The sequence below is a fragment of the Stagnihabitans sp. genome, from assembly GCF_964946895.1.
In genome coordinates this window covers 1-55,792 of record NZ_CBBQHX010000027.1, presented here as the reverse complement: position 1 = coordinate 55,792, position 55,792 = coordinate 1, and the positions used below count along the sequence as shown (strand labels likewise).

Below are 55,792 nucleotides of genomic sequence, written 5' to 3'. Positions count from 1 at the left end.
GCGATGGTGGCGTTGTCGTGCAGGGTGGCGGAGGTCAGGTGGTAGTTCGCCGTTCGGCTGGTGCCGAAGGTCACGACATGGGCATGGTGGCTGCGGGCGAGGTCGATCAACAGCGATGAGGTGTCAAGGTCGGCGGGCAGGACGGCGGTGCCTTCGGGCTCCAGCCCGTCGAAGATCGCGGCCTTTTCGCGGGCGATGCCTTCCAGGCTGTCGAAGGCCTCCAGATGCGCGGGGGCGATGATGGTGATCAGGGCGACATGGGGCCGGGCAAGGCGCGAGAGGGGGGCGATTTCGCCGGGGTGGTTCATGCCGATCTCGATCACCGCGAAGTCGGCGTCCGGGGCCATGCGCGCCAGCGTCAGGGGCACGCCCCAGTGGTTGTTATAGCTGGCCTCGGCGGCGTGGACGCTGCCTTGACCGGACAGGATGGCGCGCAGCATTTCCTTGGTGGAGGTCTTGCCGACCGAACCTGTGACACCCACGACCCTGGCCTTGGCGCGGGCCCGGCCGGCGGCGCCAAGTTTGGTCAGGGCCTGCAGCACATCCTCGACGATCAGCAGCGGGGCCTGGGGCGACAGGCCTGCCGGGATATGGGAGACAAGGGCGGCCGCGGCACCTTTGGACAGGGCGGAGGCCACGAAGTCGTGGCCGTCGCGGATGTCTTTCAGGGCGACGAACAGGTCACCGGGCTGGATCGTGCGGGTGTCGATTGACACGCCGGTGGCGGACCATTGGGTGGTGGCGGTGCCGCCGGTGGCGGCGGCGGCGTCGGCCGCCGTCCAGAGCGGTTGGGGTTGGGTCATATCACACCGTCCAGAGCGGCCACTGCGATGCTGGCCTGTTCCACATCGTCGAAGGGATAGATGTCGCCCTTGATCACCTGACCCGTCTCGTGCCCCTTGCCGGCAATCAGCAGGGCATCGCCCGGGCCGAGGGCATCGACCCCGCGCAGGATGGCTTCGGCGCGGTCGCCGACCTCGGTTGCGTCGGGACAGGCTTGCAATATTGCTGCACGGATCAGGGCGGGATCCTCGCTTCGGGGGTTGTCGTCTGTCACAAAAAGAACATCGGCGTTGTCGCGGGCGGCTTGGCCCATCAGGGGGCGCTTGGTGCGGTCCCGGTCGCCCCCTGCCCCGAAGACGATGACGATGCGGCCCATGACATGGGGGCGCAACGCCTTGAGCGCGGTGGCGATGGCGTCGGGCGTGTGGGCGTAATCGACGAACACCGAAGCGCCGTTCTGGCGGGTCGCGGCCCGTTGCATGCGGCCACGCACGCCGGTCAGGTGGGGAAGGGCGGCAAAGACATCGCCCGGCGCCTCGCCTGCGGCGATGGTCAGGGCGGCGGCGAGGGTGACATTCTCGGCCTGAAAGCCACCGATCAGGTTGAGGCGGACTTGATGGATGACACCTTTGAAGGACAGGCGCAGGTCTTGGCCGGTGGCGTCGAAGCGTTGCGCGAGGATGCGCAGGTCAGCCTGTTCGCCATGGCCGACGGTGATCAGGCCCTGGCCCTTGCGGCGGGCGATGGCGGCGAGGGCCTCGCCCTTGGGGTCGTTGAGATTGATGACGGCGGTGCCCTCGGGCGGCAGAAGGCGGGTGAAAAGACCGGCCTTGGCGTCGAAATAGGCCTCGAAGGTCTTGTGGTAATCGAGGTGGTCTTGGGTGAAGTTGGTGAAGCCTGCGGCTTTCAGCTTCACGCCGTCCATGCGGCGCTGGTCAAGGCCGTGGCTGGAGGCCTCCATCGCGGCGTGGGTGACACCGGCTTCGGCGGCTTGCGCCAGCATTCGGTGCAGGGTGATCGGGTCCGGCGTGGTGTGCGCCGAGGGGGCGGCCCAGGCCCCTTCGACCCCGGTGGTGCCGATGTTGATGGCGGCGTGGCCAAGGTGCATCCAGATCTGGCGGCAGAAGGTGGCGGTCGAGGTCTTGCCGTTGGTGCCGGTCACGGCGACCATGGTCGCCGGCTGCGCGCCGAACCAGAGGGCTGCGGCGCGGGCCAGCGCCTCCCTCGGGTCTTCGGCGACGACGAGGGCCACGGGTGCCCCTTCGAGCGCCCCTTGCGCGAGGCTGGCGCCGAGGGCATCCGTGAGGATGGCCGAGGCGCCAGCGGCCATGGCGGTGGGAATGTAACTGGCGCCGTGGGTGGCGCTGCCGGGAAGGGCTGCGAACACAAAACCGTCGCGCACCGCGCGGCTGTCGGCGGTGAGGCCGGTGATCACAGGATCACGGCCCGCCCTTGCGGACAGGCCGAGGTGGGACAGTTTCTTGGCGCCGGCAGGATTGGGGGCGGCGGGATTGGGGGCGGACATGGCTACTCCTGCGCCACCGGGTCTTTGACCGGGGCGTTGATGGCGGCGGCGGCGGTCAGGCCGGTGCCGTCGAGTTGCGGGCGCAGGCCAACCAGCGGGCCGATGCGGCGGATGATCTCGCCGGCCACGGGCACGGCCGTGTAGCCGGCGGTGCGGCGCGGCTTCAGACCCGCGGTTTCCACCGGTTCATCCAGTGTCACCACCAGCACATATTTCGGGTCGCTGGCCGGGAAGACCGAGGCGAAGGTGTTGATGACCTTTTCATGGTCATAGCCGCCGCCCTTCTTGGGCTTCTCGGCCGTGCCGGTCTTGCCGGCCACTTCATAGCCCGGAACGTCGGCGAAGGTTGCCGTGCCATCGGTCACCACGCGGCGCATCATCATCACGCAGGCCTTGGCGGTCGCCTCGGTCACGATGCGGGGGCCGGGGGTGTGGGCGTCAGAATGGATCAGCGTCGGCGTCACCTTCAGCCCGCCATTGGCGATGGTGGAATAGGCGGCGGCGAGGTTCAACAGGCTGGTGGACACGCCATGGCCATAAGAGGCGGTGACGGTGACGATGCCGGACCAGTTCTTGGGCACCAGCGCGCGGGCCGAGGGGGCCTCGAACAGTTCGATCTGCGGCGGGTCCAGAAGGCCCATGGTCTTGAGGAACGCCTCTTGCCGCGCGCCGCCGATCATCAGGCCGATATGGGCCGCCCCGATGTTGGAGGAGACCGCGATCACATCGGACACGGTCTTGGTCGGGCCGTAGTTGTGGCCATCAAACTCGTTGATGCGGAAGCCGTCGTAGATGAAGGGTTGGGCGGTGTCGATCAGCGTGTCGGGGGTGATCAGGCCAAGGTCCATGGCTTGGGCCACGGCGAAGATCTTGAAGGTGGAGCCGAGTTCATAGACCCCCTGCACCGCCCGGTTGAACAGGGGGTTGTCCGAGGGATCCACCGCGGGCGACAGGGCCGGACGGTCATTGGGGTCGAAGTTGGGCAGGCTGGCCAGCGCCAGAACCTCGCCGGTGTGGACATCCATCAGGATCGCGGCGGCGCCCTTGGCTTGCAGCGTGTGCATGCCGGTGGCCAGAACCTCTTCGACATTGGCCTGCAGGGTCAGGTCGATCGACAGTGTCAGCGGGGTGGCGGATTGGGCCGGGTCGCGCAGGCGGGTGTCGAGGTCTTTTTCGATGCCGGCGGTGCCGATCACCTCGGCGCTGTCGACGCCTTCGGCGCCGAAGGCCGCCCCGCCAAGCACATGGGAAGCGAGGTTGCCATTGGGGTAAAGCCGCATCTCGCGCGGGCCGAAGTACAGGCCGGGGTCGCCGATTTCATGGACCTTCTGCATCTGCTCGGGCGAGAGCACCTTGCGCACCCACAGGAAGCTGCGACCGTCGGTGAAGCGGCGCTCCAGCGCCTTGGCATCCAGTTCGGGGAAGATCGCGGCCAGTTCGGTGGCGGCGTGGACCGGGTCCACCATGTCGGCAGGCTGGGCATACAGCGAATGGGTCAGCATGTTGGTGGCCAGAATGCGGCCGTTGCGGTCCAGAATGTCAGAGCGTTGCGCCGTGATTTCCGACCCACCCGCTGCGGCGCGGGGCTCGGTGGGTTCAGAGGCGGCCAGCGTGCCCATCCGGGCCCCGATCACGCTGAAGGCGATGAAGAAGCCGATGGCAAGGATCATCAGCCGGCGTTCCGCCCGCGCCCGCGATGCGTCGCGCATCTCTTCGTGGCGCAGCGCCAGGTTTTCCCGTTCGATCACATCCGGGTTTTCGCCCTTGGCGCGGGCGTCAAGAATGCGGGCCAACGGGCGGAGCGGGGTGCGGATCATGGGATTTGCTCTGCATCAGAGGCGGGTTTGGCTGGCGCGGTCGGGGTCGCTTGCGCCGGGGATTGGGCAACCTTGGCCGGGCCGTTTTGGGCGGTGACATCGGGGGAGGCCTGCACGCCCGAGGTGTCCACCGTGCCCTTGATGACAAGGGCGGGCGGCGGCGGCATGGCGACCTGGTCGGCGCTGCCCAGTTGCAGCGGTTCGATCGGCATCAGGCCCAGACGGTCGAAGTTCATCGAGGCGAGGTCGCGCAGGCGGTCCGGGCGGTTGAGGTAAGCCCATTCGGCCTTCTGCATGGCGATTTCATCCCGGAGGGCCGCGATTTCGTCCTGCACGGCGGCCATCTGCTTCAACTGGTGCTGTGTCGCATAGTTTTCCCGGTAGGCCCAGAAGGCCAGCCCCAGAACCGCGATGAACGACAGAAGGTACAGCACCGGACGCATTCAGCTTCTTCCCTTGGAGGTGTTGGCCTTCCGGGCGTTGGGCTTGGGCGCCAAGGGCACGTCGATGTCCTCCATCGCGATGGCCTTGGCGGGGGCCGTGGTTCGGCGCGCCACGCGCAGCTTGGCCGAGCGCGCGCGGGGGTTGGCCTCAAGCTCGGCTGCGTCCGCCTCTATCGCGCGTTTGTTGACCAGCGTGAAGCGGGCGGTGACATCCGCCCGGGCCGGGGCATAGCGGTTGGTGTTGGCTTCCGCGCCCGAGGCCAGCTGGAAGAAGCGCTTGACGATGCGGTCTTCCAGGCTGTGGAAGCTGACAACCGCCAGCAGCCCGCCGGGCTTCAGCGCCCGTTCGGCGGCGGCAAGGCCTTGGGCGAGTTCGGTGAATTCGGCGTTGACCGCGATGCGCAGGGCTTGGAAGCTGCGGGTGGCGGGGTGGCTTTGGCCGGGTTTGGGGCGCGGCAGGCAGCGGGCGACCACTTCGGCCAGTTGCAGGGTGGTCTCGAAGGGGGCCTTGGCGCGGGCCTCGACAATCGTGCGGGCGATGCGGCGCGAGGCGCGTTCTTCGCCGTAGTGGTACAGGATGTCGGCGATTTCGCCTTCCGAGCCCTTGTTGACGATGTCGGCGGCAGAGGGGCCCTGCTGGCTCATCCGCATGTCCAGTGGGCCGTCCTTCTGGAAGGAAAAGCCGCGTTCGGGCTGGTCAATCTGCATGGAGGAGATGCCAAGGTCCAGCACGACGCCATCCAGCGGTTCACCGGCCAGCGTGTCAAGGTCGGAGAAGGTGCCTTCGATCAACTGCAGCCGGTCGCCATATTGGCCGGCCCAGGGGGCGGCCATCTGGTGGGCCAGAGGATCGCGGTCGATGCCGATGACCTTGGCGGCCCCCGCCTCCAACAGGCCACGGGCATAGCCGCCCGCGCCGAAGGTGCCGTCAAGCCAGACACCGCTGACCGGGGCGACCGTCTCAAGTATGGGGCGCAAGAGGACAGGAATATGGGCCGATCTGTCGTCAACGCGATCGGGCAGCGGATCGCTTGTCTGCACTTCGTCCCCCTAGGTGGTCGTCTTGAACAAGGACAACGGGTCAGCCCCGCGCAAGAGCTTGGCTTCCAGCGCCTCGATCTCGGCCTTGCGTTTGGCACGGTAGGTGTCGGCGCGCCAGATGCGGAACGAGTGTCGGGCGCCGATAAAGGCCAATTCGACCTCTTCCTTCGGCAGGCCCAGCTTCTCGCGCACCTGCGGCGGCGGGCTGAAGCGGCCATCCTTGTCGGTTTCCACCGAGATGGATTGTTCCACGAAAATTGCGTTGGCCAGATCGTATTCGTCGGTGCCAAGCGGGATTTGCGCCATGCGGCGGTCCAGATCGGCGGCCCCCGCCCGGGTGTAGCCCTCGACATACTGACGGTCCGAACCGCCATAGACCAGAAGCATCTGAAACCCGGCACCGGCTTCGGGATTGTCAGCTTGATCAAAGACATGCCGGAAGGGCGCGGGCAGCATCACGCGGCCCTTGGCATCTACCTTGAGGTAGTGTTCGCCCCTGAACGTCTCGATCACCACGGCGCGGCGCGCCTCCCTTAAGTCTTGATCCCACTTTGGATCTGGGCAAAAACCACTGGCAGGGTGTAGAAATGAAATCGGCGGACCCTGCTGCTGCCACTGCCGGGTCCGCCGCCTGTCCCATCGCTGGGTGTCCTGCTTCGTGCGCCGTCTTGGGGGAGACGTCTGCTCGCGCCACGCGCCGGATTCGATTGTCTTCTGGGAGGGGGAAGCCTGTATGAACCTGCCTCTGGCTCTTTATGTTTTGGGCTTGTCGTCTGCCCGCTTCAGTACTGCCCGTCTCTTGAGCCATGTATGCCCGGGAGATCCCCCCATTTCAAGGGAATTTTCGGGAAACCGCCCCACTTGTTGATCCAAGGGGGCGCCGAGGCCAAGATCTGGGGGCGCAAAACGCCACCTGTGGTGGATGCGCGAAACCTTTACGCTATATTTAGCGAACAGCTTTGTCGGCAAGCGTGGCTTAAATGTCGCACAATTGCCGGGCGCGGCGCCACCTGTTCTGGGATTTTCCACAAAGTGGGGGCATTTCCCGGCCAAATCTGGCCGAGGGAGGCCGAATCACCTGCGCGTGATCCCGGCGCGAGCCGGATGTGACGGCAGCCCGCCGGGCGTCGAGGCGGCCCAAGGCGCGGTGGGACGGTTTCCCGCCCGACAGCCCGAGTCTTGGCCCCGTCCTTTGCAGACAGGGGCTCCGGAGGGTCCGGGAGGCCGCAAAGGCCTCTCGGCGCAGGGGGTGCGGGGGGCGGCGCCGCCCCCCGCCTGCCCCGGTGGGACGGTTTCCCGGCCTCAGCCCATGCCGCCGTCGATCAGCCGCCGTGCCAGCCGCAGATAGGGCTCGGCCAGCGGGCTGTCGGTCGCTGCAATCGGCGTGCCGGCGTCGCCAGCGATGCGGACCTCAAGGTTCAGCGGCAGCTCGCCCAGGAAGGGCAGGTTCAGCTTCAGCGCCTCTGCCGCCACGCCGCCGTGGCCGAAGATATGCGCCTCGTGGCCGCAGTTCGGGCAGATATAGGTCGACATGTTCTCGATCAGGCCCAGAACCGGCACCTTCAGCTTGTCAAACATGTCAAGCGCCTTGCGGGCATCCAGCAGCGCCACGTCCTGCGGGGTGGACACGACGATGGCGCCGGTCAGGTGGGTGCGCTGCGCCAGCGTCAGTTGCACATCGCCGGTTCCCGGTGGCAGGTCGATGACCAGCACATCCAGCCGCCCCCAGGCGACCTGGTTGATCAGCTGTTGCAAGGCCCCCATCAGCATCGGGCCGCGCCAGATCACCGCCTCGTCTTCCTTCAGCATGAGGCCGATCGACATCATGGTGACGCCATGCGCCTGCAAAGGTTCGATCGTCTTGCCGTCGGGTGAGGCCGGGCGTTTCGATACGCCCATCATGCGCGGCTGGCTGGGGCCGTAGATATCGGCGTCCAGAAGGCCGACCCGCCTGCCCTGCCGCGCCAGCGCCACCGCGAGGTTGGAGGCGACGGTGGATTTGCCCACCCCGCCCTTGCCCGAGGCCACGGCGATGATGCGGTCCACGCCCGTCACCCGTGCCGGGCCGCCCTGATGCGGTGCGGCATGGCCGCCGATCTTCAGCGACGGCGGCTCTGCCCCCGGGGCGGGACGCGGCGCGGGTTTGGCAGCGGGACCATGCGCGGTCATCACCGCTTGCACCGAGGTCACGCCGGGCAAGGCTTTCAGCGCCGATTCGGCCGCCTGATGCGCTGCCGCAAGGGCCCGGGCCTGTTCCGGCGACGGCGCTTCGATCACGAAACGCACAACACCGCTCTCGATCGTTAGCGCACGAATCAAATCGTCACTCACCAAAGTCCCGCCGGTTGGCGTGGAAATCTTCGCCAGCTGCGCTATGACTATGTCGCGGGTCAGGGTCATGTGTTTCTCCTGTGCTCAAGGCTTTGGCAGCGTGTTCCGCTTTCGGGCAAAGGGCAAGGCTCTGTTGACCAAATGCTCAAAAATTCAGCGAGTATGTTGAAAATTATGAAAATTTTGTAAGGCCCAGCCATGCACTTGCTGCATGGCGGCATTGAAGGATGGGTGGATTGTGCAGGTGCAGCAATTGCCTCATGTTTGCCCTAACAGCGACGGACCTGACGGAACGACGACAGGTAAGACCGGCGCCAAGGACAAAATGTGAGGCTTGTGATGGCATATGTGAATTCTTCCCGCTCGGCTCAGGTGAGCTTTTATGATCGTTTCGCCGCTGTGGTGAAAGTGGTCGGCGACCTGATCGAACGCCGCCGCGTCTACAATCAGACGCTGTTTGAACTGAACCACCTGTCTGACCGTGATCTGTCCGATCTGGGTCTGAGCCGGTCGACCATTGCGCAAGTGGCCAAAGAGGCTGCGTACAACGTTTAATCTTGGCCCTGACCTGCAATCCTCCTCCCTGCAGGTCTTTGGTTAAGTGCGGCGACACTGTCCTCCTCCCTGGTGTCGTCGCTTTTCTACACGGTCCTGAACAGGACAGACTTCGCTGACCCTCTCCTCCTCCCATGGGTCACCGGACCGGCGGCAACTTCGACCTCCTCCCCGAGGTTGCCGCCACAAAATTTCGCTGGATCCCGATCTCCTCCCCGGGTGATGGCAAAAGCGGCGGCGTCCCGTCTCCTCCCCGGGCACCGTCGCGTCTTTTCGAAGCGCGGCATGTGATCAGCGCTTCAACGGTGTACGTGGGCCCTTTCCTCCTCCCTCGGGCCCCCGGACCAGCGGCAACCTCGACCTCCTCCCCGAGGTTGCCGCACCCTTATTCGGGACCTCTGGTCCCAGAGATAGCCCGCGCCCAATCTCCTCCCTGGGCCAGGTGATTGCGGCGACACCCTCCTCCTCCCGGTGTCGTCGCGGAATTCGGGGCTTTGGCCCCAACGATGTACGCGGGCCCTCTCCTCCTCCCTCGGGCTCTCGGACCAGCGGCAGCCTCAACCTCCTCCCTGAGGCTGCCGCACTCCGGAATTGAAAAGGCCCGCCTTCATGGCGGGCCTTTTGCTTTCGGCTGGCGGCTGGGGGTTTCACACCCCCAGACCCCCGTGGAGTATTTCCAAAGGAGCAATTGGGGGGTGCGGGGGGATCAGCGTCCGGCGCGGATCAGGGCGAGGATATCGGCGGCGGCTTTGGGGATGTTGGTGCCGGGGCCGAAGATGGCTTTGACGCCTTTGGATTTCAGGAAGTCGTAGTCCTGCGCCGGGATGACGCCGCCGCAGATGACGAGGATGTCGTTTGCGCCCTTGGCTGCCAGCGCCTCGATCAGTTTGGGGGCGAGGGTCATGTGGCCAGCGGCTTGGGAGGAGATGCCGATGACATGGACGTCGTTGTCGATGGCGTCTTGCGCGGCTTCCTCGGGCGTTTGGAACAGCGGGCCCATGTCGACGTCAAAGCCCATGTCGGCGAAGGCGGTGGCGATGACCTTGGCGCCACGGTCGTGGCCGTCTTGTCCCATCTTGACGACCAGCATGCGGGGGCGGCGGCCTTCTTCCTGTTCGAAGGCCTTGATGTCTGCCTGGATCGCCTCGAAGCCTTGGTCGCCGTCATAGGCTGCGCCGTAGACGCCGGCGAGGGTTTTGACTTCCGCGCGGTGGCGGCCGAAGACGTTTTCCATGGCGGTGGAGATTTCCCCAACGGTGGCGCGGGCGCGGGCGGCGGTGACGGCATGTTCAAGGAGGTTGCCATTGGAGCGAGCGGCTTGTTCCAAGGCCGCAAGGGCGGCTTGGGCTGCGGCTTCGTTGCGGGCGGCGCGGGTGGCGTGCAGGCGGGCAATCTGGCTATCGCGGACGGCGATGTTGTCGATACTAAGGATGTCGACGGGGTGGTCGGTTTCGGGCTGGTATTTGTTGACGCCGACGATGACGTCGGTGCCGCGGTCGATCAGGGCCTGACGGCGGGCGGCGGAGTCTTCGATGCGGAGTTTGGGCATACCCGAGGCCACGGCTTTGGTCATGCCGCCGAGGGATTCGACCTCCTCGATCAGTTTCCACGCCTCTTCGGCCAGTTGGGCGGTGAGGGTTTCAACGTAGTAGCTGCCGGCGAGGGGGTCGGCGACATGGGTGATGCCGGTTTCTTCTTGCAGGATCAGCTGGGTGTTGCGGGCGATTCTGGCGGAGGCTTCGGTGGGCAGCGCCATCGCTTCGTCAAAGGAGTTGGTGTGGAGGGATTGGGTGCCGCCGAGGACGGCAGACATGGCCTCGTAAGCGGTGCGGATGACGTTGTTGTAGGGGTCCTTTTCTTGGAGGCTGACGCCGGAGGTCTGGCAGTGGGTGCGCAGCATCAAGCTCTCGGGCTTTTTCGCGCCGAAGTCGGACATGATGCGGTGCCATAGGAGGCGCGCGGCACGGAGTTTGGCGGCCTCCATGAAGAAGTTCATGCCGATGGCGAAGAAGAAAGACAGGCGGGGGGCGAAATCGTCGACGTTCATGCCGCGTGCGAGGGCTGTGCGGACATATTCGCGGCCGTCGGCGAGGGTGAAGCCGAGTTCCTGGACGAGGTTCGCGCCGGCTTCCTGCATGTGGTAGCCGGAGATCGAGATGGAGTTGAACTTCGGCATCTCGCGCGCGGTGTAGTCGATGATATCGGCCACGATGCGCATCGAGGGCTCGGGCGGGTAGATGTAGGTGTTGCGCACCATGAATTCTTTGAGGATGTCGTTCTGGATGGTGCCAGAGAGCGCCTTGCGCGGGACGCCCTGTTCTTCGCCTGCCACGATGAAGGAGGCGAGGATCGGGATCACCGCGCCGTTCATCGTCATGGAAACGCTGACTTTGTCGAGCGGGATGCCGTCGAACAGGATCTTCATGTCCTCGACCGAGTCGATGGCGACGCCGGCTTTGCCGACATCACCGATGACGCGGGGGTGGTCGGAATCGTAGCCGCGGTGCGTGGCGAGGTCGAAGGCGACCGAGACGCCCTGTTGGCCTGCGGCGAGGGCCTTGCGGTAGAAGTCGTTGGAGGCCTCGGCCGTCGAGAAGCCGGCATATTGGCGGATCGTCCAGGGACGGCCGGCGTACATCGTGGCGCGCACGCCGCGGGTGAAAGGTTGCAGCCCGGGAAAGCCGCCCATGTGGGGCAGGTTGGCGGTGTCTTCAGCGGTGTAGAGCGGCTTGACAGGGATACCCTCCAGCGTCGCCCAGGTGAGCGTGTCGGGCGATTTGCCCTTGAGGTCCTTGGTGGCGAGGGCTTCCCAGTCGGCGCGGGTGGTCATGGTTTTGTCCTTTTGGCGAGCGGAGAGCCGGGGGTTTCACACCCCCGGACCCCCGTGGGATATTTGGGCCTAGATGAAGTTGTCAGGCGAGGTTACTTCAAAGTCGCCAGAACCCGACGAAGTTCCGCGAGCCCCTCGGAACCGAACTGGATTGACTGACTTGTCTTCCCCGGAACTTGTCGACCTGCTGTCCCATATGTGTCGATTTGAAGAATGGTTTCTCCATTCACTTCAAACACATGATACGTGGCCTCGACCTCAGCGTGCTGGGTAGGCCGGTGTGCGTCACGCAAATTAAGTTGGTCGATCCGTGCCATTATGCGAACTCCATTATGATGTCGTCGACTTTCAGGCTCGCCCCGGCTTGGGCCTTGATCTTCTTGACGGTGCCGGCGCGGGTGGCCTTGAGGATGTTTTCCATCTTCATCGCCTCCACTGTGGCGAGGGTCTGGCCTTCCTGCACCTCGTCGCCCTCTTCGACGGCGAGTTTGACCAGAAGGCCCGGCATCGGGCAGAGGAGGTATTTCGAAGTATCCGGCGGCGCCTTTTCCAGCATGTGCAGCGCCAGTTCGGCGGCGCGGGGGGTGCGGACGAGGACTTTCAGGTCAGCGCCGCGCAGGCGGAGGCGGAAGCCCATCGGGATTTTGGCGACCTTCATGACGAGGGGGTGACCGTCGACTGTCAGCCGGACGAGGGCTTGGCCGGGCTGCCAGTCGGAGGTGACGCGGAGCGGGGGGCCGTCTTCGAAGGCAATGGTGGAGCCTTCGTGGTCGGCGGCGATGGTCAGGGGGATTTGTTCGCCCTGGATGTTGACGACCCACTGGTCGCCGACCTTGCGCTTGTGGTTGTCCATCGTGCCAGAGATGCGGGTGCGGCGGATTTCGGCGACGCGGTTCATGGCGGCGGCGCTGGCTGCGACGCGGCGGATCAGGTCGGCGTCGAGCGTCGCGCCCTTGAAGCCGTCGGGATATTCTTCGGCGATGAAGGCGGTGGTGATGTTGCCGGAGGTGAAGCGGGGGTGGTCCATGACGGCGGCGACGAAGGGCAGGTTGTGGCCGATGCCTTCAACCTCGAACGTGTCCAGCGCCAAACGCATTTCCTCGATGGCGGCGGAGCGGGTCGGGCCCCAGGTGCAGAGTTTGGCGATCATGGGGTCGTAGAACATCGAAATTTCGCCGCCTTCGAAGACGCCGGTGTCATTGCGGACGATGCCGCCGCGGTCTGTGGCGCCCTCGACGGGCGGGCGGTAGCGGGTCAGGCGACCGATGGAGGGGAGGAACTTGCGGTAGGGGTCTTCGGCATACAGGCGGCTTTCCATCGCCCAGCCGTGGATCTTGATGTCGGATTGGGCGAAGGGCAAAGGCTCGCCGTTGGCGACGCGGATCATTTGCTCGACGAGGTCGATGCCAGTGATCAGTTCGGTGACCGGATGTTCGACCTGCAGGCGGGTGTTCATTTCGAGGAAGTAGAAGTTGCGGTTGCCGTCGACGATGAATTCCACGGTGCCGGCGGAGGTATAGCCGACCGCGCGGGCCAGAGCGCAGGCCTGTTCGCCCATCGCTTTGCGGGTGGCGGCGTCGAGGAAGGGTGAGGGGGCCTCTTCGATAACCTTCTGGTTGCGGCGCTGGATCGAGCATTCGCGCTCGTTCAGGTAGAGGACATTGCCGTGCTGATCGGCGAGGACCTGAATTTCGATGTGGCGGGGTTGGGTGACGAACTTCTCGATGAAGATGCGGTCGTCACCGAAGGAGGCGGCGGCCTCGTTCTTGGAGGATTGGAAGCCTTCGCGGGCTTCTGCCGCGTCCCATGCGATGCGCATGCCCTTGCCGCCGCCGCCAGCGGAGGCCTTGATCATCACGGGGTAGCCGATTTCGCCGGAGATTTTCACGGCCTCATCTGCGTCGGCGATGATGCCCATGTAGCCGGGGACGGTGGAGACGCCTGCGGCTTGGGCGATCTTCTTCGAGGTGATCTTGTCGCCCATCTGTTCGATGGCCGAGGACGGCGGGCCGATGAAGACGACGCCCTCGGCCTCCAACGCCGCGGCAAATGCGCGGTTTTCGGACAGGAAGCCATAGCCGGGGTGGACGGCCTGGGCGCCGGTCGCGCGGACGGCCTCCATGATCTTGTCGATCACGATATAGCTTTGGGCGGCGGGGGACGGCCCGATGTGGTAAGCCTCATCCGCCATCTTGACGTGCAGGGCGTTGCGATCCGCGTCGGAATAGACGGCCACGGTTTTGATGCCCATCTTGCGGGCGGATTTGATCACCCGGCAGGCGATCTCGCCGCGGTTGGCGATCAGGATTTTGGTGAACATGGCGTCTTCCCCCGAGTGGCTTGCCTTGGTGCGCGTCCCTCTGCCGGGGCTGGCGCAAACGAAAAGGCCACCCGGGACGGCGCCCGGATGGCCTTGAACGAGATGGTCCGGCCGCGCGGCAGGCGCGACCGGGTCAGATGATCAGTGGCAATAGCCCTGGTCGCCAGCGATGGCACCGCCAACCCCGCCGACCACGGCGCTTTGCGCCACATCGTTATGCGTGACAGCGCCAAGGACACCGCCGGCCAGCGCGCCCATTGCGGTGCAGTTGGCGTTGACGCCGCTTTCCATGCAGCCCGAAACGGCAAGCGTGGCGAGAAGGGCCAAAGCGGCAAAGGATTTGTACATGTTGAACTGCCTCGTGTTGGTTTTCTTATTCCAACAGAATCGGATGTTTTCACCCGGTTGGCAAAGACTGAATTTTGCCATGGGCAAGGTTCCGCACATGCCCTGCGCAAAAGAGGCCCGACCCATGACGGATCGGGCCCAAGATGAAGGGAAGGGTAACAGTCTTGACGAAGGGGGGCAGCAGAACTGCGATCCGCCACCCTGCGGTGAAGGTGGGCCTTCTGCGCCTGCCTTTCAAATGGCAAAACGACGCGGCGCAGGGGCTGCGCTGCTTTCTGCCAAAATGCCAAGGGCTTGCGCGGAACCATGCCTATTCGTCCGCATCCCCGGACCAGTCCCCGTCGGCATCGTTGCCAAGGACATTCGCGGCACCTTCGGCGAAAACCTCGGGGAAAGCGGCGCGGGCGCGGGCGACGTCGATCTTCAGCATCGCATCATAGGAGGCCGGGTTGAACGGGTCCTCGGCCGGCACGACTTCGCGGCCGAACAGCCACGACAGCCGGCCGGCATCAAGATTGCCGCGCTCAAACGGTTCATCGCCGAAATATTGCCAGAGGGCGGCCATGAAGCCTTCGTCCGCCCGTTTGTCGGCAGTCTTGCGGTCGCGGAAGCGCTCGCGCTTGGTCAGTTTGGTGGCGCCGTCCTTCATGTTGGCGCGGCGGATGACGAATTGGAAATCGGTGCCCGGAAGACGTCCGGGGAAGCCGCGATGCTTCAGCATGTGCGGGCCTTTCTGGTGGTGACCGTGTGGGGCATTCAGTACATCTCCCATTGGCATTTGCCATGATCGATGCTGTACGAGTTGAAGAACTGCGTCGCCTCGGGGTGATCCTCGCCAAAGGGCACGTTCATGTCGGACATCGAGATGATGATCTCCGCCGGTTGCGGGCCGTTCTTGGGAAGCCGGGGCAACGCGTAGGTGTTGCAAAGCCAGTCCATATCAGTCGCCGCGGTGTCGCCGTCAATGGTGCCGCCGTCGCGGGCGATGGATGGCGCCAGAAATCGGTAGCGGATCGCAAGACCGTCACTGCCGGGGATGTTGGAGACCGCCTCGATCAGCGTGACCTTCTGCCCGGAGGGCACGGTCAGGCTGTCCTCTGCCCACAGGGGCAGAGGCAGGATCAGGCCAAGAAGGGCAAGCCAGCGCAGCATCGGGACCTTCGGCATCACAGCGGGATATTGTCGTGCTTCTTCCACGGATTGGCGAGTTTCTTGCCCCGGAGCGAGGCAAATGCCCGCGCCACGCGCTTGCGGGTCGCATGGGGGGTGATCACCTCGTCGATGAAGCCCTTCTCGGCGGCCACGAAGGGGTTGGCAAAACGGGCCTCGTAGTCCTTGACCCGGGCCGCGATCTTGTCCTTGTCACCCAGTTCCGACCGATACAGGATCTCGACCGCGCCCTTGGCCCCCATCACGGCGATTTCCGCCGTGGGCCAGGCATAGTTGAAATCGCCGCGCAGATGCTTGGAGGCCATCACGTCGTAAGCCCCGCCGTAGGCCTTGCGGGTGATGACGGTCACCTTGGGCACCGTCGCCTCGCCGTAAGCGAACAGCAGTTTTGCGCCGTGCTTGATGACGCCGCCCAGTTCCTGCGCCACACCCGGCAGGAAGCCCGGCACGTCGACCAAGGTCAGGATCGGAATTTCAAAGGCATCGCAGAACCGCACGAAGCGCGCGGCCTTGCGCGAGGCGTCGATGTCAAGGCATCCGGCCAGCACCATCGGCTGGTTGGCCACCACGCCGACCGACTGGCCTTCGATGCGGATGAAGCCGGTGATGATGTTGCCGGCGTACTCCTTCTGGATCTCGAAGAAATCGCCCTCGTCGGCGATCTTCAGGATCAGTTCCTTCATGTCATAGGGCTGGTTCGGGTTGTCCGGGATCAGCGTGTCAAGACTGGCCTCCAGCCGGGCCGGATCGTCGAAGAAGGGCCGCACCGGTGCCTTCTGACGGTTGTTCAAGGGCAGGAAGTCGATCAGCCGCCGGGTTTCCGCCAGCGTCTCGATGTCATTTTCATAGGCACCGTCGGCGACCGAAGATTTCCGGGTATGGGTCGAAGCGCCGCCCAGTTCCTCGGCTGTTACCACCTCGTTCGTCACGGTCTTGACCACGTCCGGGCCGGTGACAAACATGTAGGAACTGTCGCGGACCATGAAGATGAAGTCGGTCATCGCCGGGCTGTAGACCGCCCCGCCCGCGCAGGGCCCCATGATCAGGCTGATCTGCGGCACCACGCCCGAGGCCATGATGTTGCGCTGGAACACTTCGGCATACCCGGCCAGCGAGGCCACACCTTCCTGAATCCGCGCCCCGCCGGAATCATTGATCCCGATCACAGGAGCGCCATTCTGGATGGCCATGTCCATGATCTTGCAGATCTTCTTGGCATGCGTCTCTGACAAGGATCCGCCGAACACCGTGAAATCCTGGCTGAAGACATAGATCATCCTGCCGTTGACCGTACCCCAGCCGGTGACAACGCCATCGCCTGCCGGCCGGTCGGTCTCCATGCCGAAATCGGTGCAGCGGTGGGCCACGAACATGTCGAACTCTTCGAACGAGCCTTCGTCCAGCAGCAATTCCACCCGCTCGCGTGCCGTCAGCTTGCCCTTGCCGTGCTGCGCCTCCACCCGCCGCAGTCCACCGCCCGCCCGAGCCGCTTCCCGACGCGTCTCAAGTTCCTGCAGAACATCCATGGGTTCCGCCCCTCCCCGATCAATCAGCCTGTTCGCCAGACTCTGTTCGCGCAACATAGATGTGCCGCGCCGCAGCGGAAAGCAAAATTGTTGCGCAGGGCCGCGACAACCTGCCACGACGGTATGCCATGGGATTCCGCCCCATTCTGACCCAATTCTACGCCGCCCTCCCGAATTCACCCGGCCCAAATATCCCGGGGGTCCGGGGGCTGGCCCCCGGCCGGGGCCGCCGCGCGCCCCCCCCCCTGCCCTTTCGCGCCGCCTTCAGCTATGACTTGCCAAGCTTCGAAAGGATCGCCCATGTTCGCTTTGCCGGTTCCCGTCGTCACCATCGGCCTTCTGATTGGCTCGAATGTCTTCATGACCTTCGCCTGGTATGGCCATCTGCGCTTCAAGGGCACAGCGCTGGTCACGGTGATCTTGGTCAGCTGGGGCATCGCCCTGTTTGAATACATGCTGCAAGTCCCCGCCAACCGGATCGGCAGCGATTATTTCAACGCGGCCCAGCTGAAAAGCATTCAAGAGATCATCACGTTGGTGGTCTTCGCCGTCTTTTCCACCTTCTACCTGAAGGAACCGATCACCTGGAGCCAGGCGGTGGGATTTGCCTTCATCGCCCTGGGCGGCTTCTTCATCTTCCACAAATGGTAAGCCCGCACGGGCCACAGGCTTGCGCGCCCGAAAGCCCTTGGCTAACACGGGTTATTGAACAGTGCGGAGCGCGCAATGATATTGGACGGAATGATCCAGACGAAATGCCCTCCGGAGGCGGTGGTGCAGTTGCTTCTGTCACCGCCCGCCCTGCGCGATCTGTTGCCGGCCGGGTGCGAGGTCGGCGAACGGACGGGCGATACGGTGCCCTTTGTGATCCGGCGCAAGGTCGGGCCGATCAACCTGAGCATGGCGGGCACTTTGAGCGTCAAGATCAACCCGGCGGGTGACGGCGATGATCTGGTCATTCAGGCGGCGCATATGGTGGCGGGACGGTTCAAGGTCACCCTGCTGCTGCGGCCCAGCAACCGGGCCGGTCAGCCCGGCAGCCTGTCGTGGATCGGCCAACTGGAAAGCCACGGCCTCGCCGCGCGTCTGATCGAGGATCGGGCGGCGCGCGTCCGCTCGACCATCCGCAACATGTTCAACAATCTGGCCGAGCAGGCCTGAACCGCAGCGCCTCAGCGCTGCGAGGTGCGCCAGTTCGGGTTGATCCACGGTTCCTGATTGGAGCGCGCCAGCATGCCCTTGCCAAGGATGTGATCGGCCGCCTTTTCTCCGGTCATGATCGAGGGACCGTTGAGGTTGCCATTGGTCACCTGCGGGAAGATCGAGCTGTCCACCACGCGCAGCCCCTCCACCCCGATCACCCGCAATTCCGGGTCGACCACCGCCATCGGATCGTCTCGCCGGCCCATCCGCGACGTGCCGCAGGGGTGATAGGCGCTTTCGACATGGGCGCGGATGAAGTCGTTCAGGTCGTCATCCGATTGCACCGCAGCACCCGGCTGGATCTCGGATTTCACGTAGCGGGCCAGCGGAGCCTGTTCAAAGATCTCGCGGGTCAGGCGGATCGCGGTGCGGAAATCCTCCCAATCGGAGTCTTGCGACATGTAGTTGAACAGGATCTTCGGCGGCGCCAAGGGATCGGCAGAGCGTAGCGTGACCGCACCGCGTGATCTTGACCGCATCGGCCCGGTGTGGACCTGAAAGCCGTGGCCATGGGCGCTGGCCTTGCCGTCATAGCGCACGGCGATGGGCAGGAAGTGGTACTGGATGTCGGGATATTCGATCCCGGCTTTCGAGCGGATGAAGCCGCAGCTTTCGAACTGGTTTGACGCGCCGAGCCCCTTGCCGGTCAGCATCCACTGCGCCCCGATCAAGGCCTTTCCCCAGATGTTCCAGTATTTGTAAAGGGTTATCGGCTCGCTTGCCGCGAATTGCAGGTAAAGTTCCAGATGGTCCTGAAGGTTCGCCCCCACGCCGGGACGGTCTGCCACGACGGCTATCCCCATCTCGGCTAAATGGGCCGCCGGACCGATGCCAGAGTGCATCAGGATCTTCGGCGTGTTGATGGTCGAGGCCGCCACGATGACCTCCCGCGCGGCCCGGATCACCTCGACCTTGTCGCCCCGGCTGACTTCGACCCCAACCGCCCGACCGTTTTCGATCATGACCTTGCGGGCAAGGGCCCGATAGACCGCGACATTGCCCTTCTTCATCGCCGGTTTCAGGTAGGCATTGGCTGCCGACCAGCGCCGGCCCTTCCAGATTGTCGCCTCCATCGGGCCGAAGCCTTCCTGCGCTTGCCCATTGTAATCTTGTGTGACGTGGTAGCCCGCCGCCTTGCCAGAGGCGATGAAGGCGTCAAACAACGGGTTGTCGCGCGGGCCGCGCGTGATGTGCAGCGGGCCGTTCGTGCCGCGGAAATCAGAGGGCGTTTCATCGCCGTGCCAATGTTCCATGCGCTTGAAATAGGGCAGCACATCGGCATAGGACCAGCCCTGCGCCCCCATCGCCTCCCAAGTGTCGAAATCGCGGGCGTGACCGCGCACATAGACCATGCCGTTGATGCTGGAGGACCCGCCGATCACCCGGCCCCGCGGGGTCGCCAGAACCCGGCCACCCAGATGCGGTTCGGGTTCGGAATGAAAGCCCCAGTCATAGCGCGCCATGTTCATGGGATAGGACAAGGCGGCAGGCATCTGGATGAAGGGCCCTGCATCGGTGCCGCCCGCCTCGATCACCAGAACCCGGTGACCCGCCTCGCCCAAACGGTACGCCAAAGCCGACCCGGCCGAGCCTGACCCGATGATCACATAATCCGCCTGCATCCTGTTTCATGCCTTTCGGCACGCCTCTCTTCCGTTCCGGGGCCACGCAGCCCCCCCTGCTCAAGACCCCGCAAGGTCTTGCCGATGTTGGTTATTTCGTCTCAGCGCTTGCCAATTGCGCCTTCAGATAGTCCATTGCCACGGCCACGGCTGCCTGCCCATCTGGCGCGCCGGACTTCAGCACCTCGCGCAGGTAAAGTCCGTCGATCAGGGCGCCCAGGCCATCTGCGATAGCCTCCGCCCGCGCCCCGGCCAAGGGCCGCAGCCCGGCCATCAGGTTCGATTTCAGCCGCCGCTGATAGACCGCCAGCAGCCGTTTGGCCTCTGGCACCGACTGCGCCAGAACCCAGAAGTTCAGCCAGGCCCCCACCGCCTCGCGTCGGAAGTTGGCCGGGCTGAAAGAGGCCGCAAGGATCGCCTGCAAGCGTTCGGTCGGGGTCTGCGCCAAACAGAGAGCGCCGCGCACTTCCGCCCCGTAGATCGTCATGATGTGGCGCATGGCGGCCAGAAACATATCCTCCTTGCCGCCGAAATAATGGTGGGCCAGCGCGCTTGACATGCCGGCCCGCTTGGCGATCTGGCTGACCGTCACGTCCAGCGACCCCGTCCGCCCGATCTCGACGATCGTGGCTTTGACGAGCGCTTCTTTCCGTATAGGCTCCATTCCTAGCTTCGGCATGCTGTCTCTCGGGGAAAGCGCGGTGAAAAACGCTTGCTTTTTGCAGCTAGCTTGAAGTTTATTGACTCGTCAATCAACAAAAAACGGGGAGCCCCCATGACCTTCAAGTCCGCCTTGCTTGCCACTGCCGTGGCCTTTGCCTTCTCGGGCTCCGCCTATGCGGCGGGCTGCGACAAGATCACCTTCTCGGATGTTGGCTGGACCGACATCACCTCGACCACCGCCGTGTCCAGCCTGATCCTGCAGGCTTTGGGCTATCAGACCGAGACCCAGGTCCTGTCGGTTCCGGTCACCTACGAAGGCCTCGCCAAGGGTGATGTCGATGTCTTCCTTGGCAACTGGATGCCGACGATGGAATCGAACATCAAACCCTATCTCGATGCCAAGACCGTTGATTCGGTCAAAGCCAACCTGGAAGGCGCCAAGTACACGCTGGCCACCAACGAAGCCGGTGCCGCCCTTGGGATCAAGGACTTCAAGGACATCGCCGCCCATGCCAAGGATCTGGACGGCAAGATCTACGGCATCGAAGCGGGCAATGACGGCAACAAGCTGATCCTCGACATGATCGACAAGAACGCCTTCGGCCTGAAGGATGCCAAGATCGACCTCGTCGAAAGCAGCGAACAAGGCATGCTGGCGCAGGTCGCCAAGGACGAGAATGAGAAGAAGCCGATCATCTTCCTCGGTTGGGAACCCCATCCGATGAACAAGAACTTCAAGATGACCTACCTGACCGGCGGCGACGACTTCTTTGGTCCCAACCTTGGCGGGGCGACCGTCTACACCAACACCCGCGGCGGTTATGTCAAGGAATGCCCGAACACCGGCAAGTTCCTGACCAATCTGACCTTCTCGCTGGACATGGAAAACGCCATCATGGGGGCCATTCTGGATGACGGCACCGATCCGGCCGTGGCCGCCAAGACCTGGCTTGCCGCCAACGAACCGGCCTGGAAGCCCTGGCTGGACGGCGTCACCACCAAGGACGGCAAAGACGCCGTTGCAGCCGTGGAAGCTGCCCTGAAGTAATCATGACCAAAGGCCCCGGGCGGTTCCGGGGCCTTTCTCTATCCAAAGGGCGAGGGCAGGATGGATTGGCTGACGGCAAACAAGATCCCGATCGGGGCTTGGGCGAATATGGTTTTCGTCTGGATGAAGACCAACATGACGGCCATTTTCGACGCCATCTCGGTGGCGCTTGAATGGCTGATCAACGGGTTCCTGTGGCTGTTGCAAGCGCCCAACCCCTTGGTTCTGATCGCGATCTTCGTGGCCCTCGCCTGGGTCCTGCAGCGCAACTGGAAGATCTGCGTGGGCGTGGGCCTTGGCTTCCTGTTCGTGGTCAACCAAGGCTACTGGAAGGAAACCACCGAGAGCCTGACGCTGATCCTGTCGTCCTGCGCGGTCTGCATGGCGATCGGGGTGCCGGTGGGCATCGCCTGCGCCCACAATGCCAAGCTGAACGCCGCAATCTCGCCGGTGCTGGACCTGATGCAGACGCTGCCAACCTTCGTCTACCTGATCCCCGCGATCATCTTCTTCGGCATCGGCATGGTGCCCGGCCTGATCGCCACCGTGATCTTCGTGCTGCCCGCCCCGATCCGGCTGACCGAACTTGGCGTGGCATCCACCCCCACCGCCCTGCTGGAGGCCGCCACGGCCTTCGGTGCCACCCCGTCACAGCGCCTGTGGAAGGTAGAGTTGCCTTGGGCCCTGCCGCAGATCATGGTGGGGCTAAACCAAACCATCATGCTGTCCCTGTCGATGGTTGTCATCGCCTCGATGGTCGGCGCCAATGGCCTTGGCGTGCCGGTGATGCGGGCGCTGGCCAGCGTCAATGCCGCCAAAGGCTTCGAATCGGGCTTTGTGATCGTGGTTGTCGCCATCGCCTTGCGCAGCATCTTCCAGCGCGAGGTGAAGTGATGACCGCCGTTGTCTTCGACAAGGTCTCCATCGTCTTCGGGGACAAGCCCGAACTCGCCCTGCCCCTGATGGATCAGGGGATGAGCCGGTCTGACATTCAGGCCCAGACCGGACAGATCCTTGGCGTCCACGATTGCAGCCTGACCGTGGCAGAGGGAGAGATCCTTGTGCTGATGGGCCTGTCAGGCTCTGGCAAATCCACCCTTCTGCGCGGCGTCAATGCCCTGAACCCGGTCGTGCGTGGCGAGGTTCGGGTGTCAGATGGCAGCAAAATGGTATCGGTCACCAAGGCCGAAAAGGACACGCTGCGCCACCTGCGGCTGACCCGGATTGCCATGGTGTTTCAACAGTTTGGCCTGCTGCCGTGGCGGTCTGTGCGCGAGAATGTCGGGCTTGGGCTGGAACTTGCGGGCCTCGACCCCGCCGCCCGCAAACCGAAGGTTGATGAACAACTGGCGCTGGTGAACCTGACACAATGGGCCGAGCGCAAGGTGGGAGAGTTGTCCGGCGGCATGCAGCAGCGCGTCGGCCTGGCGCGGGCTTTCGCCACACAGGCACCGATCCTTTTGATGGACGAACCCTTCTCGGCGCTTGACCCGCTGATCCGCGCCCGTCTGCAGGATGAACTTCTGGATCTGCAAGCCAAGCTGAAACGCACGATCATCTTCGTCAGCCACGATCTGGACGAGGCCTTCAAACTGGGCAACCGCATCGCCCTGATGGAGGGCGGCCGCATCGTGCAGATCGGCACCGCGCGGGAGATCATTGCCAATCCGGTGTCCGACTACGTGGCCGATTTCGTCGCCCACATGAACCCACTTGGCGTGTTGACCGCCCGCGATGTGATGGAAACGGGGGAAACCTCTGCCCCGGCGGCCGTCGATGCGGAACTTCCGGTCAAGGCCGTGATGGAGCTGATGGCCAAGGGCGTCGCCGAACTGGCGGTCACCCAGAACGGCGCAAAGATCGGCGTGGTCAAAGCCGCCTCACTGATGGGCCGCCTGATCAACCCACGCCATGGGTAAGGCTCATTTGCGGATGTAAACCGTCTTGCCGGCGCCACCCTTGGCGTCGCGCAGGTCCAGTTCCGTTGCGCTGACCGCCTCGACCTGCAGGCAGGCCGCTTCCGAGGGATCGCCGCCCATGCCGTAAAGCGACAGCACCATGCCCCCCGGGGCCGTGCCATCGGCGCAGGTTGCGCCGGGGCTGATCAGGAAGGTGGTGCCACCCTCTGCGCCGGCCATTGCCTGCCACTCCAGCCCGTGGATCACCAGAAAGGTCGCGGGGTCCTTGCCCTTGGGCAACCATGTTCCCTGCACCGCACGCAGCGTGTCCTGATAGATATCACCGTTCTTGACGCTCAACCCGGTCAGGGTCAGCGGGGCTGAGGCATCCCCCAATTCCCCCAGATCACCCTTCAGGTTCACTGCCGTCAACGTTGCCAGATTGGCCAGCTGCGCGATGATCCGTGCCGGAGTGGACCCGTCATTGGCAACATGCAGCAGAAACCCCGCCGCAAACACCGTGCAGCCGGCATCGCTGCAGCCAAGCGTGTAACCGGAATGGACAAAGGGTTCCGCAAAGACCGGAGACGCCATAAGACCAAGGGCAATCAACAGCTTGCGGACCATTCCTAACCTTTCTTGGCAACCACCTTCTTTGCGGGGGCCTTGGCCGCCGCCGTCTTGGGCTTGGCGGCCGCCTTGGGCTTGGCCGCAGCCTTCGCCGGCGTAACCTTGGCTGCCGCCGCCGCTTTCGGTTTGGCCGCGGCTTTCCGCGGGGCCTTTGCAGCCGGGGCCTTGCTGGCCTTTTCCGCCAGAAGACCCAAAGCCTCTTCGACGGTCAATTCCATCGGATCGCCGGCCTTGGGGATCGTCGCGTTGATCTTGCCCCATTTGACATAGGGCCCATAACGCCCCGGCATGACCGAAATCGCCCCGCCCTCGGGATGTTCGCCCAAGTCCTTCAAGGGACCTGCCACCGCCCCGCGCCCCGGACGCCCGGCCAGCTTCTGCGCCAGAACCTCCATCGCGCGGTTCATGCCGATGGTGAACACCTCTTCGACATCGGGCAGGTTGGCGTAGGTGGAGTTGTGCTTGACATAGGGACCGAAGCGGCCAATCGCGGCCTCCACCGGGGCGGAATCCTCCGGGTGGTTGCCGACGATGCGCGGCAGATGCAGCAGTTGCAGGGCGCGGTCCAGCGTCAGATCTTCCGGCGGCCAACCCTTGGGCAGGCTGGCACGCGGCGGTTTCGGAGCCTCCTCCGTCGCCTCACCCTTTTGCACATAGGGCCCGAAGCGCCCGGTGCGCAGGCTGATCGGCTGACCATCCTCCTCGCCCAGCACCCGGCCATCGACCGCGCCACCCTCTTCCGCGCCCGAAATCGGGCGGGTGTAGCGGCATTCCGGATAGTTGCCGCAGCCGATGAAGGCACCACCCGAGCGGGCGGTCTTCAGGTGCAGGCGGCCCTTGCCGCAGGTCGGGCAAATGCGCGGGTCCGACCCATCGGCACGTGGCGGGTAAAGGTGCGGCGCAAGGAATTCATCAATCTTGTCCAGCACCTCGCCAATGCGCAGATCGGCCGTTTCCGCAATCGCCGCGTTGAAATCGCGCCAGAAGCGGGCCAGAACCTCGGTGAAGGTCCGTGTGCCCGCCGAGACGTCATCGAGTTCGGTTTCCAGATCGGCGGTGAAATCGTATTCCACATAGCGGCGGAAATAGTTGGTCAGGAAGGCCGTCACCAGCCGCCCCTTGTCTTCGGGGATCAGGCGGTTCTTGTCTTTCTTGACGTATTCGCGGTCCTGAATCGTTGTGATCACAGAGGCATAGGTCGAGGGGCGACCGATCCCCAACTCCTCCATCCGCTTGACCAAAGTCGCTTCGGTGTAACGCGGCGGAGCTTGGGTAAAGTGCTGTTCCGGCGTGACTTTGCGCTTTTCGACCGGATCGTTGGCGTCGATCTGCGGCAGGCGGCCTTCATCGTCGCCGTCCTCGTCGCGGCCCTCGTCATAGACCTTGAGGAAGCCGTCAAACAGCACGACCTGACCATTCGCCCGCAGCCCAACCTGACCGTCCGGCGAGGCGATTTCGACCACTGTCCGCTCCATCCGCGCTGCGGCCATCTGGCTGGCAATCGTGCGCTTCCAGATCAAGTCGTAAAGCCGGCGCTGATCGGTTTCCGCCAAACGCAGCTTTTCGGGGCTGGCCGCCATATCCGTCGGCCGGATACATTCATGGGCCTCCTGCGCGTTTTTGGCCTTGTTCTTGTACATGCGCGGAGAGTCCGGCACGTAAGCCGCCCCGAAGGTCGACTTGATCATGTCGCGCGCCGACATCACCGCTTCGGGTGCCATGTCGATGCCGTCCGTCCGCATGTAAGTGATGTAGCCCGCCTCATACAGACGTTGCGCCGCCGACATGCAGGCCTTGGCGCCCATGCCATATTTGCGGCTGGCCTCCTGCTGCAGGGTCGAGGTCATGAAGGGCGGATAGGGGTTCCGGCTGGCAGGCTTCTTGTCGACCGAAACCACCTTGAATGTTCGATTATTGATAGCCGCGACCGCAAGTTCCGCCGCTTCAGCCGTAGGAATATCAAATTTATCCAGCTTCTTACCGCCGAGAAGCGTCAGCCGGGCCTCGAATTCCTGCCCCCTCGGCGTGGCGACAACGGCCGTCACACTCCAGAATTCCTGGGCATGGAAGGCTTCGATCTCCATCTCGCGTTCGACGATCAGGCGCAGGCAAACCGACTGCACGCGCCCCGCCGACTTGGCCCCCGGCAGCTTGCGCCACAGGACCGGAGACAGCGTGAAACCCACAAGATAGTCCAAAGCGCGCCGGGCCAGATAGGCTTCGACCAGCGGCTGGTCGACTTGGCGGGGATGCGCCATGGCTTCGGTGACGGCGGATTTGGTGATGGCGTTGAAGGTGACGCGGCTGACCTTCTTCTTGCCCTTGGCGATCACCGAGGCCAAAGCCTCGGTCAAGTGCCAGGAAATCGCCTCGCCTTCGCGGTCAGGGTCGGTTGCCAGGATCAGTTCGTCATCGGTCTTCAGGGCGTCGGTGATGGCCTTGATATGCTTGCGACTGTCCGCCGCAACCTCCCAGGTCATGGCGAAATTGTCGTCCGGGTTGACCGACCCATCCTTGGGCGGCAGATCGCGGACATGGCCGTAAGAGGCCAGAACCGTGTAGTTGCTGCCCAGATATTTGTTGATTGTCTTGGCTTTAGCCGGAGATTCGACAACGACGACGGGCATGGAATTCCTTTCACCAAGGCCAGCAGGACCCAAGGTCCGAATGGCGCGGCAAGATGTGTGCCATTGGAGAGGAATGTCAACCTACACTCATCGTCTTGAAATCAGGCCGCCGGACTGGCGTTCGATCTTGCCCTCCAGTTCCAGCGTCACCAGCTCCGAGGTCAGGGCGGAGGGCGGCAGAGCCAGATCGCGGATCAATTGATCCTCTGCCATCGGCGAGGGTCCCAGCCGGGCCAGGATCAAAGTGTGAAGGGCGGCCACATCGCCCAAAGGGCGGCGCGGCGGAATGGGGCCGGGCAGGCGATCGGGCAAGACGTCTTGCAGCGTCGCATCGGGCAGTGGCCTGGCCACGATCCCCAGCACCTCGAAGATATCCTGCGGCCCGCGCAGCAGGGTGGCCCCCTCGCGGATCAGGCGGTTGCAGCCGGCGGCCCTAGCGTCAAACGGGTGGCCCGGAACCGCAAAAACCTCGCGCCCCTGCTCCACTGCCGTCTCTGCGGTGATCAAAGAGCCTGATTTGGCGGCCGCCTCCACCACCACGACGGCCCGCGCCAGGCCCGAGATGATTCGGTTGCGCTGCGGGAAGTGTCGCGTCTGCGGCTCCATCCCCAAAGCTTGTTCGGATACCCGGCACCCCTTGGCCAGGATTTGCGCGGCCAGATCGGCATTCTCAGCCGGGTAGATCAGGTCCACCCCGCCGGCCTGAACCGCCACGGTTCCGGTGGCCAGCGCCGCCTGATGCGCCTCGGCATCAACTCCGCGTGCCAGACCCGAGACAACGACCTGCCCCGCCGCACCCAACGCCTCCGCCAGACGCCGCGCCATGCGCAGACCCAAGGAGGAGGCGTTGCGCGCGCCGACCAGCGCCACCATCGGCCGCGCGAGCAAACTGACATCCCCCTGCGCCCACAGAACCGGCGGCGCATCGTCAACATCCATCAGAGCAAGCGGATAGCCCGGGCCGCCACGCAGCAACAGACGGGCCTTGGCCGCCCTGCCCTGCGCCAGTTCATGTTTGACCACGCCCAGCGGGCAAATCTCATACCCCTCCACCCCGGCGGCCTTGGCGATCTGCGGCAGCGCGGTCAAAGCCGCCTCTACCCCGCCATGTTCCGCCACAAGGCGATGAAAGGTCACCGGCCCGATCCTTCTGGACCGGATCAGTTGCAGCCACAAAGCGGGGTCTTCCGGTTTAAAGGTCATGTCGATGCCTCCGAACACCAGACTGCGCGGAGGATCGTTAATGAAGAATGAAGGATCACCCAAACCTTTGCCCGATGCGTCGATTCCCCAACGAAAAAGGGCGCTGGTGGGATTGAAGGGCGGCGCGAAGTTTGATCAAATGGCGCAAAAGCCGCTCAGGCCCTGCGGCGCATTGGAGAACACGATGAAAAACGCTGACGTTGCCCTTCGCCGGACTGATTCGATTGCCCGTGGCGTCGGCATGCAAACGCAAATCTATGTCGACAAGGCCCTGAACTCGGAAGTCTGGGACATCGAAGGCAACCGCTACATCGACTTCGCGGCAGGCATCGCCGTGGTCAACACCGGTCACCGCCACCCCAAGGTGATGGCGGCCGTGCATGCGCAATTGGACAAGTTCACCCACACCTGCCATCAGGTCCTGCCCTATGAGAACTATATCCATCTGGGCGAGCGTCTGAACGCCATCGTTCCGGGCGATTTCCCGAAAAAGACCGTGTTCGTGACGACCGGCGCAGAAGCGGTTGAAAACGCGATCAAAGTGGCACGCTTTGCCACCGGCCGTTCGGCGATCATCGCCTTTGGCGGCGCGTTCCATGGCCGGACCTTCATGGGCATGACCCTGACCGGCAAGGTGGAGCCCTACAAGAAGGGCTTCGGCGCGATGATGCCGGATGTCTTCCACGTGCCCTTCCCGCAAGAGGTTCACAACATCACCACCGCCGATGCGATGGCAGGGATCACCAAGCTCTTCAAGGCAGACCTCGACCCGGCCCGCGTCGCGGCCATTATCTTCGAACCGGTTCAGGGCGAGGGTGGCTTCTATCCGGCCCCCGCGGATCTGGTGAAGGCGATCCGGGCGCTGTGTGACGAACATGGCATCGTGATGATCGCCGATGAGGTGCAGACCGGCTTCGCCCGCACCGGCAACATGTTCGCCATGGAAGGCTACGGCGTCTCGGCCGACATCACCACAATGGCCAAGGGTCTTGGCGGCGGTTTCCCGATTGCGGCGCTGACCGGCAAGGCGAGCCTGATGGACGCCGCAGGCCCCGGCGGTCTGGGCGGCACCTATGGCGGCAACCCGATCGGGATTGCGGCGGCCCATGCCGTGCTGGACGTGATCGAAGAGGAAAAGCTGTGCGCCCGCGCCAATGAACTGGGCTCGCGTCTGAAGCAGAAGCTGGAATCGATCCGCTCTACCACGCCAGAGATTGTCGACATCCGCGGCCCGGGTTTCATGGTCGCCGTGGAATTCGCCAACCCCGCCAACCACGAACCAGACGCGGGCTTCACCAACCGCGTGAAGAACGAGGCGCAAAAGCGCGGCCTGATCCTGCTGACCTGCGGGGTTTACGGCAACGTGGTGCGGTTCCTGGCCCCCATCACCATCCCCGATGCGCATTTCGCCGAAGCGATGGCCATTCTGGAAGACTCGGTGGCGGCCGCCCAAAAGGGCTGAGGCCTCGACCGGGGCTGGCCGCGGGGGTTTCACACCCCCGCACCCCCGTGGGATATTTGGACCTGAATGAAGAGAAAGGCGGGCCGCGCGGTTCGCCTTTTTGCTTTTCCGCGGGGGGATCAGCCGTTAAAGCCCGAACAGGATATGGGGGTGCCAATGGCGGGGCCGGGGATCGAACTGGATGGAGCGGGCTTTGCTGTGGCCGGCAAGGTCATCCTGTCGGGTCTTGACCTGCACCTGACCGAGGCGCGGATTGGCATCGTCGGGCGCAACGGGTCGGGCAAGACCAGTCTTTTGCGGCTGATGGCGGGGCTGGTGGCACCGACCTTTGGCACGGTGCGGGTGGCAGGGCTGGACCCTGCACGAGAGCGCAAGGCGATGCTGGCGCAGGTTGGCATCCTGTTCCAGAACCCCGACCACCAGATCTTGTTCCCCACGGTAGGCGAGGAGCTGGCCTTTGGTCTGACCCAAATGGGCCACAGCGCCGCCGAAGCCCGCGCCACCGCCCGCGCCATTCTGACGGCCGAGGGGCGCGGGCCTTGGGATCATGCCGCCACCCACACGCTGAGCCAGGGGCAGCGGCAGTACCTTTGCCTGCTGTCCGTGCTGGCCATGCAACCTGCCACGCTGCTGCTGGATGAGCCCTTTGCCGCCCTGGACTTGCCATCGCAACTGCGTCTGCGCCGCAAGCTGACCGGCCTGCCGCAGCGGATCATCACGATCAGCCATGATCCGCAGGCGGTGGCCACCTGCGACCGGGTGATCTGGCTGGAGGCCGGACGCGTGCGGATGGACGGCGCGGCAGGGCCTGTCCTGCAGGCCTTCACCGCCGAAATGGCCCGGATCGGAGAGGCGGATGCTGACGCTGACCTCCAGCCATAGGACCTGGGCCCATGGGGTTGCGGCGTGGATCAAGTTGGCGGCCCTATGTGTGTGGACCGTGCTTGTCTTGCAGCTGAGCGGGGCTGGCCTTGGGCTTGCGGCGCTGACCCTCGTGGCGCTGGTGGCCAGTGCCGGTCCGGGATTTGCAAGGGAATGGGCCCGGATGCTGCGCCCACTTTGGCCCTTTGCAGGTCTGGTCGCCGTTTGGCACCTGTGGCTTGGCGCACCCGTGGGGGCCATCCCGGTGATCATGCGCATGGGGGCCGCCGTGGGTCTTGCCAATGCCGTCACGATGACCACCGAACTGGCCGAGATCATCGCCGTCCTGACCCGTCTTGCCCGCCCGCTCCACCGCTTTGGGTTGTCGCCCCGGATGCTGGCGCTGGCGGTCGCGCTGATGATGCGCTTTGTCCCCGTCATGCTGCTGCGCCATGACCAGATCACCGCCGCCTGGCGTGCGCGCAGCCCGCGTCGCCCCGGCTGGCGCATCCTGATGCCGGTGCTGCTGGCGGCCCTCGACGATGCCGATCGCGTGGCAGAGGCCTTGCGCGCCCGGGGTGGTACGGGCTAACTGCGCCATCCCCGGCCTATGGAGACCGCAATGGAACGCAACCTCACCCACATCGCCCTTTTCGCCGCCCTGATCGCGCTTCTGGGACTCATCCCCAAGATCGACCTGATCAGCGGCGTACCGATCACCGCGCAGTCTTTGGGCATCATGCTGTGCGGTACCGTGCTGGGCGCCAAGCGCGGTTTCCTTGCCGTGCTGCTGTTTGACGTGCTGGTGGCCGCGGGCCTGCCATTGCTGTCGGGTGGTCGCGGCGGCATTGGTCTGTTTGTCGGACCTTCGGCCGGCTATCTGATCGGCTTCCCCTTCGCGGCCTTCGTGGCCGGTCTGGTGGTCGAGAAATGGCGTGTCAGTGTCGGCGTGGCGTCTTTCGCCGGAGCGATCCTGGGCGGCATCGTGGTGCTGTACGCCTTCGGCATTCCCGGCATGGCGATCACTCTGGGCAAATCGCTGCCCGAGGCGGCCCTTCTGGCCACCCCCTTCCTTGCCGGAGACCTGATCAAGGCCGTCCTTGCCGCGCTTGTGACTCAAACCATCGCCCAGGCTCGGCCGGGCGCGCTGCTGTCGCGGGCCTGAAGACGCAGCCGAACACGCGGGCGCCGGGGCAAAGTCCGGGGGAAGACCGGCCTGTCCTTGTGATGTCAACCATCTCGTCCCACCAGCAAGGCTGACCCTATCCCGCCGGCCGAGGCAATCGCGGCCAGCCCTTTGCCTCGCGCCAAGCCGTGAAACAACCGGACCGCCAGAATGGCACCCGAAGCACCAATCGGGTGGCCCCGCGCCAAGGCGCCCCCCTGCGGATTGACAATCGCCGGGTCCAGCCCCGCCGCCTCGACACAGGCGATCACCTGCGCGGCATAGGCCTCCATCACCTCGGCCATGGTCAGGTCACGGACCCCTGCGCCGCGCAACACCCTCTCGATGGCGGCCAGAGGGGCCAACCCCGGCTCCTCTGGCAAGGCACCCAGCGTTGCACCTTCCAGAATTTTCAACGGGTTCCAGCCGATAGGTCGATCTGACACGATCACGAACGCTGCCGCATCGGCCGCCACCGCCGCCGTCGCCGCCGTGATCTCTCCAACAAGAGGCTTGGCCCGGGCCGCCAAAGCCGGGGTCAGGTCACGCGTGAAGGCATCTTGCGCCAAACCCGCCAAGGGGGTGATCTCGTCCGCCAGACGGGCCCGACCCTGCAGCGCCTTGGCATGGCTTTCCATCGCCCAGCGGTCCATCCGGCCCCGGCTGATCGCCAGACGCTGCGCCAAGGCCATCGCGGCCTGATGCATGTCCGGATCGCGGTCCGCAAACGGCGTGAAGGCCGGACGATCATAGGCCACCGCAGGCCCGCCATCCAGCGATGTGGCAAGGCGGATCGGCCGCCGCGAAAAGCTTTCTGCCCCGCCGGCCACCACAAGGTGCGCCGCCCCGCTGGCCACCAAGGCGCGCGCCAGAACAATGGCGTCCAGCCCGCCCGCGCATTGCCGATCAATTGAAAGCCCCGCCACGCGGTCCGGCAGACCTGCGGCCAAAGCCGCCATTCGCGCGGGATTTCCCCCGCCGCCCAAGGCGTTCGACAAGATCACCTCGTCCACATCCTGCGGCTCAAGCCCCGCGTCGGCCAGACAGGCGCGGATCACCGGAGCCGCCATCTCGTGCAGCGCCAAGCGGGCGAAGGCTCCGCCCTGCGGCGCCACAGCCGTCCTGCGCGCCGCGACGATCCAGGTCATCCCAACCCCCCAAGATCGGTCTTGCCCGAGGCCAGCATCGGCCAATCCTCGCGCCAGATCAGGGCCTTGGGTGCCTTCAACGGCCCGAACTGCGCGCGCAGTACACCCAACAGGGCCGTCTCTTGCGTCCGGTCCCCGCACAGATGCGCCACCAGATGCAGGCCCCTCAGAGCATCGGGGCGCGGCACGACGGCAGCACGGGTCACGCCGGGCTGCGCCAGCAAGAACGCCTCGATCTCTTCAGGGTAAACCGCCTGATCGGCCACCTTGACCATCCGACCGGCGCGACCGGACAGGTAAAGCTGGCCATCCCGGATTTCTCCCATCTCCCCCACCGACAGCCAGCCATCCGTCCAGCGGGCCGAACCGGCATCCCCGGCGTAACCTTGGAAAAGATAGGGGCTTTTCACCCAAATCTCGCCCTGCTCCACCCGCAGGTTCACGCCCGGATAGGCCGCGCCAACCGAGGCCTCCGGCGTCTGCGGCCCGGCCAAGGTGATGAAACTCGCCTCGGCCGCGCCGTAGAACTCGCGCGCCAGCGCCGCCGGCGCCATCTGCGCCAAAGCCCGCCGCAGCCCGATGTCCAGCTTTGAGCCGCCGACGATCACCTGCGCCAGATCCGGCAGCACCGGACCGCCCGCCTCGACCAGCAGGCGCAGTTGCGCAGGTGTCGCATAGACCAGCCCCACGCGCCGCGCCGCCAGCGCCGCCCTTTGGCGATCTGGCCGCAGTTCGTCCAGCAGGTGCAGGTCCGCCCCCAGATACAGCGCCTCAATCGCCCCATACAGCGCCAGCGAGTGGATCAGCCGTCCCAGAACCGCGACCCGCATCCCCGGCCCGATCCCGAAGAGCTGTGCATTCACCTTGAAACTGGCGATCCAACTGGCCTGGCTTCGCATGATGCGGCGTGGCGCCCCGCTGGACCCGCCGGTCAGTGTCTCAAACACGCCGTCACCTTCGGGCGCCGGCCCCGCGCCGCCGATGCGAAAGGCATCCGACCCCAAGGCTGCAAGGGCTGCGCCGGCGGGTCGGTCGGCAAAAACCCCGCGCCCCGGCACCGCGCGCGACACCTGTCTGCCGGCCCCGTCAAAGACCCGGGCCGAAGCATGCCAGCCGAACCCGATTTGCTCCTTGCCAAATACTCCCGCCGGAGGCTCAGGCCGCAACCCGCTCACGCTTTGGCAAGCATGGTCGCCACCCGCCGCAGCGCCAGCAGATAGCCTTGCGTCCCGCACCCCGCGATCACCCCGTCGGCCCGCAGGCTGACATAAGAGTGGTGCCGGAACGCTTCGCGCTTGTGGATATTGGAGATGTGGACCTCGATCACCGGGCCTTCGAAGGCGTTCAGCGCGTCCAGAATGGCGACCGAAGTGTGGGAATAGGCGCCGGGGTTGATGATGATGGCCGCCCCCTGCAGGCGCGCCTCTTGAATCCAGTCAACCAGAACGCCCTCGTGGTTGGATTGCAAGGCCTTGATCGGCAAGCGCAATTCCTCTGCAAGATCGGCGCAGGCCTGACCCACGTCGGCCAGAGTCTCACGCCCGTAGATCTCGGGCTGGCGCTGGCCCAGAAGGTTCAGGTTCGGGCCGTTCAGGATGTAGATGGGCTTGGTCACAGCGTTCCCCTTGAAGGTTGGCCGCAGAGTAGCGGAAGCCCTGCCCCGCTCACAACACCCAAAAAGACCGGACCGGAGCGGATCCGGACCGGCCAAGGGGATTGAGCGCGAAACGCGCCCAACAGGGAGACACAGGTGGGGATCAGGCCACCTTTTCCAGCGCCACCTCTGGCACCAGACCCAAAGCGCGCACGACTTCACGGGTCAGATGCGGGCGGTTCAATGTGTAGAAATGCAGATCCTCGACACCTTCGCACAGCAGGCGGTCACACAGCGTGGTGCATTGTGTCAGGGCCAGCAGATCCTCGCGGCCATCGCGGGCGGCGAAGGCAAAGGCCTCGTCCAGACGCGGCGGAATGCGGGTGTTGCAGCGGGCGGCAAAACGTTTGGCACCGGACCAGCTTTGGATCGGCAGGATGCCCGGGATAATGGGCGCGGTGATGCCCTCTTTCACGCAAAGGTCGCGGAAACGCAGGAAGGTTTCCGCCTCGAAGAAGAACTGGGTGATGGCGCTTGACGCCCCGGCCTCCAGCTTGCGCTTCAGCCAGCGGATGTCGGCCTTGGGGTCGGCCGCGTCGGGGTGGCGTTCGGGATAGGCACCGACGCGGATCTTGAATTTGTTCGTCAAAGCAAGGGCTTCGATCAGCTCGACCACATCGGCGAAGCCTTCGGGATGCGGGGTGAAGCGCAGTTCACCCCGCGGAGCATCCCCACGCAGCGCGACGATTTCCGTAACGCCGATCGCCGCATAGCTGTCGGCAATCGCCAGCGTTTCGGCCTTGGTTGCATCGACGCAGGTCAGGTGGGCGGCCACGTTCAGCCCGTAATTGCGGTGGATCGCCTCGACCGCGTCATGGGTCAGCTTGCGGGTGGTACCGCCCGCGCCATAGGTGACCGAGACGAAGTCCGGTGCCATCGGAGCCAGCGCCTGCACGGTTTCCCACAGCCGGAACGAGGCGTCCAGGGTCTGCGGCGGAAAGAATTCGAAGGACACGCGGGGTTTGGTCATCTGGGCACTCCTCAGCTCTTGCCCCGGTGTGACAGATGCGCGATTGTGAAGCCAATTCATAGTTTTCACGATGATTATGAGGTTCATCGCATGTATCTGGAGCTACGGCACTTCCGAACCCTGCGGGCGATCCAGCAGGCTGGCGGCCTTGCCAAGGCAGCCGAGATCCTGAACACCACGCAATCCGCCCTGTCGCATCAGGTGGCGGGGCTGGAGGATCAGGTGGGGATGGAACTGTTTGTCCGGCGCTCCAAGCCGATGCGGCTGTCCGCCGCCGGCACGCGGATGCTGCGGGTGGCCGAGCGGATCTTGCCCGAGATCGCCGCACTGGAGGAGGAGTTCCGGGCCCTTCAGTCGGGAAAAACGGGCCGCTTGCACATTGCCATCCAGTGCCATGCTTGTTTTGATTGGCTTTTTCCGGTGCTGGAGCTGTTCCGCCATGCTTGGCCAGAGGTCGATGTCGACATCCGGGCAGGGTTGGCCTTCGACAGCTTTCCCGCGCTGGTGCGGGAGGATGTGGACCTTGTAATCTCTTCGAACCCCGAGCCTTTGCCGGGGATCACCTTTCATCCCCTGTTCGATTACGCGCCCACATTCATTGCCTCCTCGAAGAACCCCTTGGCGGCCAAGTCCATGATAGAGGCGGAAGATTTCCGTGATCAGGTGCTGATCACCTATCCGGTCGGGCGCGACAAGCTGGACGTTTTCACCGAACTGCTGACCGAGGCGCGGGTGGAACCCAGGGCACAGCGGGCGGTGGAGCTGACGGCGGTGATCCTGATGCTGGTCGGCTCGGACCGCGGGGTGGCGGTGCTGCCGGACTGGGTGATCCGCGATGTGAAATCCAACGCCGACTATGTGACACGGCCTTTGGGGCCGGGGGTGATTTCCAAACGGCTTTATGCGGCGACGCGGGAGGAGGATTCTGCGCGCCCCTTCATGGCGCATTTCCTGCGACTGGGGCGCAGCGAGCCGGTAAAGCTGCAGCGCGGCTGAGGCGGAACACGATTTTTCTACGAAAAATCAAGGGCCTCCGGCGGGGATATTTGGGCCGGGTGACTGCGGAAGGGGCTTGACCTGCGGCGAATCTGGCGCGATTTTGCGAGCATGAAAACCCAGTTTGTGAGACGTTCACGCCCCGGCCCTGTCTGTGCCCTGCCCATGTAGCAGGGCGGCGCGGTCCTTGATGGTTCGATGATCCGCCCCGATGCGCTTTTGCGCAACCTTTGAAAATCGGAGCCTGTCATGAGCGTCCTTGCTGTCAAATCCCTGTCGGTGTCGCTGGGTATACCCTTGTTTTCAGAGCTTTCCTTCAGCCTTGAGCCGGGGGATCGTCTGGGGCTTATCGCCGCCAACGGGCGGGGGAAATCCTCGTTGCTGCGCTGTCTGGCGGGGGAATTGGAGGCCTCGGGCGGGGAGGTGACGCGGGCGCGGGGGGTGAGTGTTCGGCTGGTCGAGCAGGAGGTGCCGGAGGCTTTGCTGGCGCTGACGCTGCGGCAGGCGGTGGCGCAGGGCGTGGCGGAGGGCGCGGATTGGCGGGTGGATGTGGCGCTGGACGATCTGGCGGTGCCGGAGGCGGTGCGGGATCAGATCTTGGCGGCCTTGAGCGGCGGCTGGCAAAGGACGGCGCTGCTGGCCAGGGCCGCCGTGGTGGAGCCGGATATCTTGCTGCTGGACGAGCCGACCAACCACCTCGACCTGGCGCGGATTGGGATTTTGCAAAGGTTTCTCAAGGGTTTGCCCAGGGATGTCGCGGTCATTGCCGCCAGCCACGACCGGGCGTTTCTGGACGCGGTGACCGGGCGGAGCCTGTTCTTGCGCGATCTGGGCAGCCGGGTTTTCGCCCTGCCCTTCAGCCGCGCCAGAGCCGCGCTGAGCGAGGCGGATGCAGCGCAGGGGCGGCAGTTCGACAATGACCTGGCGCGTGCCGATCAGCTGCGGCGGCAGGCGGCGAAGCTGAAGAATATCGGGATCAACAGCGGCTCTGATCTGCTGGTCTCTAAGACTAAGCACTTGAAAGAACGGGCAGAAAAGATCGAGGCGCAGGCGAAGGCGGCGTTCCGGGAGGTCTCGGCGGGGGAGATCAGGTTGGCCAATTCGGGCACCCACGCAAAGGCTTTGGTGACGTTGAACGATGCCAGTGTGGCGACCCCGGACGGGCGGTTGCTGTTCAAGACCGGGCAGAAGTGGATCGAGAAGGGCGACCGGGTTGTGCTTTTGGGCCCGAACGGGGCGGGCAAGACCCAGATGGTGCGGGCCGTTTTGCAGGCCTTGACCGGCGGACATGAGGCGATCCGGGGGGCCGCCTCGGTGGTTTTGGGGCATGCCGATCAGGGTCTGGCGCTGCTGCCGGGCAAGGCCACGCCGATGGATCTGGTGACGGCGTGCAAGACGGGGGATGGGCCGGCGCGGGGCATGCTGGCCGAGGCTGGCATCCGATCTGATATGCAGATCAAGGGCTTGGCAGCCCTGTCGGGCGGGCAGAAGGCGCGGTTGGCGATGCTGCTGTTGCGGCTGGCGCGGCCGAATTTCTACCTGCTGGACGAGCCGACCAACCATCTGGACATCGAGGGGCAGGAGGCCTTGGAGAGCGAATTGCTGACTCAGGGCGCGACCTGTCTGCTGGTCAGCCATGACCGCAGTTTTGTGCGCAACGTGGGCAGCCGGTTCTGGTGGATCGACCGCAAGCGGCTGGTCGAGGTCGATGATCCGGAGGCCTTCTTTGCCGGGGAACTGGGGTAGGCGGGGCGATCTGCCGGTGGTGCGGGCGGCGAATCGGTCTGCGGCAGCAGGGTTAACGTGGGAAATTAGGGGGTTGGTTCGGTCGTGATGGCGTCGTTTTCCTGTAGGGTCTGCGTCGGGTTTCGGTAGCTACAGACCGTGCCACGGGCCGGGGTTAACGCAACGCCCGCAAGGGCGGCACCCGCAGGGTCAGGTGGCGGGGCGGACGGCGTCAAGACGGGCATCACGGCAGGCGTCAAGGCAGGCGTCAAGGCAGGCGTCAAGGCAGGCTGTGGCGAGGCGGGAGAACGCGGCCTCGGACAGGGCGATGCGGTCGCCGGGGTGGTAGCCGGTCACCGAAACCGCAGGCTGCCAGGCGGCGGGCGGGTCATGGGGAAAGCGGCCGTTGTGGCGGGTGAGCCCAAGGGCGAGCAGGCGCAATTCGGCCAGCGGCGCAGCGTCGGGCCGGCGCAGGCCCGGCAGGACCCAGGCATCGAGGGCCAGAACCATCTGGTTGAACACCTGCGCCTCGGCCTCGACCCGGGGTTTGGGTGCGCAGCGCGCCGACAGCGCGCGCCAGGTGGCGCAGAGGCTGGCCATCTCGGCGCGGGCGGCGGCGATCCGGGCCGCAAGAGAAGAGGTTCGGTCCGGCATGCAGGCAACCTTCTGGCTGCGCCGAGCCTAGCCTTGGCCGGGAGGCTTGCCAAGAATGCCGTTCCGTTGACAGAGAATTTCGCGATTTGATCCAATCGGGCGGGAAAACGCAGGGCCGCCTTGCCCGCCGCGCCGCCTTTGGGCCTTTCCTTCAAGGACGCACCCGTGTATTCCCCCGCCGTTCCAGCCCCACCTTTCGGAGTGCCCCATGCAAGGCAGTGCCAACCTCAACCTGATGATCAAAGCCGCCCGCAAAGCTGGCCGTGCCTTGGTCAAAGACTTCCGCGAGGTGGAAAACCTTCAGGTCTCTGCCAAGGGACCCGGCGATTTCGTGACCAAGGCCGACCGCGAGGCGGAGCGGTTGATCAAGGAAGATCTGATGGAAGGTCGGCCGACCTATGGTTGGCTGGGTGAGGAAACCGGCTCGACCCCGGGGGCGGACCCGACGCGGCGCTGGATTGTCGATCCGCTGGATGGCACGACCAACTTCCTGCACGGGCTGCCGCATTGGGCGGTGTCGATTGCGCTGGAACACAAGGGCGAGATCGTGTCGGGCGTGGTGTTCGATGCCGCCAAGGACGAGATGTATTGGGCCGAAAAGGGTGCGGGCGCCTGGATGAACGAGCGGCGTCTGCGGGTGTCGGGACGGCGGCACATGCATGAGGGGCTTTTCGCCACCGGCGTGCCCTTTGGTGCCAAGCGGACCCTGCCGGCGACGGTGGCGGATCTGGCGCGGCTGATGCCGGCCTGTGCCGGGGTGCGGCGCTGGGGTGCGGCGTCATTGGACTTTGCCTATGTGGCGAGCGGCCGGTTTGACGGCTACTGGGAGCGCGAGTTGCAGCCGTGGGACATGGCGGCGGGTCTGTTGCTGGTGCGCGAGGCCGGCGGCTTTGCCGAAGCGGTGCGCGAGGGGGATGATATCCTTGATTCGGGCTCGATCATCTGCGGCAATGACGGGCTGTTCGGGCCGCTGTGCAAGGCGATCCGGAACACCTGAGGCGGTTCGCTGCCAGCGCGCTCTGCGGACCCGGCTGGGGGGCTTCGCGCCCCCCAGACCCCCCGCGGGATATTTGGGCCTGAATGAAGGCGGTCACGGGCGGCGCGGAACCGGCGGGATGGCGCTGCGGTTGAGGCGGGGTTCGGCGCTGTGGTGCGCGGCGGCGGGGCGTTTGAACAGGAGCGCGATCAGGAAGCCGGTGGCGAAACCGCCGATATGCTCCCAATAGGCGACGCCGTCGGTCAGCATCGGGTCTGAGAGGCCGGACCAGGTTTGCATGGCGATCCAGGCTCCGAGGACCAGCCAGGCCGGGATGGGCAGGGTTTTCCAGAAGATCACGAAGAAGAAGAACACATCGACCCGGGCCCTGGGGTAGAATCTGAGATATGCGCCCAGCACGCCCGCGATGGCCCCCGAGGCGCCCAGCACGGTGGTGCGGGCATAGGGATCGTGCAGGAATTGCGCGAGGGCCGCTGCCACGCCGCAGCCGAGGTAGAAGGCCAGAAAGCCGAGGCGGCCGAAGCGCGCCTCGACATTGTCGCCAAAGATCCACAGGAACAGCATGTTGCCGCCCAGATGCAGCCAGCCGGCATGCAGGAACATGGCGGTGAGCAGGGTTTCCAGCCGGGCATGGAAATGCAGGCGGAACGGAATAAAGCTGTAGTTGAACAGGAAGATGTCCTGATCGGCGCCTTTCAGGACCAGATGAGAATAGAGGAAGACGGCGAGATTCAGGGCGATCAGCCCCTGCGTGATGCGGGGCTGGATGCCGGAGGGGTTGTGGTCGCGGATCGGGATCATGCGATCAAGGTGGCGTTTTGGCGGCTTGGGTCAAGAGGGTTGCCGGTCTGCCGGGTGGTTGACGCCGTCGACCCAAGCGACGTCGCCCAGATCACGCGGGGTGATGCCGTCGAGGATGCCGACGTTGATGCCGTATTGGCTGGGGTCAGAGCGGCGCTGGTGGTGGGTGTAGATGCCGCAGGTCTTGCAGAACCAGTGCTTGGCGGTGCGGGTGCCCCATTGGTAGAGGGTCAGGTTATCCTGGCCTTTCAGGATCTTGACGCCTGAGAGGGGGGCGGAGACGACGATGGCCCCGCGCCTGCGGCAGAAGGAGCAGTCGCAGCGGCGGGCGGTTTTGAAGCCGTCCGTCAGGGTGATTTCCAGTTCTACAGCGCCGCAATGGCAGGTTCCGCGCATGGCGCCCTCCGTTTTGGCTAACGGAAGGCGGAAGTGCTACGGTGTCAAGCGTCAGGCGCCAACCTCGGCCAGGAGTTGGGCGTTGCCTCCGGAGGCGGTGGTGTCAATGCAGATGTGACGTTCCATGAGGGCGTGGGCTTGGTCGGGTTGGTCGGTGATCAGGGGGAGGATGGGGCCTTGGCGCCCTGCCAAGGCTTGGGCGTAGGTGCGGGCCGTGGCTTCGTCGCCCCAGTATAGCGCGCCGGAGAAGCCTTGCAGGCGGGTGAGGGCTGCAGGGTCGAGACCGGGGGCCTCGATGGCTTGGCCGCCGAGGGCGCGGATCGCTTGGGCTTGGGCTGCGGCGTTGGGACCGAGGCAGAGGACGGGGGGGCGGGAGAGGCTGGTGAGGCGGTTGGATTCGCCGGTTGGGCCGGGGAGGGCTTGGGTGGGGCCTTGGGTTGGGGCTTGGGTTGGGGCTTGGAGGATGAGGGCGGCGGCGATGGTGGATTCGTCGGTGGTGGTGGCTTCCGGTTGGGATGCGGGAGCCGGGGTGCGGGTGAAGCGGGGGAGGTAGTGCGGGCCGCCGGCTTTGGGGCCGGTACCGGAGAGGCCCTCTCCACCGAAGGGTTGGGAACCTACGACCGCGCCGATCTGATTGCGGTTGACGTAGATGTTGCCCGCCTTGACCGAAGAGACGACGGATTGCACGCGGTCGTCGATGCGGGAGTGCAGGCCGAAGGTCAGGCCGTAGCCGGTGGCGTTGATGGCTTGGACGACTTTGTCGACCTCCCCCGCCTTGAAGGTGGCGACGTGGAGGACGGGGCCGAAGATCTCCCTTGGCATGTCTTGGATGCCGCTGACGCGGAGAATGGTGGGGGGGATGAAGGTGCCGGTTTGCGGGGCGGTGCGTTGTTTGATCAGGCGGCCTTCGGCGCGGGCTTGGGCGATGTAGGCGGTGATGGCGGTTTGGGCTTCGGCGTCGATGACCGGGCCCAAGTCGGTGGAGAGCGCCCACGGGTTGGCGATGGTGAGGGTGTCCATCGCGCCTTCGAGCATGTGGAGGACGGTTTGGGCGATGTCTTCCTGCACGTAGAGGCAGCGCAGCGCGGAGCAGCGTTGGCCTGCGGATTGGAAGCTTGAGGCGATGATGTCGCGGACGGCTTGTTCGGGCAGCGCGGTGCTATCGACGATCATGGCGTTGAGGCCGCCGGTTTCGGCGATGAGGGGGGCGGAGGGGTCCAGGTGCGCGGCCATGTTGGCGCGGATTTTCAGGGCGGTTTCTGTGGAGCCGGTGAAGGCTATGCCTTTGATTCTGGGGTCTTTGGTGAGGGCGGCACCGATTTGGCCGTCGCCGGGGAGGAGTTGCAGGGCGGTGGTGGGGACGCCGGCTTGGAGGAGGAGGGTGGTGGCGAGGTGGGCGATCAGCGGGGTTTGCTCGGCCGGTTTGGCGATGACGGCGTTGCCGGTGGCGAGGGCGGCTGCGATCTGGCCGGTGAAGATGGCGAGGGGGAAGTTCCAGGGGGAGATGCAGGCGAAGGTGCCGCGGGCTTTGGTGAGTGGGGCCGGGGTATTCGGGATTTGGGTGGCGTAGTAGCGCAGGAAATCCACCGCCTCGCGCAGTTCGGAGACGGCGTCGGGGAGGGTTTTGCCGGCCTCTCGCGTCAGGAGGGCGAAGATGGGGCCGAAGTGGGATTCGTAGAGATCGGCGGCTTTGTTGAGGATCTGGGCGCGGATGTGGGCGGGGGCGATCCAAGGTTCGGCGAGGCGGAGGGCGGTTTCGACGTCCGGTTGGCCGGAGGTGACGACGTGGCCGGTGAGGGTGCCGTCTGACGGGTTGGCTAGCCCCAAGCGGAGGGCGCCGGCGATGGGACCTGCCAGAAGGGGGGCGGCTTCGAAGATGGTTTTGAGGTGGGGGGTGCGGGCGGCTTCGATGGCGGCGAGGTCGGTGGCGGAGGTGAGGTCGTAGCCTTTGGAGTTCTGGCGCGGGAGGTACAGGTCGGTGCCGGGGGGGATGGCTTTGCTGGTGGGGGGAAGGGCTTCGAGTTGGGTCAGGGGGCAGGCGGCGACGGCCTCGGGGGAGAGGTCCTCGTTGACGATCTGGTTGACGAAGGAGGAGTTGGCGCCGTTTTCGAGGAGGCGGCGGACGAGGTAGGCGAGGAGGTCGCGGTGGGCGCCGACGGGGGCGTAGATGCGGCAGTTTGTGTGGTTTTCGGTCAGGACGATGTCGTGGAGGCGTTCGCCCATGCCGTGGAGGCGTTGGAATTCGTAAGCGCCGGGGGGGAGGCTGGCGTCGGTGGCCATTTGGAGGATGGCGGCCACGGTGTGGGCGTTGTGGGTGGCGAATTGGGGGTAGATGCGGTCGGTGAGCGACAGGAGTTTGCGGGCGTTGGCGAGGTAGGAGGCGTCGGTGCCCTGCTTGCGGGTGTAGACGGGGAAGGAGGTCAGGCCGAGGGTTTGGGCGCGTTTGATTTCGGAGTCCCAGTAGGCGCCTTTGACGAGGCGGATCATGATCTTGCGGTCGAGTTTGGTGGCGAGGGCGTGGAGCCAGTCGATCACGGCCCCTGCCCGGCGGCCGTAGGCTTGGACGACGACGCCGAAGCCGTCCCAGCCTTTTAGGCTTTCGTCCGACAGGGTGGCTTCGATGACTTCGAGGGAGAGGGAGAGGCGGTCGGCTTCTTCGGCGTCGATGTTCAGGCCGAGGCCTGCGGCGCGGGCGAGGCCGGCGAGCGCGCGGACGCGGGGGACGAGTTCGGTGAGGACGGATGCGCGGTTGGCGACCTCGTAGCGGGGATGGAGGGCGGAGAGTTTGACGGAAATGCCGGGGTTGGTGCGGATGTCGCCGGTCGTGGCGGCACGGGCGATGGCGGTGATCGCGGCGGAGTAGGACAGGTGATAGCGGTGGGCATCGGCTTCGGTTCTCGCGGCTTCGCCGAGCATGTCGTAGGAGTAGGTGTAACCTTTGGCTTCGAGGTCGCGGGCGCGGGTCATGGCGGCGTCGATGGTTTCGCCAAGGACGAAGGCGCGGCCCATTTCCTTCATGGCGCGGGTGACGGCGGTGCGGATCACCGGCTCCCCAAGGCGGCGCATGGCGGCGCGGAGGTGGCCTACGATGCCGGGCTCGCGGTCGTCCAGCACCTTGCCGGTCAGCATCAGGGCCCAGGTGGAGGCGTTGACGAGGCTGGAGGCGGAACGCCCCAGGTGGCGGCCCCAGTCGGCGGGGGCGATCTTGTCTTCGATCAGGGCGTCCATCGTGGGGGCGTCGGGGACGCGCAGCAGCGCCTCGGCGAGGCACATGAGGGCCACGCCTTCGTCGGTGGAAAGGCCGTATTCGGCGAGGAAGACCTCCATGAGGCCGGGTTTGGCGGAGGCGCGGATGGCAGAGACGAGGGCGGCGGCCTGGGTGGTGATGGCGGCGCGGGCCTGGGGGTCTAGCCGGGCGTTGGCGAGGTTTTGGGCGACGAGGGTGGCCTCATCCGCCAAGGACCCGTGTGCGATGATGTCCCACGATGCGTTCATGCTGGTGTTTGTCATTTGGCTTCCCCTTGGCTTTGCGGCATCTTATCAGGGGTTTGACAGGCCTTTGTCCTGAACATGGGCCAAATGGCAGGCGAATGGACTGAATTTTGGGGCGTAGACATGCCGAATGACCTGCTGGACAGCTATGATCAGGCGATATTGGAAGTGCTGGAGGCCGAGGGGCGGATCAGCGCCACCGAACTCGCCGCACGGATTGGCCTGTCAAAGTCCCCCACGCAGGCGCGGATGAAGCGGCTGGAGGCTTGCGGCGTGATCCGGGGCTATGGCGCGCGGCTCGACCGGGTGAAGATGGGGCAGGCGCATGTGGCCTTTGTCGAAGTGCGGCTGTCGGACACGCGGGAGGCGGCGTTGCAGGCCTTCAACAAGGCGGTGCTGACGGTGCCGGAGATCGAAGAGTGCCACATGATCGCCAGCCGGTTCGACTATCTGCTGAAGGTGCGGACTTCGGATATTCAGGCGTACCGGCGCGTGCTGGCCGAGCGGATTTCGGCCCTGCCGCATGTGGCCGGCACCTCCACTTACGTGGCGATGGAGGCGGTGAAGGAGGGGGCGTGACCCCCCTGCCCTTATTCTTTCGGCTTGTTGACGTTCAGGCCGCCCTTGGTCGAGGCCACGGCGATGGTCTGGCCGGGCTTCACAACCTCTTTCTTGGGCTTCTTGGTTTCCTTGCGTTTGCCGAGACCTTTGGCCATGTCATTTCCCCTGAATTTGAACCGACTCAGCCGGTTATCTGGGGGGAGTGTAGGCCGGGATTGGCGCGGAGGGAATCCTCGATTTTTCGTACGAAAAATCAGGCGCTGCGACCCCACGGTTGTCCCCGCGAAACATCAGGGGTGGGCGGCGAGTTCGGGGCGGAAGATCAGGCAGGCGGCGCCGATCAGGCTGGAGGTGGTGCCAAGCTGGGCGCGCAGGATCGGGATGCCTTCGAAGCCTGGCTTGAGGTGGGCATCGAGGGTGGCTTGCATCGTGGGATAGAGCTGGTCCCAGGCCTGCGCCATGCCGCCGCCGAGGATGATGGCGTGCGGCGACAGGATGTGGGAGAGGCTGGCGAAACCGAGGCCGAGGAGTTCGGCTTCGTCGTGCACGAGGGTTTGGGCGAGCGGGTCGCCGCTGGCGGCGGCTTGGTAGACGGCGCGGGCGTCGAGTTGGCGGGAGTGGAGCGTTGACGATGGGGTTTGCGCGGCAAGGGCGGTGGCGCGGGCGGTGAGGGCGGGACCGGCGCCCCAATCCTCGAAACAGGGGAGTTTGGCGCCAAGGTGGCGGGGCCAGTCGCGGTGGAACAGCATGTGGCCAAGGTGGCCGGCCATGCCGCGACGCCCGCGCAGGGGTCGGCCCTCGGCAATGATGCCGCCGCCGATGCCGGTGGAAATCGTGACGTAGATGAAATCCTGACAGGTCCGCCCTGCCCCGTGGCACAGTTCAGCCAAGGCGCCGGCGATGCCGTCATTTTCGACCTGCACGGGCAGGTGCAGGCGGTCTGACAGGGCTTGGCGGAGGGGGAAGCCTTCGAAGCCCGCAAGGGTCTGGATGAAGAAGGTCTGGCCGGTGAGGGTGTCGAGGGGGCCGGGGGCGCACATGCCGATGCCTTTGACCTTGGTGCCGTGCAGGACTTGCGCGGCAAGGGCGGCGATCTGGTCGAGGACGATGTCGGGACCGTCCATCGCCAGTGTGCGCGTTTCAGCCTGCGTGACGATGGTGCCGGACGGGTCGATCAGGCCCGCCCTTATGTTGGTGCCGCCAAGGTCGATCGCCAGCGCGAGGTCGGTCATGTCAGGTCAGCAAGCCATGCCATGCGGGCCGGCAGGTCCGGCGCGGTGAAGGCGAGGGAGCCCAGGACGACGGTTTGGGCCCCTTCGGCGCGCATGCGGGGGACGGTGTGGTCGCGGATGCCACCGTCGGCGGCAAGGATGACGTGGGGGGCTTGGGTGTTCAGGAGCCTGCGGGCCTCGGCCAGGCGGAGGTAGGTGGTTTCATCGGGCTGGACGCCCTTGATGCCGATGGCGGTGGAAACGAGGGTCAGGAAGCTTACGCGGTGAAGCCACGGGGCGGCATCGGCCACCGGGGTGTGGAGTTGCAGGACGAGGCCGGATTTGAGGCCGAGAGAGGCGATGCGGGTCAGGGCGGCGTCGAGGATCGCGGGGGCGGTTTCGGCGTGGATGGAAATGAGGTCGGCCCCCGCCTCGGCAAACTGGTCGATCTGGGAGAGCAGAACGTCGTCCTTGACCATCAGGTGGACGTGGAAGGGTTTGGCGGTGGTTTTGCGCAGATTGGCGATCTGGTCGGGGAAGAACAGGAGGGCGGGGACGAAATGACCGTCCGAGACATCAATGTGGTAGAGGTCGACATGGGGATCGACGCGCGCCATGTCTTGGCGGAGTGCGCCCAAATCAGCGCTCCACAACGAGAATTCGGCGATCAGGGTGGGTTTCGGCAGGGTGTCCAGCCAATGTGCGTCGGGTCGTGCCATGCTGTTCCTATGGGTGGCGGACGCCCCTTGGCGGGGCGCCCGTTGGGGGTCAGAGTTTCGCCGCGACCAGGGCTTCCAGCTTGCCCGTGTCGATGTGGAAGTTGCGGATGCCCTCGGCCAGCTTTTCGGTGGCCATGGCGTCTTCGTTATGCTCCCACCGGAAATCGGCTTCCGAGATGGGGGCGGCTTTGCCTTGCACGGCACCAGCGGACAGCTTGCGCGGCAGATCGCCCTGATCCTCGGCCAGTTTGGCGATGAGGTCGGGGGAGATGGTCAGGCGGTCGCAGCCTGCGAGGGCTTCGATCTGGCCGGGGTTGCGGAAGGACGCGCCCATGACAACCGTTTGAATCCCGTGGGATTTGTAGTGGTCATAGATGCGGCGGACGGAAAGGACGCCGGGGTCTTCTTCCGCCGTGAAGGTCTTGCCGGTGGATTTGCTGTACCAGTCGGTGATGCGGCCCACGAAGGGCGAGATCAGGAAAACGCCGGCATCGGCGCAGGCCTTGGCTTGCGCCATCGAGAAGAGCAGGGTCAGGTTGCACTGGATGCCTTCCTTTTCCAGCTCTCGCGCGGCCTGGATGCCTTCCCAGGTGGAGGCGAGTTTGATCAGGATGCGGTCTTTCGGCACGCCGAGTTTGGCGTAAGCTTCGATCAGCGCACGGGCCTTGGCGATGGAGGCGGCCTTGTCGAAGGACAGGCGGGCGTCGACTTCCGTGCTGACGCGGCCTGGGACGATGGCGGCGAGTTGCGCGCCCAAGCCCACGGTCAAGTCTTGCACGATGGCGGCGACGGGGTTGGCATGGCCTTTCAGCCGCGCCACGGTTTCGGCGAATTTGTCAGCGCTGGCGGGGCTTTGCATGGCCTTGAGCACGAGGGACGGGTTGGTCGTGCAGTCTTGCGGGGCAAGGCGGCGCACGGCGTCGAGGTCGCCGGTATCCGCCACGACGACGGTCATCTTGGCGAGTTGGTCCAGTTTGCTGGTCATTTCTGCGGTCCTTTGCGGGTTCGCGGGGTATTTACTGCCGCCTGTCTGACACGGGTTTGGTGGGATGGAAAGATCGGGCTGCGACGGGGTCAGGCGGATTTGGCAAGGGTGGTTTCCTCCAGATCCGGCAGGGTGAAAAGGCGTTCGCGCAGGCGGGCGGCGGCGCCGATGGCGGCCCCCTCGGCGCCAAAGCGGGCGAGGTGCAGGGTCGGGCGCGTGGGGCCTTCCAGCATCAGACCCTCTAGATGGGCCTCAACCCGGGCTGCGACAAGGGGGTAGAGGGCCGAGAGCGGGCCGCCCAGCACGATGCGGTCGGGGTCAAGCAGGAGCGCGGCATTGGCCAGGCCGTAGGCGAGGGATTCCGCCCAGAGGGCAAGGGCGTGCTGGGTTTCCGGGGTGTCTTGGGTGTGCAGGAGGAGGGCTGCGCCTTCGGCGACCGCCCTGCCCTGCCGCATGACATGGGGAAAGCCCGCAGCGCCGGCCATGGTTTCGAACTTGCCGGAGCGGGTGGCTGTCGCAATGCGCATGTGGCCCAGTTCCCCGGCAAAGCCAAAGGCGCCCTGGATCAGCCTGCCTTGGGCGATATGGGCCGAGCCTACGCCTTCGGCCAAGAGCACCATCAGGAGGTTGAGCGGGGTTTCGGCGCAGGCGAGTTCGGCACTGGCGAAGGCGAAGGCGTCGTTGACCACCTCGACGGCCATGTCGGGGAAGGCGTCGGAGAGGGCGGCCTGCATGGGGTGGTTGCGCCAGCCGAGGATCGGGGCGTTGACGATCTGGCCTTCGCGACCGACGAGGCCGGGGATGGCCAGGCCAAGGCCCTGAAGCGGCGCGGTGGTGAGCGATTTGGCCAGCGTGATGATGCGGGCGGTCATCGCGTGGGGGTCTTGGTAGTCCGGGCCGGTGGCGATGGAGGCGCGGGCGGTGACCTGCATGTTCAGGTTCAACAGGATGGCGGTGATGGCGCGGCTGTCGATCTCGACCCCGATGAAATGGGCGCCGTTGGGGTTGAGGGTCAGGGCGACGCCGGGGCGACCGATGCCGGTTGGAGCGGTTTCGGATTCGAGGATCAGGCCGGCTTCGGCCAGTTCGGCCACGGCATAGCCTACGGTGGCGCGGGTTTGGCCCAAGGCGCGGGCCATGTCGGCGCGGCTGAGACGGGCGCCGCCTTGCAGCAGGCGCAGACAGCGCAGCGCGTTGATGTGGCGCAGGAGGCGGGTGGTGATCATGCAAGGAACGCGGCGAGGGCGGCTTGGACCTCGGCGATGTGGCGCGGTTTGTCGCGGCCTTTGGGGGTCAGGCTGGTCAGGGTGGCGTGCGGTATCAAGGCGGCGAGGGCCTGGCCATAGGCGGGCGGGTGGACGTGATCCTCGGGGGTGGTGAGGATGAGGGTCGGGAGTTTCAGGGCGCGGAGCTGGGCTTCGGTGACGCCGGGGCCGTCGAGAGGGATGCGGGAGAGAAGGGCGGTGGTGGTTTCGGGGTTGGGTCTGGTGAAGAAGGTGACGAGGGAGGCGGCGTTGTCGGGGGAGGCTGTGCTGAGGTCGCGGTAGATCTGGCCGGATTGGAACAGGGCGCGGCCGATCGCGCCGTGCCTTGCAAGCAGGCGGGCGACGTCAAGGTAGGCTTTCATGGTGTCGGGGGCCGGTTCGGTGACCCAGGCGGGGCGGGCGAGGATGAGGGCTTCTATGCGGGTGGGGTGGCGGGCTGCGAGGCGCAGAGCGATGGCGGCGCCGAGGGAGATGCCTCCGGCGGCGATGGATGGGATGTTGAGGTGGTTGAGGAGGGCAATGGCGTCATCGGTGAATTGGGCGATGGAGAGGTTTGCGGGGTCGCCGAGTTGCGAGCCTTCGTGGCCGCGACAGATCAGGGTGATGCGTTGGAAATGGGCCGGAAAGACCTCGGCCGGTTGGGCAGAGGTGGCGCCCAGGCCGTGCTGCCAGAGGATGGGGCGGCCCTCGCCCTCTACCTCGTAGGCGAGGGTGGTGCCGTCGGCGGTTTGGAAGGTGCTTTTCATGGGCGGCAGAGGGCGGTGATGTACTGACCGGCGCGGGGTGCGTCGGCGACGTCAAAGCCGTGGCCGATCAGGGGGCCGGTATAGCCTGCGGCTTTCAGGGCGGCGGTGAAGGCCGGGAGGTCGATGATGCCATCGCCCGGTGGGGTGACCTTTCCGGTGGCGTCGTGGTCCTTGGCATGGGCGAGGAGGAGGTTTTCTGACAGCAGGTCAAGGGCTTGGGAGAGGATGGTGTGCTGGTTGGGGGCTTGGTTGGCCGGGATCAGATTGGCGGCGTCCAGGATGATGCCGAGGTGCGGGGCCTGCATCTGGTCAAGGACGCGGCGGGCGGTTTCGGCGTCGGAAATGACGTTGGCGGGTTCAGGCTCGATGGCGAGGTTGAGACCGAGGAGGGCCGCTTGGTCCAGCGCCCATGAGAGTTCGGTGGTCAGGTCAGCCCAGGCTTGCGGCGTGCTGTTGTCCGGGTGGGCGGCCCACATGTTGGTGGTGTCGCGAGAGCCGGTGCAGAGGGTGACGATCTGCGTGTTGAGGTGCTTGGCGGCGATCAGGACATTCAGGAACTTCGGGCGCTGCGCGGCGCGGAAGGCCGCGTAGGGGTGGGCCATGTTCCAGGTGCCGGACAGGGCGCTGATGATGATGCCAGCGCTGGCGGCTTGCGCCGCCGCTTTGGCGAGGCCGTCCGGCAGGCTGTCGGGCAGCGGGGCGTGGCCGAGGTTGGAGAGGTTGAATTGCACGGCCGCGAAACCATCGGCGCGGGCGGCCGCGAAGGTTTCTGCGGCGGTCGTCAGCGGGTAGGTGCGGGAGAAGATGGCGGGGATCATACTGGACCCGTGGCCTCCGCCAACGTCACCGGCTTGCCGGTTTCCGCCGATTGCATGATCGCGACCATGCCGCGGACCGAGGCCAGACCGTCTTCGATGGTGGCACCGGTTTGCGGGGCGCCTTTCAGGATGACGTCGGCGAAGCCTTCAAGCTGGCGGCGGTAGAAATGCCCGTCCGCCCCAAGCACGCGGTGGGTGGAGGCATCAGCCTCGCGGAAGATGTCCACCTCGGACGCGCGGTAGTACCAGGGGTTCAGGATTTTGGCGGCAATCGAACCGTTTTCGCCATAGATCTGGAAGCCCTCGTGCCAGTCCATCCGGACGGAGAGGGTCAGGTCAAGATGGCCAAGGGCGCGGTTTTCGAACTCGACATCGACGAACCACGACATGGCACCGTATTTCTCGCGGTGGCGGGCCTGAACCTCGACAATCGGGCCGCAGAGGTAGCGGGCGAGGTCCAGAAGGTGGCAGCCATGCGCCAGCATGTTGTAGCGCTTGAGGTTGGCCTTGGGGTTGCCTTGCGGTTTCAGCGGCCGGGAGCCCACACGGGGCATCGGCTGGATGGCGTCGGTGTTGGTGTAGCGGGCGGTCGAGTCGCAGTACCAGGCTTTGAGGGCGAGGATCTCGCCCATCTCAGCCTGCAGGAAATCATGGGCGGACTGGATGCCGGGGTCAAAGCGCAGCATGTGACCCACTTGCAGGACCTTGCCCGAGGCGTGGACGGCGGCCTGAAGATCAAGCACTTCTTCCACCGAAAGCCCGATGGGCTTTTCACACAGAACGTGTTTGCCGGCCTGCAGCGCCCTGATCGCGGCGGGGACGTGGAAAGCGTCAGAGGTGGCGATGATCACCGCCTCGACCGCGTCATTGGCCAGCATCTGGTCATACTCGGGGTAGATGCGTTCGGCGTCGTAGAAGGTGCCGAAGCGGGTGGCCAGCCCCTCGTCCACGTCACAGACGGCGTAGAGGGTGGTGTTGCGGCCCTTCTGCACGGATTCCAGATGGGCGAATTGCGAGATCGGGCCGCAGCCCAGAATCCCCACGTTGAGCAGACGCTCTTCTTTCTTGACCGCCATCGGATCCTCCTGCGATGAGGTTTGTTTACGTCTGATACGAAGTCAAGGCAAGGCAGATATGCCCAAGCCGGCATTGCGGGGCGATGGGGCGGCCTGTAGCACAGGCGGACGGTGTCCCTGAGGAAAGACAGCAGCGTGCGCAGCATAGAGGTGATGGATGGCAGGCGCGCCCTGCGCTGGGGCACGCTGATCGCGCTGTCGGCGCTTTTCACGGCGGGGCTGGAGCGGTTTCACCTGCCTGCGGCGCTGCTGCTGGGGCCGATGGTGGCGGCGGTCTTGCTGTCGGTCAGCGGCACTGGGCTGGCGCTGCCACCGGCGGCGATGCATTTTGCGCAAGGCATGGTCGGGCTGATGATCGCCACGATCCTGCCCGCCTCGATGCTGGCCGAGGTGGCGGCAAAGTGGCCGATCGTGGTGGCGGGGACGCTGTCGACCATCATCGTGTCCGCCGGTCTGGGCTGGGTTCTGGCGCGGAGCGGGCTGTTGCCGGGGACCACGGCGATCTGGGGGTCCGCACCCGGAGCGGCCTCGGTCATGACCATCGTCGCGGGGGACTATGGCGCCGACATCCGGCTGGTGGCCTTCATGCAATATCTGCGCGTGGCCTGCGTGGCGGTGGCGGCGACGCTGGTGGCGCATGCGTTTGGCGTGGCGGGGGGCAAGGTGCCCGAGGTCATCTGGTTTCCGCCGGTCTCCGCCCTGGCCATCGCCACGACGCTGGCCCTTGCGGCGGGGCTGGCCTTCGCCGGGCTTTGGTTGCGGATTCCGGGGGGCAGTTTTCTGCTGCCGATGTTTGCCGGGCTGGCGCTGATCCAGTCGGGCTGGCTGACGATTGTGCTGCCGCCGTGGTTGCTGGCGCTGTCTTATGCCACCATCGGCTGGGCCATCGGGCTGCGGTTCACCCCTGCCATTCTGGGCCATGCCGCCCGGGTGTTCCCGCGCGTCTTCGCCTCGATCCTGGCGCTGATCACGATCTGTGGCGGCGCGGCGCTGGTGCTGGTTGAGGTTGCGGGGGTTGACCCCTTGACCGCCTATCTGGCCACCAGCCCCGGAGGCGCCGATTCCGTCGCCATCATATCGGCCTCGACCCCGGTAGATGTGCCATTCGTGATGGCGATGCAGATGTCACGCTTCCTGCTGGTGCTGTTCACCGGGCCATGGCTGGCCCGGCTGTTGTCGGGCCACCGTTCATCCCTCTGACAGGACCTTCTGCACGGCGGCCTCAATCTCACCGCCCAAGGGTTCGGGGCCGGAGCGCCAGGTGCCCACGACATGGCCCTTGCGGTCAAACAGCACCTTGTTGAAGTTCCATTCGGGCGAGAACCCTGCCGTCTTGCGCAGCCATTGGTACAGGGGAACTGCATCCGGCCCGGTGACATTGGAAATCACCGACATCGGCATCGTGATGCCATAGTTCAGCTCGCAGAAGGTCTTCACCTCGCCATTGCTGGGCTTTTCCTGATGGAAATCGTCCGAGGGCACGGCGAAGACCACCAGCCCCTGCGCCTTGTAGGTGTCATAAAGCTTCTGCAGCGCCGAATACTGCGGGGTATAGCCACACAGCGAGGCGGTGTTGACCAGCAAGATCGCCTTGCCCGCGAAATCCTTGGAGGCATAGCTGCCGCCATAGATCGACTCGAAGGTCCAGGCCGGTGCGGTTTCGGTGTTCGGGGTTGCGGCTTGGGTCATCATGGAGCCTCCGGTTGCGGCGGTCAGGGCCAGAAGGCCTGCGCCGCCAAGAATATCTCTGCGCCGTATCATGCTAGCACATCCCTGGTTGTTGGCACTGACCTCAGATGTGGCGCGGTTGGCGCGAAAGCCAAGCCCGGGCGGGGCAAAACGGCCGCCCCCGCCGCAAGACGTGATCTTCCTGCATTTCCCCTCTTGCAGCCCCCCACGGCCTCGCTTAATCAGCGCCGCAGTGGCCCGTTCGTCTATCGGTTAGGACACCTGGTTTTCAACCAGGTAAGAGGGGTTCGACTCCCCTACGGGCTGCCACTCCACACAGCTAACGGTATGATATTTCGCAGTTTAACGCTGCGTCGTACTGCTGTACCATCACCCTACCCAACGTCAAATTTGTGGCACAAAAGCAACGAAACATGTAGAACCGATCAGCGATTTCAAGAAGATGCGTTCTCTGCTCGCCTTGGAAGTAGGTTTGAGGATCATGTGAATTGTCCTACATTCTGCTAAAGTGGTTCGCTTCGGCTTAACAGCGTTGTTGCGAAAACTGCCTTTGAATGCGAACTTGGGCATCAGTATGGGAGATTTGAGGTGGCGATGGACGGTCAGGCGACAGATGGTCTTGCGACAGTCAATGTGGAAGACGTTTTCGAACTGTTGCCCAGTCAAGCGACCCTTGAGCAAGCTAAGGACTTCTTGCGACGTCTCCAACTCGAGCACTCAGCTGGAAGCTGGGACGCCATGATCGGAGAGCGGCTACGCCCAATGCACGAAAAGGGCCGCATCGGAAAGCAAGAGCTTGTTGATTTCTTGTGTGAGGCAGAGGAATTTGGTCGGCAGCATGTTCTGTTATTTAATGCCAAAGCCGCGCTTTTGCCGCAACTATTTGATGAAGTAAAGCTGCGGTCAATCTTGAGTGCAAGCGCTCGTTGGCCAGCGCTAAACTCCCGATATGTGGTTAATATTCCGGACAAACCGGTCATTGCTGAAGTTCGTTTGTCGAAGTCGCACCATGGCAAGTGTCTGACAATCAAAGTTGTGGAACGGCGTCATATAGCATTGACGCAACTCGCGGTAGAGTACCAGGAGGATGGCTATTTTATTCGCAAGGTTCCTACCGAACCCTACCGCGCAGCAAATATAGTTTGCATCCACGAAAATGGGTTGTGCGAGGTACGCATTCACTCACACAGCGAAGCAATAGACTATTCAATTGAAGCAACGGCCCTTTTGGAGAACCTCAAACCTCTACTCTCTGCCAGTTTATTTTCTCCAATGACGCTTTCCGGGGTTCGAGACTATGTTTGGTCTCCGGAGCATCGAGAAGCGGCGAAAACTCGTTTTTCTGTTCGTGCCAGTGAGCATATCGACGGAAGCGACGGTCGAATTCGACCTTCAATTGCTGATCCATCGCGGAGTATGCTGGATAGCCCAGGCATAGTAAACGCAATTGATACGTTTCATGCAAGCAATGCGAACGTACTGCGAGCGCACCTAACGCTACTGAGTGGCAATGGCCTAACGCGAGGGCTAAATATCCACTTCTCCGGAGCTGACAATGAATTCTTTCTCACGGCCAAGATGACCCGTCAGGAGTATGAATATGTCCTTAAAGAGGTTCTACAGGCTTATGAGAAGATGAAGAAATGAAAGCTTGGGAGCGCAAATTTCGCCAAGTGCTATCGGAGATGGAGCATGGTGAACGACCGAAATCGCTGTCTGCGCCCGCGATCAGTGCTCTTGTCGGGGCGCCCTCACCTTTTGACTTGAGTAGCCAAGCAGCTGAACTTGCGAAAGAAGGTAGGCTAAGAATTGAGTACCGCCTGTTGTCACCTGTAACAAAGACGGAAATCGGTCGCTTTAGGCATTTCAGTGAAATCCCGGGCACTGCATATGATGAATCTGCAGACCAGAGCATAAAAGTGGTCCCTAGCAGAGACGTTGAGATTGTTTATCAGGTTGTCGCGGGAAGTTAATGCGTGTCTCAGCAACTTGACAAGACCCAAAAGATTGCCCGCGAGCTAAGCTTGAAACTCCATAGTGTTCCTGCAGATAAGGTACAGGAGCACTTTCGTGAGCAAATCAATCAGGTTCCCGAAGAATATCGCGAGTTGGTTGAGCATATCGTTGCCGCAACCATTATCTACGGCATGAGGACAGACCCAAGGACAGACGGAATGAGCAATACAGATAAGACATTACTGTGGATCGGTGTATCTTTCTTAATCGCTTCGCTTGGGCTGGCGATTTTCATCCCACAGCCTTCCGTCTTTCAGCTTTTTGTATTCAGGACTTTTGTGGCACTAGCTGCTGGTGCGTTTGCCGCTTTTATACCGGGAATGTTGCACGTAAAAATTGGTACGGTAGCGCGGGGAGGAGGCGCGTTGGCGGTTTTTCTTCTAGTGTACGCCGTCAATCCGGCAGCGATGATCCTTTAATGATTTGTGAGTATAGGGATCGGCCACATCCTCTCGTTGCAATCGATTGCAGGGAGTCAAGCTTCGCATCCCACACCATCTATTGCGGACACTAAGATCGTGACCACAACCTGTCGTTTCCCCCGCAGACTCTCGGAGTGACACACTGGGTGCTTATCCCCGCCGTCCAGTCGTATCCCCCGCGATACTGCAAGAGGCGGTCCGTAGGCTCAATTCCGGCCTGCTGCGCGCAAGTCGTAATCGACCGATTGCTACCGCAGGGGTTGGCCCTTGACGCGGGCAATGATGTCGGGATCTGTGACGAAGTCCCTCAGGAAGTCGTGCCAGTCTTTGGTGGATCGTCGGGCAGCGGCCAGCATGTCTTTGATTTCGCTGATGCCGTC

General features: G+C 64.5%; 51 protein-coding genes, 1 tRNA gene and 1 pseudogene (1 of these 53 cut by a window edge). 18 read left to right on the top strand and 35 right to left on the bottom strand.

Annotated features, from left to right (window positions below; genetic code table 11):
- The 7 genes and pseudogenes from AC1Y2B_RS16320 to AC1Y2B_RS16290 form a co-directional block, all read right to left on the bottom strand.
- Positions 1-803 carry the 5' portion of a UDP-N-acetylmuramoyl-tripeptide--D-alanyl-D-alanine ligase gene (locus AC1Y2B_RS16320; RefSeq protein WP_482254172.1) on the bottom strand. 652 nt of this gene lie to the left of the window's left edge, so 803 of the gene's 1,455 nt are visible here — the first part of the coding sequence; the start codon lies at positions 801-803; the stop codon falls past the left edge of the window.
- Positions 800-2,308 carry a UDP-N-acetylmuramoyl-L-alanyl-D-glutamate--2,6-diaminopimelate ligase gene (locus AC1Y2B_RS16315; RefSeq protein WP_482254171.1) on the bottom strand — a complete coding sequence of 503 codons (1,509 nt, stop codon included), beginning with the start codon at positions 2,306-2,308 and terminating at the stop codon, positions 800-802. The genes AC1Y2B_RS16320 and AC1Y2B_RS16315 overlap by 4 nt, the downstream gene beginning before the upstream one ends.
- Positions 2,309-2,310: 2 nt before the next feature.
- Entirely contained in the window at positions 2,311-4,125 is a 1,815-nt protein-coding gene (locus AC1Y2B_RS16310; RefSeq protein WP_482254170.1) for a peptidoglycan D,D-transpeptidase FtsI family protein, read from the bottom strand.
- 137 nt (positions 4,126-4,262) lie between these two features.
- A pseudogene (gene ftsL / locus AC1Y2B_RS16305) lies at positions 4,263-4,568 on the bottom strand (cell division protein FtsL); the annotation flags it as partial.
- On the bottom strand, positions 4,569-5,591 hold the full coding sequence (rsmH, locus tag AC1Y2B_RS16300) for a 16S rRNA (cytosine(1402)-N(4))-methyltransferase RsmH (RefSeq protein ID WP_482254178.1): 1,023 nt from the start codon (positions 5,589-5,591) through the stop codon (positions 4,569-4,571).
- Positions 5,592-5,618: 27 nt separating this feature from the next.
- Positions 5,619-6,122 carry a division/cell wall cluster transcriptional repressor MraZ gene (locus tag AC1Y2B_RS16295; RefSeq protein ID WP_482254169.1) on the bottom strand — a complete coding sequence of 168 codons (504 nt, stop codon included), beginning with the start codon at positions 6,120-6,122 and terminating at the stop codon, positions 5,619-5,621.
- Between the two features lie 789 nt (positions 6,123-6,911).
- On the bottom strand, positions 6,912-8,009 hold the full coding sequence (locus AC1Y2B_RS16290; RefSeq protein ID WP_482254168.1) for an Mrp/NBP35 family ATP-binding protein: 1,098 nt from the start codon (positions 8,007-8,009) through the stop codon (positions 6,912-6,914).
- A 270-nt stretch (positions 8,010-8,279) separates the two neighbouring features.
- Between AC1Y2B_RS16290 and AC1Y2B_RS16285 the strand changes: the two genes are divergently transcribed.
- Positions 8,280-8,495: a DUF1127 domain-containing protein gene (locus tag AC1Y2B_RS16285; RefSeq protein WP_482254167.1), complete on the top strand. Its 216-nt coding sequence runs from the start codon at positions 8,280-8,282 to the stop codon at positions 8,493-8,495.
- Positions 8,496-9,201: 706 nt separating this feature from the next.
- On the opposite strand, the gene scpA is transcribed toward AC1Y2B_RS16285, so the two are convergent.
- The 6 genes from scpA to AC1Y2B_RS16255 form a co-directional block, all read right to left on the bottom strand.
- Positions 9,202-11,325 carry a methylmalonyl-CoA mutase gene (gene scpA / locus AC1Y2B_RS16280; RefSeq protein WP_482254166.1) on the bottom strand — a complete coding sequence of 708 codons (2,124 nt, stop codon included), beginning with the start codon at positions 11,323-11,325 and terminating at the stop codon, positions 9,202-9,204.
- Positions 11,326-11,641: 316 nt separating this feature from the next.
- Positions 11,642-13,645, bottom strand: a complete 2,004-nt coding sequence (locus AC1Y2B_RS16275) for an acetyl-CoA carboxylase biotin carboxylase subunit (protein WP_482254165.1) — start codon at positions 13,643-13,645, stop codon at positions 11,642-11,644.
- A gap of 141 nt (positions 13,646-13,786) precedes the next feature.
- Positions 13,787-13,993: a hypothetical protein gene (locus AC1Y2B_RS16270; RefSeq protein WP_482254164.1), complete on the bottom strand. Its 207-nt coding sequence runs from the start codon at positions 13,991-13,993 to the stop codon at positions 13,787-13,789.
- A 310-nt stretch (positions 13,994-14,303) separates the two neighbouring features.
- Positions 14,304-14,714 (bottom strand): hypothetical protein, encoded by a 411-nt coding sequence (locus AC1Y2B_RS16265; protein WP_482254163.1) that lies wholly within the window; start codon positions 14,712-14,714, stop codon positions 14,304-14,306.
- Between the two features lie 35 nt (positions 14,715-14,749).
- The gene (locus AC1Y2B_RS16260; RefSeq protein WP_482254162.1) at positions 14,750-15,145 is read right to left on the bottom strand and encodes a DUF6497 family protein; all 396 of its coding nucleotides are present in this window, start codon (positions 15,143-15,145) and stop codon (positions 14,750-14,752) included.
- A 14-nt stretch (positions 15,146-15,159) separates the two neighbouring features.
- On the bottom strand, positions 15,160-16,689 hold the full coding sequence (locus AC1Y2B_RS16255) for an acyl-CoA carboxylase subunit beta (RefSeq protein ID WP_482254161.1): 1,530 nt from the start codon (positions 16,687-16,689) through the stop codon (positions 15,160-15,162).
- Between the two features lie 300 nt (positions 16,690-16,989).
- On the opposite strand from AC1Y2B_RS16255, the gene AC1Y2B_RS16250 reads away from it, so the two are divergent.
- Both AC1Y2B_RS16250 and AC1Y2B_RS16245 read left to right on the top strand, forming a co-directional pair.
- The gene (locus AC1Y2B_RS16250; RefSeq protein ID WP_482254160.1) at positions 16,990-17,340 is read left to right on the top strand and encodes a DMT family protein; all 351 of its coding nucleotides are present in this window, start codon (positions 16,990-16,992) and stop codon (positions 17,338-17,340) included.
- Between the two features lie 75 nt (positions 17,341-17,415).
- A complete protein-coding gene (locus tag AC1Y2B_RS16245; RefSeq protein WP_482254159.1) occupies positions 17,416-17,850 on the top strand; it encodes an SRPBCC domain-containing protein in 435 nt (144 codons plus the stop codon).
- An 11-nt stretch (positions 17,851-17,861) separates the two neighbouring features.
- Here AC1Y2B_RS16245 and betA read toward each other — a convergent pair whose 3' ends face one another.
- Positions 17,862-19,514 (bottom strand): choline dehydrogenase, encoded by a 1,653-nt coding sequence (gene betA / locus AC1Y2B_RS16240; RefSeq protein ID WP_482254158.1) that lies wholly within the window; start codon positions 19,512-19,514, stop codon positions 17,862-17,864.
- Between the two features lie 91 nt (positions 19,515-19,605).
- Positions 19,606-20,193 (bottom strand): transcriptional regulator BetI, encoded by a 588-nt coding sequence (gene betI / locus AC1Y2B_RS16235; protein WP_482254157.1) that lies wholly within the window; start codon positions 20,191-20,193, stop codon positions 19,606-19,608.
- Positions 20,194-20,289: 96 nt separating this feature from the next.
- Between betI and choX the strand changes: the two genes are divergently transcribed.
- The 3 genes from choX to choV are packed head-to-tail and all read left to right on the top strand — an operon-like array spanning position 20,290 to position 23,144.
- A complete protein-coding gene (gene choX / locus AC1Y2B_RS16230; protein WP_482254156.1) occupies positions 20,290-21,225 on the top strand; it encodes a choline ABC transporter substrate-binding protein in 936 nt (311 codons plus the stop codon).
- 60 nt (positions 21,226-21,285) lie between these two features.
- Positions 21,286-22,119 (top strand): choline ABC transporter permease subunit, encoded by an 834-nt coding sequence (gene choW, locus AC1Y2B_RS16225; RefSeq protein WP_482254155.1) that lies wholly within the window; start codon positions 21,286-21,288, stop codon positions 22,117-22,119.
- The gene (gene choV, locus AC1Y2B_RS16220) at positions 22,119-23,144 is read left to right on the top strand and encodes a choline ABC transporter ATP-binding protein (protein ID WP_482254154.1); all 1,026 of its coding nucleotides are present in this window, start codon (positions 22,119-22,121) and stop codon (positions 23,142-23,144) included. Before choW ends, choV begins: the two co-directional genes overlap by 1 nt.
- 3 nt (positions 23,145-23,147) lie before the next feature.
- Here the strand turns inward: choV and AC1Y2B_RS16215 are convergent, their stop codons facing one another.
- The 3 genes from AC1Y2B_RS16215 to dprA all read right to left on the bottom strand — a co-directional run bounded on the left by AC1Y2B_RS16215 (position 23,148) and on the right by dprA (position 27,583).
- Complete coding sequence (locus AC1Y2B_RS16215; protein ID WP_482254153.1) at positions 23,148-23,750, bottom strand: hypothetical protein; 603 nt, start codon at positions 23,748-23,750, stop codon at positions 23,148-23,150.
- A 2-nt stretch (positions 23,751-23,752) separates the two neighbouring features.
- Positions 23,753-26,380 (bottom strand): type I DNA topoisomerase, encoded by a 2,628-nt coding sequence (gene topA, locus AC1Y2B_RS16210; protein WP_482254152.1) that lies wholly within the window; start codon positions 26,378-26,380, stop codon positions 23,753-23,755.
- 87 nt (positions 26,381-26,467) lie between these two features.
- Positions 26,468-27,583, bottom strand: coding sequence for a DNA-processing protein DprA (gene dprA / locus AC1Y2B_RS16205; RefSeq protein WP_482254151.1), 1,116 nt, complete (start codon positions 27,581-27,583; stop codon positions 26,468-26,470).
- 184 nt (positions 27,584-27,767) lie between these two features.
- Between dprA and AC1Y2B_RS16200 the strand changes: the two genes are divergently transcribed.
- The 4 genes from AC1Y2B_RS16200 (at position 27,768) to AC1Y2B_RS16185 (ending at position 31,071) form a co-directional block, all read left to right on the top strand.
- On the top strand, positions 27,768-29,045 hold the full coding sequence (locus AC1Y2B_RS16200; RefSeq protein WP_482254150.1) for a 4-aminobutyrate--2-oxoglutarate transaminase: 1,278 nt from the start codon (positions 27,768-27,770) through the stop codon (positions 29,043-29,045).
- Between the two features lie 156 nt (positions 29,046-29,201).
- Positions 29,202-29,927 carry an energy-coupling factor ABC transporter ATP-binding protein gene (locus AC1Y2B_RS16195; RefSeq protein WP_482254149.1) on the top strand — a complete coding sequence of 242 codons (726 nt, stop codon included), beginning with the start codon at positions 29,202-29,204 and terminating at the stop codon, positions 29,925-29,927.
- A complete protein-coding gene (locus AC1Y2B_RS16190; protein ID WP_482254148.1) occupies positions 29,902-30,498 on the top strand; it encodes an energy-coupling factor transporter transmembrane component T family protein in 597 nt (198 codons plus the stop codon). Before AC1Y2B_RS16195 ends, AC1Y2B_RS16190 begins: the two co-directional genes overlap by 26 nt.
- 30 nt (positions 30,499-30,528) lie before the next feature.
- A complete protein-coding gene (locus tag AC1Y2B_RS16185) occupies positions 30,529-31,071 on the top strand; it encodes a biotin transporter BioY (protein WP_482254147.1) in 543 nt (180 codons plus the stop codon).
- A 65-nt stretch (positions 31,072-31,136) separates the two neighbouring features.
- Here the strand turns inward: AC1Y2B_RS16185 and AC1Y2B_RS16180 are convergent, their stop codons facing one another.
- From AC1Y2B_RS16180 to metF, 4 genes are all read right to left on the bottom strand, one after another.
- Complete coding sequence (locus tag AC1Y2B_RS16180) at positions 31,137-32,219, bottom strand: thiolase family protein (protein WP_482254146.1); 1,083 nt, start codon at positions 32,217-32,219, stop codon at positions 31,137-31,139.
- The gene (locus tag AC1Y2B_RS16175) at positions 32,216-33,289 is read right to left on the bottom strand and encodes an AMP-binding protein (protein WP_482254145.1); all 1,074 of its coding nucleotides are present in this window, start codon (positions 33,287-33,289) and stop codon (positions 32,216-32,218) included. Before AC1Y2B_RS16175 ends, AC1Y2B_RS16180 begins: the two co-directional genes overlap by 4 nt.
- Before the next feature lie 101 nt (positions 33,290-33,390).
- Entirely contained in the window at positions 33,391-33,834 is a 444-nt protein-coding gene (gene aroQ, locus AC1Y2B_RS16170) for a type II 3-dehydroquinate dehydratase (protein WP_482254144.1), read from the bottom strand.
- A gap of 142 nt (positions 33,835-33,976) precedes the next feature.
- Positions 33,977-34,843: a methylenetetrahydrofolate reductase [NAD(P)H] gene (gene metF, locus AC1Y2B_RS16165; RefSeq protein ID WP_482254143.1), complete on the bottom strand. Its 867-nt coding sequence runs from the start codon at positions 34,841-34,843 to the stop codon at positions 33,977-33,979.
- 90 nt (positions 34,844-34,933) lie between these two features.
- On the opposite strand from metF, the gene AC1Y2B_RS16160 reads away from it, so the two are divergent.
- Positions 34,934-35,839: a LysR family transcriptional regulator gene (locus AC1Y2B_RS16160; protein ID WP_482254142.1), complete on the top strand. Its 906-nt coding sequence runs from the start codon at positions 34,934-34,936 to the stop codon at positions 35,837-35,839.
- 249 nt (positions 35,840-36,088) lie between these two features.
- Positions 36,089-37,585 (top strand): ATP-binding cassette domain-containing protein, encoded by a 1,497-nt coding sequence (locus tag AC1Y2B_RS16155; protein ID WP_482254141.1) that lies wholly within the window; start codon positions 36,089-36,091, stop codon positions 37,583-37,585.
- Between the two features lie 189 nt (positions 37,586-37,774).
- Here AC1Y2B_RS16155 and AC1Y2B_RS16150 read toward each other — a convergent pair whose 3' ends face one another.
- A complete protein-coding gene (locus AC1Y2B_RS16150) occupies positions 37,775-38,218 on the bottom strand; it encodes a hypothetical protein (protein WP_482254140.1) in 444 nt (147 codons plus the stop codon).
- A gap of 208 nt (positions 38,219-38,426) precedes the next feature.
- On the opposite strand from AC1Y2B_RS16150, the gene AC1Y2B_RS16145 reads away from it, so the two are divergent.
- Positions 38,427-39,215 (top strand): inositol monophosphatase family protein, encoded by a 789-nt coding sequence (locus AC1Y2B_RS16145; RefSeq protein ID WP_482254139.1) that lies wholly within the window; start codon positions 38,427-38,429, stop codon positions 39,213-39,215.
- 93 nt (positions 39,216-39,308) lie between these two features.
- Here AC1Y2B_RS16145 and AC1Y2B_RS16140 read toward each other — a convergent pair whose 3' ends face one another.
- Genes AC1Y2B_RS16140 through putA form a run of 3 tightly spaced genes read right to left on the bottom strand, consistent with a single transcriptional unit; the run spans position 39,309 to position 43,922 of the window.
- On the bottom strand, positions 39,309-40,016 hold the full coding sequence (locus tag AC1Y2B_RS16140) for a rhomboid family intramembrane serine protease (RefSeq protein ID WP_482254138.1): 708 nt from the start codon (positions 40,014-40,016) through the stop codon (positions 39,309-39,311).
- A gap of 30 nt (positions 40,017-40,046) precedes the next feature.
- Positions 40,047-40,412 carry a GFA family protein gene (locus AC1Y2B_RS16135; RefSeq protein WP_482254137.1) on the bottom strand — a complete coding sequence of 122 codons (366 nt, stop codon included), beginning with the start codon at positions 40,410-40,412 and terminating at the stop codon, positions 40,047-40,049.
- A 51-nt stretch (positions 40,413-40,463) separates the two neighbouring features.
- Positions 40,464-43,922 carry a bifunctional proline dehydrogenase/L-glutamate gamma-semialdehyde dehydrogenase PutA gene (gene putA, locus AC1Y2B_RS16130; protein WP_482254136.1) on the bottom strand — a complete coding sequence of 1,153 codons (3,459 nt, stop codon included), beginning with the start codon at positions 43,920-43,922 and terminating at the stop codon, positions 40,464-40,466.
- 105 nt (positions 43,923-44,027) lie between these two features.
- Here putA and AC1Y2B_RS16125 point away from each other — a divergent pair, with 105 nt between their 5' ends.
- Positions 44,028-44,483, top strand: a complete 456-nt coding sequence (locus AC1Y2B_RS16125) for an Lrp/AsnC family transcriptional regulator (protein WP_482254135.1) — start codon at positions 44,028-44,030, stop codon at positions 44,481-44,483.
- Positions 44,484-44,494: 11 nt separating this feature from the next.
- Here AC1Y2B_RS16125 and AC1Y2B_RS16120 read toward each other — a convergent pair whose 3' ends face one another.
- The 8 genes from AC1Y2B_RS16120 to AC1Y2B_RS16085 form a co-directional block, all read right to left on the bottom strand.
- Positions 44,495-44,620, bottom strand: a complete 126-nt coding sequence (locus tag AC1Y2B_RS16120; protein ID WP_482254134.1) for a hypothetical protein — start codon at positions 44,618-44,620, stop codon at positions 44,495-44,497.
- 135 nt (positions 44,621-44,755) lie between these two features.
- Entirely contained in the window at positions 44,756-45,697 is a 942-nt protein-coding gene (locus AC1Y2B_RS16115; protein ID WP_482254133.1) for an ROK family protein, read from the bottom strand.
- Positions 45,694-46,395 (bottom strand): ribulose-phosphate 3-epimerase, encoded by a 702-nt coding sequence (locus AC1Y2B_RS16110; protein ID WP_482254132.1) that lies wholly within the window; start codon positions 46,393-46,395, stop codon positions 45,694-45,696. The genes AC1Y2B_RS16115 and AC1Y2B_RS16110 overlap by 4 nt, the downstream gene beginning before the upstream one ends.
- 49 nt (positions 46,396-46,444) lie before the next feature.
- The gene (gene tal / locus AC1Y2B_RS16105) at positions 46,445-47,380 is read right to left on the bottom strand and encodes a transaldolase (RefSeq protein ID WP_482254131.1); all 936 of its coding nucleotides are present in this window, start codon (positions 47,378-47,380) and stop codon (positions 46,445-46,447) included.
- An 89-nt stretch (positions 47,381-47,469) separates the two neighbouring features.
- The gene (locus AC1Y2B_RS16100) at positions 47,470-48,606 is read right to left on the bottom strand and encodes an ROK family transcriptional regulator (protein WP_482254130.1); all 1,137 of its coding nucleotides are present in this window, start codon (positions 48,604-48,606) and stop codon (positions 47,470-47,472) included.
- Positions 48,603-49,391, bottom strand: coding sequence for an alpha/beta fold hydrolase (locus AC1Y2B_RS16095; RefSeq protein WP_482254129.1), 789 nt, complete (start codon positions 49,389-49,391; stop codon positions 48,603-48,605). The genes AC1Y2B_RS16100 and AC1Y2B_RS16095 overlap by 4 nt, the downstream gene beginning before the upstream one ends.
- The gene (locus AC1Y2B_RS16090) at positions 49,388-50,209 is read right to left on the bottom strand and encodes a sugar phosphate isomerase/epimerase family protein (protein ID WP_482254128.1); all 822 of its coding nucleotides are present in this window, start codon (positions 50,207-50,209) and stop codon (positions 49,388-49,390) included. The genes AC1Y2B_RS16095 and AC1Y2B_RS16090 overlap by 4 nt, the downstream gene beginning before the upstream one ends.
- The gene (locus tag AC1Y2B_RS16085; RefSeq protein WP_482254127.1) at positions 50,206-51,285 is read right to left on the bottom strand and encodes a Gfo/Idh/MocA family protein; all 1,080 of its coding nucleotides are present in this window, start codon (positions 51,283-51,285) and stop codon (positions 50,206-50,208) included. The genes AC1Y2B_RS16090 and AC1Y2B_RS16085 overlap by 4 nt, the downstream gene beginning before the upstream one ends.
- A gap of 135 nt (positions 51,286-51,420) precedes the next feature.
- Between AC1Y2B_RS16085 and AC1Y2B_RS16080 the strand changes: the two genes are divergently transcribed.
- Positions 51,421-52,485, top strand: coding sequence for an AbrB family transcriptional regulator (locus tag AC1Y2B_RS16080; RefSeq protein WP_482254126.1), 1,065 nt, complete (start codon positions 51,421-51,423; stop codon positions 52,483-52,485).
- Here the strand turns inward: AC1Y2B_RS16080 and AC1Y2B_RS16075 are convergent.
- Entirely contained in the window at positions 52,474-53,046 is a 573-nt protein-coding gene (locus AC1Y2B_RS16075) for a glutathione peroxidase (RefSeq protein WP_482254125.1), read from the bottom strand. The genes AC1Y2B_RS16080 and AC1Y2B_RS16075 overlap by 12 nt on opposite strands.
- 162 nt (positions 53,047-53,208) lie before the next feature.
- Between AC1Y2B_RS16075 and AC1Y2B_RS16070 the strand changes: the two genes are divergently transcribed.
- From AC1Y2B_RS16070 to AC1Y2B_RS16060, 3 genes are all read left to right on the top strand, one after another.
- Positions 53,209-53,283: transfer RNA gene (locus AC1Y2B_RS16070), tRNA-Glu, on the top strand.
- Between the two features lie 279 nt (positions 53,284-53,562).
- Positions 53,563-54,621 carry a hypothetical protein gene (locus AC1Y2B_RS16065; RefSeq protein WP_482254124.1) on the top strand — a complete coding sequence of 353 codons (1,059 nt, stop codon included), beginning with the start codon at positions 53,563-53,565 and terminating at the stop codon, positions 54,619-54,621.
- A gap of 329 nt (positions 54,622-54,950) precedes the next feature.
- Positions 54,951-55,409, top strand: coding sequence for a hypothetical protein (locus AC1Y2B_RS16060; protein ID WP_482254123.1), 459 nt, complete (start codon positions 54,951-54,953; stop codon positions 55,407-55,409).
- Positions 55,410-55,792 lie beyond the last annotated feature (383 nt).

Coding starts and splice junctions, on each gene's coding strand:
- AC1Y2B_RS16315 (WP_482254171.1), bottom strand. CDS start 2,308: ATGTCCGCCCCCAATCCCGCCGCCCCCAATCCTGCCGGCGCCAAGAAA.
- AC1Y2B_RS16310 (WP_482254170.1), bottom strand. CDS start 4,125: ATGATCCGCACCCCGCTCCGCCCGTTGGCCCGCATTCTTGACGCCCGC.
- AC1Y2B_RS16290 (WP_482254168.1), bottom strand. CDS start 8,009: ATGACCCTGACCCGCGACATAGTCATAGCGCAGCTGGCGAAGATTTCC.
- AC1Y2B_RS16285 (WP_482254167.1), top strand. CDS start 8,280: ATGGCATATGTGAATTCTTCCCGCTCGGCTCAGGTGAGCTTTTATGAT.
- scpA (WP_482254166.1), bottom strand. CDS start 11,325: ATGACCACCCGCGCCGACTGGGAAGCCCTCGCCACCAAGGACCTCAAG.
- AC1Y2B_RS16275 (WP_482254165.1), bottom strand. CDS start 13,645: ATGTTCACCAAAATCCTGATCGCCAACCGCGGCGAGATCGCCTGCCGG.
- AC1Y2B_RS16270 (WP_482254164.1), bottom strand. CDS start 13,993: ATGTACAAATCCTTTGCCGCTTTGGCCCTTCTCGCCACGCTTGCCGTT.
- AC1Y2B_RS16265 (WP_482254163.1), bottom strand. CDS start 14,714: ATGCTGAAGCATCGCGGCTTCCCCGGACGTCTTCCGGGCACCGATTTC.
- AC1Y2B_RS16260 (WP_482254162.1), bottom strand. CDS start 15,145: ATGCTGCGCTGGCTTGCCCTTCTTGGCCTGATCCTGCCTCTGCCCCTG.
- AC1Y2B_RS16255 (WP_482254161.1), bottom strand. CDS start 16,689: ATGGATGTTCTGCAGGAACTTGAGACGCGTCGGGAAGCGGCTCGGGCG.
- AC1Y2B_RS16250 (WP_482254160.1), top strand. CDS start 16,990: ATGTTCGCTTTGCCGGTTCCCGTCGTCACCATCGGCCTTCTGATTGGC.
- AC1Y2B_RS16245 (WP_482254159.1), top strand. CDS start 17,416: ATGATATTGGACGGAATGATCCAGACGAAATGCCCTCCGGAGGCGGTG.
- betA (WP_482254158.1), bottom strand. CDS start 19,514: ATGCAGGCGGATTATGTGATCATCGGGTCAGGCTCGGCCGGGTCGGCT.
- betI (WP_482254157.1), bottom strand. CDS start 20,193: ATGCCGAAGCTAGGAATGGAGCCTATACGGAAAGAAGCGCTCGTCAAA.
- choX (WP_482254156.1), top strand. CDS start 20,290: ATGACCTTCAAGTCCGCCTTGCTTGCCACTGCCGTGGCCTTTGCCTTC.
- choW (WP_482254155.1), top strand. CDS start 21,286: ATGGATTGGCTGACGGCAAACAAGATCCCGATCGGGGCTTGGGCGAAT.
- choV (WP_482254154.1), top strand. CDS start 22,119: ATGACCGCCGTTGTCTTCGACAAGGTCTCCATCGTCTTCGGGGACAAG.
- AC1Y2B_RS16215 (WP_482254153.1), bottom strand. CDS start 23,750: ATGGTCCGCAAGCTGTTGATTGCCCTTGGTCTTATGGCGTCTCCGGTC.
- topA (WP_482254152.1), bottom strand. CDS start 26,380: ATGCCCGTCGTCGTTGTCGAATCTCCGGCTAAAGCCAAGACAATCAAC.
- dprA (WP_482254151.1), bottom strand. CDS start 27,583: ATGACCTTTAAACCGGAAGACCCCGCTTTGTGGCTGCAACTGATCCGG.
- AC1Y2B_RS16200 (WP_482254150.1), top strand. CDS start 27,768: ATGAAAAACGCTGACGTTGCCCTTCGCCGGACTGATTCGATTGCCCGT.
- AC1Y2B_RS16195 (WP_482254149.1), top strand. CDS start 29,202: ATGGCGGGGCCGGGGATCGAACTGGATGGAGCGGGCTTTGCTGTGGCC.
- AC1Y2B_RS16190 (WP_482254148.1), top strand. CDS start 29,902: ATGCTGACGCTGACCTCCAGCCATAGGACCTGGGCCCATGGGGTTGCG.
- AC1Y2B_RS16185 (WP_482254147.1), top strand. CDS start 30,529: ATGGAACGCAACCTCACCCACATCGCCCTTTTCGCCGCCCTGATCGCG.
- AC1Y2B_RS16180 (WP_482254146.1), bottom strand. CDS start 32,219: ATGACCTGGATCGTCGCGGCGCGCAGGACGGCTGTGGCGCCGCAGGGC.
- metF (WP_482254143.1), bottom strand. CDS start 34,843: ATGACCAAACCCCGCGTGTCCTTCGAATTCTTTCCGCCGCAGACCCTG.
- AC1Y2B_RS16160 (WP_482254142.1), top strand. CDS start 34,934: ATGTATCTGGAGCTACGGCACTTCCGAACCCTGCGGGCGATCCAGCAG.
- AC1Y2B_RS16155 (WP_482254141.1), top strand. CDS start 36,089: ATGAGCGTCCTTGCTGTCAAATCCCTGTCGGTGTCGCTGGGTATACCC.
- AC1Y2B_RS16150 (WP_482254140.1), bottom strand. CDS start 38,218: ATGCCGGACCGAACCTCTTCTCTTGCGGCCCGGATCGCCGCCGCCCGC.
- AC1Y2B_RS16145 (WP_482254139.1), top strand. CDS start 38,427: ATGCAAGGCAGTGCCAACCTCAACCTGATGATCAAAGCCGCCCGCAAA.
- AC1Y2B_RS16140 (WP_482254138.1), bottom strand. CDS start 40,016: ATGATCCCGATCCGCGACCACAACCCCTCCGGCATCCAGCCCCGCATC.
- AC1Y2B_RS16135 (WP_482254137.1), bottom strand. CDS start 40,412: ATGCGCGGAACCTGCCATTGCGGCGCTGTAGAACTGGAAATCACCCTG.
- putA (WP_482254136.1), bottom strand. CDS start 43,922: ATGACAAACACCAGCATGAACGCATCGTGGGACATCATCGCACACGGG.
- AC1Y2B_RS16125 (WP_482254135.1), top strand. CDS start 44,028: ATGCCGAATGACCTGCTGGACAGCTATGATCAGGCGATATTGGAAGTG.
- AC1Y2B_RS16120 (WP_482254134.1), bottom strand. CDS start 44,620: ATGGCCAAAGGTCTCGGCAAACGCAAGGAAACCAAGAAGCCCAAGAAA.
- AC1Y2B_RS16115 (WP_482254133.1), bottom strand. CDS start 45,697: ATGACCGACCTCGCGCTGGCGATCGACCTTGGCGGCACCAACATAAGG.
- AC1Y2B_RS16110 (WP_482254132.1), bottom strand. CDS start 46,395: ATGGCACGACCCGACGCACATTGGCTGGACACCCTGCCGAAACCCACC.
- tal (WP_482254131.1), bottom strand. CDS start 47,380: ATGACCAGCAAACTGGACCAACTCGCCAAGATGACCGTCGTCGTGGCG.
- AC1Y2B_RS16100 (WP_482254130.1), bottom strand. CDS start 48,606: ATGATCACCACCCGCCTCCTGCGCCACATCAACGCGCTGCGCTGTCTG.
- AC1Y2B_RS16095 (WP_482254129.1), bottom strand. CDS start 49,391: ATGAAAAGCACCTTCCAAACCGCCGACGGCACCACCCTCGCCTACGAG.
- AC1Y2B_RS16090 (WP_482254128.1), bottom strand. CDS start 50,209: ATGATCCCCGCCATCTTCTCCCGCACCTACCCGCTGACGACCGCCGCA.
- AC1Y2B_RS16085 (WP_482254127.1), bottom strand. CDS start 51,285: ATGGCGGTCAAGAAAGAAGAGCGTCTGCTCAACGTGGGGATTCTGGGC.
- AC1Y2B_RS16075 (WP_482254125.1), bottom strand. CDS start 53,046: ATGATACGGCGCAGAGATATTCTTGGCGGCGCAGGCCTTCTGGCCCTG.